Origin of the sequence: Pelagicoccus mobilis, from assembly GCF_016595505.1 — a bacterium.
Classification (GTDB): Bacteria; Verrucomicrobiota; Verrucomicrobiia; order Opitutales; family Opitutaceae; genus Pelagicoccus; species Pelagicoccus mobilis.
Genome location: NZ_JAENIL010000034.1, coordinates 1 through 57671 on the forward strand (window position 1 = coordinate 1; position 57671 = coordinate 57671).

Sequence of the window (57671 nt, forward strand, 5' to 3'; positions counted from 1 at the left end):
GATTGGAGAAGGAGAAGATAACCTGCGATCGCGTGACAAGCACGCTCCCACAATTGTTGGACAGTCTCTCAGTCAGATGGAGTGGAGCTGTAGACTGAAACGGCGCTCGACTTGAAGAAAAGCCAGATTCGGTTCTCGGGAGCGATCTTCAGTTCCGCGACAGCGTCCTGAGTGAGTTCGACAAGGAATTCGTTTCTCCCTGCTTTTGCGATTAGGACCTGTTTGCCATCTACTTGTGACAGCTTTTGCGTTTTTGCTTCGATCCAGTTTCTTGCGGAGACACCTTGTATCCGATTATTGGATAATAAAACATCCTGTGAGCGGATTCCCAATAGAACCTTTTCGCCTGGGGTGTGGTGGCTCGCTGAGACTGTGATCAGTTGTTCGGTTTCTGAACCCTCTAGGCGTATCTGAGTTTCGAAGTTCGAACTCTGAACGACTTCTCCTCTCACGATATTCTCGAATCCCTCGTCAGCGGCTGCCGCATATACTTCCGGCGTACTGAAAACATCGGTGGGCGTTCCTTGAGCAACCTTTTTGCCTCGGTTAAGCGCTACCACCTCGTCGCAGAGTGCTAAGAGTTCCGCTGGGTTGTGTGAGACGATTAGGAGTGGAATTTTAAAGGTGTCTCTGATCCGTACTAGATATGGAAGTATTCGATGCCTAAGTTTCCAGTCTAGGGAGGCGAGAGGTTCGTCTAGGATGAGAAGCTTCGGACCAGAGCAAAGGGCTCTGCCCAGAGACACGCGTTGGCGTTCGCCGCCGGAAAGCTCAGTGATGTTTCGGTCGAGTAGGGGTGCGAGTTCTAAAGTTTGTACAACTTCACTGAATACAGATTCAGTATCTTCGCCGGATTGCCTAGCCCTCTTGGACCCCGACTCAAGGTTTTGACGTACATTCCAGTGTGGGAAAAGCAAATGATCCTGAGGAACATAACCGATCGCTCGTTGCTCTGCTTTGAGGGCTACGTTCGCGCTCGAGTCGAGCCACGTTTCGCCGAGGCAAACAAGTTTTCCTTTTGCCTCACCGCGAAGCCCCGCCAAAGACTCTAGAAGGGTGGTTTTTCCGGAACCGGAAGGTCCAAAAATACCAATCGTCCGTTTTGAGGATGAGAAGATGAGGTCAAGGTTGAATTGGTCGAGCTCAACCTGTATGGATAAATCGAGTACAGGAGTGCTCATCGGCGTGTGACCTCTTGCTTGGGGGTTGATAGTTTCTCTGCTAGAAAAACTGCCAGGAAACCTACCGCGAGGGCGATAAGGAGTAATCCATTCGCTTGCTCTTCGTTCCCTGCTTGTTGAGCGCTGTAGATTGCTGATGAAAGCGTTTGAGTTCGGCCAGGAATATTACCGGCCAGGATAACGGTCGCTCCAAACTCGCCCATAGCTCGTGTAAAGCCTAGAACCGCCGAAGCCAGGAGACCGCGACTGGCGAGAGGTAGGGTTACGGTAAAAAAGGTTTGCCAGCTACTGTATCCTAGGGTGCGGGCCATTTGTTCGAGTCGTGGATTGACGGACTCGAAGCTTACTCTTGCGGTGCGAATGACGAGCGGGAAGGACATAACACCACAAGCGATAACTACTGCTTTCCAAGTTAGGAGTACATCGAGGCCGAGTTTTCCGAGCAGACCATCGTCAGCAAAGGTTTGCAGTAGCAGGAATCCTACGGCGGTCGGTGGGAGTACCAAAGGTAAACTCGTGAGAGTGGATACTATATTCTTCCCCCAGAAATTGTATCTGGCTAGCAGATACGCGATCAGTGTTCCGGGCATTAGTACAACCCCAGTGGAAAGGGAGGCCCACAGAATCGTGGAAGATACGATTTCGCCTATGCTGCTCATTTGCCGGGAGTCACAACGAATCCCGCAGATTCGAAGATTTGTCGAGCGTTGGGGCCCTGTAAATAGCTCAGGAACCTGCTGGCTTCCGAAGGTTGGGCAGTTGAGTTGAGGACGGCGGCTGGATAGAGAATCGGTTCTTCCGTTGGTTGCGGAAGCTCACTGAGGATTTTAACTTCCTCGGAACGAGCGAGAGCATCCGTCCGATAAACGATGCCAAGTACATCTTTGCTGCCCGCGACTTGAGCGAGAGCGGCCCGGACATCAGGGCAAGGCGAAAGCCTCCCTTCGGCTTGAATGGAATCCCAAAGCGAACCTCTCTCGGGACAACTGACTGATTCGAGTACTCTCTTCGCGTAGTTGCCAGCGGGCACATAAGAAGGGTCGCCGATTGCGAGGTATGAGAAACTCGCCTCGCAAAGGTTCTGAATTGAGGCTGCAGTCTCCTCTGCTTTTTGGTGGGCGATGAGTACGAGCTGATTTGAAAGGAGAGGGTAGATCGACGTCGAATCCACGCGCCCTGCTTGTGCCAGTTTTTCCATCCACACTGGATCGGCGCTGATGAAGAGGTCTGCCTTTGGGCTGGCTATCAGTTGCCGGGCGAGAGCTCCGGTGCCGGCGAAATTGTAAACCAGTTCGATGCCGTTATCGTTGGTATAGCTCCTTCCGATTTCCTGGATTACGTCGGTCAGGCTGGCAGCGACAAAAACGGTGAGCGTCTTATGCGAGTTTTGCGTTCTCTTTCCGCAGCCGAGCAACGCAGCGCAGCAGAGTGCGAGCATGAGTGCGTTGCGGATACGAAGAAACGAGAGCATGGAGACGATCCATGGCAAAGAAGGGGTATCGCTGACAAACGTTTTTGCTCCGAGCTGTGCAGAATGAGCTATCTAGGATTTACTAGCGAAACCGAGTAGATCAGCGACGGCGGCGGTTGCTGCGTGGATTTGCGTCAGCATCGTAGTGTGGATTTGCCTCGGGCAGCTGGGCGTTGACCTGAAGGAGCCAATCGTTGAGTTGTTTTGAGAGCTTGTCCCTTAAGTCCGGATTAGAGCGGGAGAGGTCTTTTGATTCCGAAATATCGCGGTCAAGATCGTAGAGTTCCAAAGAACCCGTTTCCCAGTCTTTCAGGAGTTTGTATCGGCCGGAAATGATGGCGGACTGTGGTTTTTGGCGTGGGCCGCGACCGTAGTGGGGATAGTGGAAGTAGAGAGCGTCGCCTTGACGATCCAGTGTCGTCGCTGAGTCTTGCAAGACCGATACTAGGCTGGTGCCAGCAATCTCATGGTTGAATGAGACTCCTGCGAGTTCAGCGATCGTTGGATACAAATCGTATCCGATCGTGGGTACCTGAGAGTTGCTTTTTCCCTCGATCCCGGGGCCAGAGACGATGAGGGGAACTCTAATGCCGCCTTCGAGGAGGCTGCCTTTCCCGCCATTTAGCGGAAGGTTCTGGCTCGCTCGACGATTGCCGGCTGCGCCGTTGTCCGAAGCGAATATGATGTAAGTCGTGGACGTTAGATCGAGTTCGCGAATCTTGGCAAGGAGAGCCCCGATGCTTTGATCCAAGTCCCAGGTCATTGCTGCAAATTCTGCATCTTTATGTCTCTTGCCTTTCGCTACCGAATTGAACCTTTGGATACTTTCTCTTCGAGCTTCAGTCGGAGAGTGCACTGCATAGTGGGATAGCTGCAGGTAAAATGGAGTGTTTGCTTCTGCTTGCTTTTCTATGAAGTCGATTGCCCGCGAGGTGACTCCGAAAATATCTTTTGGGTTGTTGCCGTTTGTGTTCTCCGAGTCGCTGTTTGAGGTACTGCCGTCGTGTACATCGAATCCGTGCTTGCCAGGGTTCGAGCGCCCGAGGTGCCATTTGCCGAAATGGGCGGTCTTGTATCCATTTTGGTTGAGTAACTCTGCGATTGTGATCTCCGAGGTTTTAAGCTCCGTCCGATTCTCGACTTCTACGAGCTTGTGGTAAGCTTGTGGATTACTACGACCGGGAGAGGTGATGTGGAGTTCTGCTGGCGACTTTCCGGTTAGGATCGATGCTCGACTAGGAGTGCAAAGTGGAGCAGGGGAGTAGGCGTGCGAAAAACGCATGCCCTGTTCAGCAAGTTGGGCTATGCTGGGTGTTTGATAGTAATCGCTCTGGGAGAAATCGAGTTGCTCGTGTAGGGCGACTGACGTACCCGTCCATCCCAAGTCATCGACGAGTATAAAGACGAAGTTTGGTTTTTCGCCGCTGGCGACGAGATGCAGTGTGCAATGAAGAGTGTGGAGTGTGAAGAATAGGAGAAGACGCATCATTCTGGGGCTGATCTACGACTCTGATAGTCCACCACGTACGCAGCGTACTAGGTTTTGGATACGAATGACATCTCCTTGAGGACCGCGACCGTGTGGGTATCTTGACGGGTCGCCCACTTTGGGGTCGCTTCTTTGAGTGCCTGCTCCATGTACGTCGAGCAGTTCATATTTTCCGGAGCGACGGTCTTGCATGAAGCCGAGTCCACGGCCGAAGGAGAAGTAAACCGCTGTAGATGCGTTGCGAGCGCTCAGGTGGGTGGTGCTGCTCCAGTACTGGCCGTAGTCTTTTTGCCCGCCTTCGTTTGTTATTGGGGTACATTCAAATATGGGGTCAATGGCAGCGGAGTTTGTGGTGTCCGGCGATCGAGTATAGTCGAGAATGCTTTGCAGTTCCTTGGCATCGGGAAGTCTCCAATCGGAATATCCAGCAAGTTCGAGGTTCTCTGCGTATTCAAGGGCGCTCGGCCAGTCCATGCCGTCTAGGCTGTCGGCCTTCATCCAAGTGAGACCGGTGGCCCGATCGGTGACGGTACCGTCTCCATTGTCGACGAAGTCGTTTTGCCCGTAGTCGGGATTTTCACGAACGTATAGGGTGTAGAATTTCTTTTCCCCTCGACGGTTTTTGATGGGGTAGCCCTTTATGCGACCGTCGGCGAAATTGACGCCAAACATTGTTTCGCTTCCCCACATGGTCGTGCTGACGTACTTGGTGGAAGTAGCGAATTGGGAATCGATAAGGCGTTCGCCTTTTCTGTCGTCCCCGTATTGGAAAGCGAATACAGAATTATCGATGAATGGCTTTAGGCTAGCTTGGCTGCTGTGTGGGCCGGGATCGACTCCGTCAAACTGGATCAAAGAATAGAGTTCTTTGATTGTGGGAAGTCTCCAATCGGAATGTCCTCCGACTCTGCACTTAGAGGCGTCTTGCTGCGCTTGTTTGAACGTTTTCTTTGTTCCAGCGTCTTTGGTCCACGTGAGTCCAGTCACGAGGTCGCTAATGGTTCCGTCTGCGTTGTCCCGGTATCTGGGCTGGTTCGTCTCATAAACCGCATCCTGTCCGTAGAACGAATTCCCGGGAGTCGGCTGTTTTATCGTTTTCCGCGTGTCGTATGATTTCGTCTGAGCGGTGTCGACGATGGGGTAGTCCCCGGCAGCGTTTAGAAGTTGCGTACCTATGGTACAGATTAAGAGAAGCGGTTTGATCCAGGCTATTTCCATTTTGGCAAAAGTGATTTTCCAGCGGAATGACCGCCGGAGGAATGTTTGCCTGATACTATAGCCCGCTTCTTATCTGAAGTCGGTTGATTACATTACAAAATTGTAATCTTGCGGAGCAATTGCCCTGCCCCGGGGGCTTGTCCCGGGGGTGAACACGCTTAGGTCTGGTCTAGGACCTAATGGCTGGGAACTTGATTTGCTGCGTGGCCTTTACGGTAACTTGCTTTCCGTCTTTTACCGGTGGTTCGAAGACCCAGTGTTCAATCGCTTGATACATGAGCTCCAAGGCTTCGTCTTGAATATTTCCTTCTCTTTTCAGTAGCGAAAGTAATCGGACATGACCGTTGGTGTCGATGTAGAATTCGAACGCTGCCTGGCCTCCGCTTTTTGATTTCAACAGTGACTTGGGAATGGAAGGTTTGACCGCGTGCACGACCTTGACGGGTTGGTCTAGCTCTTTGAGATCGTATACTCTGTACGGGAGTCTCTTGTAGGATTGAGCTGCGTGGTTTTGCGCGTAGAAGCTTGAGAGCGCTGTTTGGTAGATCGGGTCGTTGTTTCTCTCATCTGTTTCTTCGAGTTGGAAGTTTATCTCCAAGTCGATGATGACAGGCACGGGAACTCCTCTATCTGTCGGAGGGTAGAACGCCCATTGGCCGACGACTTTGTTGATTTCTTTGATGAAGGCGCGATCAGTTGCGTAGAGAGGAAGCCAGTCTTCAAGTTTACCTTCCTCGTTAATTGAGAGGCTTAGTAAAACGCTGCCATGCTCGACTTTCTTACGAAGGGAACGAGGAAATTTGGGATGTGGATCCGTTAGAATTCCGATTTCGTACCTATTGTCGCCCGCCTCATAGTAGGTGGGCTGGTTTTGTACGACTTTGTTTAGGGTGGATGATTCGTTTGTGAATGTGATGGTCGCAAATTCGGTCGGTTTATCATTTGAGGCCGATAGTGAGAGGCCTCCAATTGTACATGCGACAAAAAGCGCTGTAGCCTGTTTTTTCATAGCCCAAAGTTGGTTGTGGATTCTTGTATCTCTTCCTGAGAATAGGGCAGGCTCTTGAGTACAGTTCCGCTCAAATGCACTGGTGCGGAATTGTCCTTAAAGATCGTATACAAGACACGAGTCGAAGTGAGAGGCGGGCTCTTGCCTGTCTCCTTATACGATCACGGATGACATTTCGTCCGTGGCGACGTCCGCCTCGGACTGTTTGCGAAACGCAGATACGTTTCGCCTCCCCATACCGAATCGGTTATAAGTAGGCCCGATTGGAAGGCCGAAGAGGGAGTGATGGTTGGATTAGATGGGTCATGTTCCTGTTTTTCGTTAGGCTAATGGTGAAACAGAACAATCTCTTTTAGGGTGACCGCACGCTTTGTAATTTAAAATAGAATACGAAAAGTATTACGTGCTTCCTGTTGTTTTGACTAAGGAATATACTTTGGATTACGGCTAATCGCAACCATTGGAGAGACTAATTACGACTGCTGTTCTGTAAGTGATTGACGGTGAACCGAGATGAACTGACTAGGGTGTTTAATCCCAAAGATGTTTCCCTAGTTGGTTCGCCTTGGTTACTTTGAAGGGTTCCCTATGGATCGATAGATTCAGGGTTTATTAGCCCCTAATGGACGATGTAGTTGGATGCCCTTTGCTGAGTCTAATCGACGATTGAAGCGATCTGGTGACTAGCGGGGCCGCTACTCGGTAGCTCCAAGATCCTTATGTTGCGAAACCAGATGGGAGCTCCCTCGGATTCCAGGCAGAGGTAACCTTTGCGTATTTCCGCATCGCGAATTCCGTTTACGAACTTTCCGTTGATCGAGAGTTTAACGTTACCGTCCACGCAAACGACGACGTATTTATTCCACTCGCCACGTCCCTTGCAGCGAAACTCTGTGGACTTGCTTCGTTTGCCGCGCGGGTTTTCGGGAGTCACTTCGAGGCCGAAGGATCCGAACAGTTCCCCGCTAACGTAGGCCGGATCTTTGTCGTGAATCTTTGGCCATTCGAGCTCGAGCATTTGTACCTCGACTCCGCGGGGCAGGCGACGGTGGTCGAATGCTTTGCCTTCGCTCCAGACGAATACCCCCGAGTTCCCGCCAGGTTCGTGGTGCATCCATTCGACTTCGAGTATGAAGTTCTCGTATTGACGGTCTGACCGCATCACTCCGATTGGAAGACCCGTGCATTTGAGGATCCCATCTTCTACGAACCATGTGCCCGGGCTGGTGTTAACGTCGACCCAGCCAGTGAGGTCTTGCCCGTTGAATAGCGACTTCCACTCGCCGGTTTGGGCGAAAAGAATGGGTGAATAGAGAATGACCAATAGTGCTCCAACAGTTTTCACGATAGTAGGGTGAGCCCACTTGAGGTATAAAGCCACTATGATTTTACTTTATAGGTTGAGTTTGTTTTAAGTTCTTATTGTATACAAAACACAAATACGGCGTTGGTATGAGGTTGGGACGGGCGTGCTTTGGCTTGTTTGTTCTACTCCTTGTTGGGGCCGAATGATCGGGGGATGGAGTAGGAGGAGTATGCAAAAGGGAAATTTTTAAACCTTGTTGCGTGAATATTCCATTTTCGATTTAAGGCAGTACATCAAGTTTTGGATACGAAACTTGAGTGGAGAAAATGGGTAGCTAGGCTTCTCGTTGCTGAAATTGATGTAGCCATCATGCTACAGTGGTACGTGTACGAATTTGCGCTATCGAAATGTACCTCGATTGAAGTGCCCCAACATCCTTATCTCCTGAACGCTTTTGCCCTTAATAGATCGGAGAAGTTCTATGCCCTCTTTGCGGCGTCGACTCTCTGTACTCTGATTGTAGGCACAAACCGTTAGAGGATAGGAATGTAGTACATAAACAACCACAGCTTCGTCTTGATCTCTTCGCTCGAACCGACGTTTGGCCTCCGAGCCGAGTTTTTAGCTGTGGAATAGCGGCTCCGCTTGTCGGTTTCGCTCGACCCTAACCCTATACGAACACCTGAAAAATGATAAACTCTTCAGTCTTGAAGACCTCTAGGCGTTGCTTGTCAGCGTTGCTTGGAATCGCGACGGTCAGTATCGGCGTCCAAGCGGACGCTTCGTTTCGAAGCCGGATGACTCCGAAAGAAACGAAACCAACTGCCACGATTGACCTGAACACTCAAAAGTATCTGAGCGACGAGTCAGAGTTGGCTCGCGAGAAGTTCTTTAACATACACGGCAGCTACTCGACGTCCGATCTCACCGCGGCGGACCATGAGTTTTTAAGCGACGAGCTAAACGTCGGTTTTGGCCGTTCGTTTTGGAGTCCCTTTTCCGCTTACAACGGAATCGCTCCCTATCCCACAGAGGAAGAGGCGGCGACTGCAGGAGCTGCAGCTGTGGCCGCGCACATGGACTCGAAAGGCTATCAGTACAGAGACCATCGAATGGTGGTAACAGATCATCCTCGAAACGTGTACGAAGAGGGAGAGGATCCGGCTGTCGCAGCTCAATGGGCCGTCGACTATTTCAGACACTACTACGGCGACGATTACCGTCCCATCTTTTACGAACCAATGAACGAGCCGTTCGTTCATGCCCACGAATGGGTTGAAGGCCCTTGGGATGGGGAAGCGAACCAGGTGGTCAAGGAAGGTATGACTGCGTGGTTCCGCGAAATCGGTAAGGCGTTTCATGAGGCAGAGATGCCGGTCAATGTGATTGGCTACTCCTCCGCTTGGCCGTCGATGGAGCTTTGGGATTTCGGCCATTGGGAGAGCAACATGAAGATGTTCATGGACGACGCCGGTCCGTATATGGATGCGATTTCCGTGCACCTTTACGATGGGGTTAACGTAACTGGGCAAGACAACTTCCGCTCAGGCAGTAACGCCATGGCAATTCTCGACTTGGTGGAGACCTACTCAAATTTCAAGTGGGACTACACTAAGCCGCATGCTCTGACTGAATACGGTGGAATCTCCGCAGGTTGGCCCGCCGAGTACAGTCCAGAGAAGAGTGCTTCGGACATGAACTCCTTGAACCATCTTCTCTTTGGCTTCCTCGAACGTCAGGACCGTATCCTTACTTCCATACCCTTCGTAACTGACAAGTCAGCTTGGTACTACCGCAACAACGACTTCAATCCGTACAACCCAGCGCTCTGGCGACCGGATCCGGATTCCATTGTTGGAACCAAGGTCAATAACTTCCTCTTAACCGAGAAAGCGAAATTCTTCCAGCTCTGGTCTAAGGTCCGTGGTAACCGAGCCCAGGTCAGCTCTAACGATCCTGACCTTAAGGCACATGTATTCGTGTATGGACCTTATGCATACGTTTGCTTGAACAATCTTGAGACTGCGGAGAAGACTGTTGATCTCAACTTCGTATCTGGACTCGACGCTGTTATCGGTGTGGAAGCGAAACGTCTCAGTATCCCTCAGTTCGAAGGCGCGACTTTAAGCGAGGAAAGTTACGATGTACCACCAACCAGTATTACCCTTGCTGCTCAAGAAACAGTGATCTTGACCTATGACTTTGGCACTCCGATCGAATTCGGGAAGCAGGTTCACAAGCGCAACTACTATTCGGACAATCATGTTGCTCCAATCGTAGCTAAGGAAAAGATGCGCTATGAGTTCACAGATGTTGAGCTTACCCAGCGTCTTTCGCTCGCTGATGTTATCGCTGCATTTCGTAATAGCCGTGGCGCCGCCACATGGTTTGGCCGTTTCATTACTCCTGCGTTGGAGGTAATGAAGAGCCTTCGAGAAAACGCGGAAAAGCACAAAGGCCTTGTGGCTTCCCTGCGTGTAAGTATCGCCCGCGATCACGACCTCTCGAAAATGCCAATCGTTCGCATGAACGGTCACAAGCTCAAGGTTCCAAGTGACTGGGCGGGGTATGACCAAGCAAACCGTGACCAGTTCTTTGGTACAATCGAAGTTCCTGTCCCTGTCGGATACATAAAGGGACACAATCGTGTATCGGTACGCTTCCCAGACGACGGTGGGCGCGTTAGTTCTGTCGTGCTTGCAGTTGATGAAGCCAGGGACTATTCACCTGTGGCTGTAACAGGAATATCACTACCTGAAACCTTCGAGCTTAATAAGGACAAGCCAAAGAAGATTTATGCAACTGTGGCTCCGCACGACGCTACTGACAAGTATGTCACCTGGGAGTCCAGCGACGAAACCGTTGCCGTCGTTTCTGAGGATGGAACGATTGTCCCGCTGATGCCGGGTGAAGTGACAATTACTGCGACTACCAACGATGGTGGTTTCATCGCCAGTTCTGTGGTTACTGTTCAGGACCGTCTCTCTATTCCGGATCAGGTGACGATTCTTACCGACCTCAGTGATGTGATCGCTAGCGACAGTTACTTCATCGACGTCCAGTACTCTGCGAGCACCGATCGTGACGTAGCAGTCGAAATGCGTGTCGACGGTATTTGGAAGGGGATCAAGCAAGTTCCTGTTCCTGCAGGAACGGGTACCGTAACGGTGCATCTCACATTCCCAGAGCCGCTTCCACCAGGGGTTGGAACCTGGATTTCATCGATTCGTCCAACGGGAGGTGACTGGCGTACTTCGCTCGATGGTCATTCCTTCTACAATACCATCATCCGCGAAGACCCTACGCTGGTAGATGTCTTCGACATTGTAAGCAACCTGGATGCTCTTCCTTCGTCTGAGAGGTTGGCAGTGGATCTTGAATACAAGGTCGCTGAGCCGCGCAATGTGCGTATCGATCTCTGGTCTCCTTGGACGCCTGAAACGCCAGCTGGTTGGCTGGCGTGGGGCTCGGCCCGTCTTGAGCCAGGAGATGGGGTTGCCACTATTACAATGAGCAATACGACCCCACCGTCTGCCGGTTCACCTTACCAATTCAGAACGGTTATCAAGGCGGACGACGGTACGGAGATTTTGAATAAGACCTTCTACGCGACCATCACCGAGCCGCTGCCTGAGTTGCCTGCGGTTGATGAAATCAAGCTCAACACTGACATGAGCAACATTCCATCCACATCGAATATTGAACTCGAGTTCGTCTACAACTTCGAGGAAACGCGCAAAATCGTGGTGCACCTCTGGTCGCCATGGACTCCTGAGACTCCAGCAGGTTGGCTCGCTCACGGATCTGCTACTGTTGCTCCAGGTCAAGGACTACAAACGGTTCGCATTGGTAACGCGGATGCTCCACCTCCAGGTGCAGCCTATCAGTTCCGCGTGTCATTCCAAGACGCAGGGGGAACGGTAGTCGTGCCGCAGACAATCGTCTACGGAACCTTGGTGGAACCTGCTCCTTAAGAGTCGGATTTCAAACACCCTTGTTGATCAAAGCCCCGTGCGAAAGCTCGGGGCTTTTTTGCAGGAGCTCTACCTCTTAAAACCTACTATTCGTGGCGGAGGGCGTCGATAGGATCGAGCTGGGCGGCTTTATAGGCTGGGAAGAGTCCGAATATCAGTCCGATGGATACGGAGACTCCTAATGCGGCTGCGACCACCCACGACTCGATGATCATAGTCATGCCTTGACTGTTTTGCATGAAGTTGGCGACTCCCCAGGAAAGTAGGACACCGATCATGCCGCCGCTGAGGCTCAGCGCTACTGCTTCGATGAGAAATTGGATCATGATGTCAGAACCCCGAGCCCCGACCGAAACGCGAACCCCGATTTCACGCGTTCGTTCCGTAACGGAAACGAGCATGATATTCATCACACCAACCCCGCCCACTACGAGGGACACGAAGGCGATCCACATCAGAAGCTGGGTGAGAGCCTGAGTGGTGGAGGTGAACATTTCTGTAAGTTCCGTTTGGGTACGGATGTTGAAATCGTTGTCTTGTCCATCGACCAGCTTATGTTTGCGACGTAGGATTTCTGTGACTTGCTCTTCGGCTGCTTCAGCTGTATCGGTTGATATCGCACTTGCGTAGATGTCGTTAACCCATTTGCGCCCGCCAGAGAGTCGGAACATTGCTGTCGTTATAGGAATGAGGATCACGTCGTCTTGGTCTCGTCCGAAGTTGCTCTGACCTTTTTTGTCGAGTACTCCGATGATCTTAAAAGGAACGTTTCGGATTCGTATGCTTAGCCCAATAGGGCTTTGGTCGGGAAAGAGGTTTTCCGCAACGGTGCCGCCAAGTACCGCTACCTTGGATCGAGCCCTAAGTTCTGAGTCGCTAAACATGTTTCCTTCAAACAAATCCCAACTACGATTGAAGAGATAGTCATAGTGAACTCCAATGGTTTGGGTAAACCAGTTCTGCCCTGCTCCGATCACTTGACCGCTTACGGAAACAGTAGGGGAGACGGCTTCGACGAGATCAGCCTCGGCCCGAATGGCATCGGCGTCTTCCATTGTGAGTGAACGCATGGAACCAGCTCCTCGGCTAATGCCCCCACGCTGGTTCGTGCCGTTGCGGATCATGAGCAAGTTTGTACCCATGGCGGAGATACGCTCTTCGATGTTCTTTTGCGCTCCGGTACCCATGGCCATCATGACGATGACCGCGGCAACACCGATTATGATGCCGAACATGGTCAGGGCGCTGCGGGTCTTGTTCTTCAGCAGGCTCTGGCGGGCGACGTCGAGAAGTTTAAGAAGTTTCATCTGGGGGATCTTTGCCCACGAAGGGTACTAAGGTTCACGAAGAGATTTTCCAAAGAGGATGAAGACGTGAGATAAGTGAGTCAGAGGCTCGTGACGGAGGTGAAGTTTGCCAGGTCCTCACGAGCGTCGCGTCGGTTTTCGATCTGTTTGTCGGCTACGACGAGTCCGTCGCGCATTTCGATACAGCGCTTGGTGTAGTGAGAAATCTCCGGCTCATGGGTGACGATGAGAATGGTGACGCCTTCCGCGTTGAGTTCCTGGAAGAGGCCCATGATATCGAGCGAGGTTTTTGTATCCAAATTTCCAGTTGGTTCGTCGGCTAGAATAAGAGCTGGCTGATTGACGAGCGCGCGGGCGATGGCAACACGCTGTTGTTGTCCACCTGAAAGTTGAGAAGGGTGGTGGTCCATGCGATCCTTGAGGCCAACCCGTTCAAGGCATTCAGCTGCACGCTTCGCACTGTTCTTGAAACGTCGCGTGCGTTGGTAAACAAGGGGGAGTTCGACGTTGGCTAATGCCGAGGTGCGGGCGAGTAGGTTGAAGCCTTGGAAGACGAAGCCGATTTTTTGGTTACGGATATCGGCTCTCTGATTTCGGTCGAGTCCGCTGACTTCGGTGCCGTCTAGCTGGTAACTGCCTTCGGTGGGGCGATCGAGGCAGCCGATGATGTTCATCAGTGTAGACTTCCCCGATCCGGACGCTCCCATGATGGCGACGAATTCGCCTTGCTCAATAGTGATGTCGACTTTCCGCAGAGCGTGCACTGGTTCCGCGAGTTGGTAAGTCTTGCGGAGGCCTGCTGTTTGAATGACTGAGGGCATAAATTCGCTTGATGTAGTTTTTGTAGGTCGCCGCGTTGAGGCGACAGGGGGCAGGTCGGCAATCCGCTCTGCAGTTTAGAATCCTAGGCGACGCAGACCTCCTCCGCCGGGACCTCCACGCTGGCTTTGGGAACTGGATGAGCTGCTGGATGGATTGCTGAGTCGGGAGATGAATTCTAGATCTTCTGGAATCTCCATGTCGCGGACGGGAAGTACTTCGGTGAACGCTCCATCGCTGACTCCTGCTCTCACAGGGAGAACGGCGAGCGATTCGCTATCGTCGAGATACCAGAGCATTGAGACACCTCGACGGCGTCCTCCGCCACCCCCGCCTCCGGGGCCGCCAAAACCACCTCCAGGACCGCCTCCGTCTGGACGCATCCGTGGACCGTCGCCTCCGCCTTGACCGCGGCCGCCACCTTCTCCGCCGCCTGGTCTACGGCCACCGCCTTCGCCTCCACGCTCAGCCATCATACGCTCGCGTCGTTCTTGCATGAACGCTGTCATCTCTTCATTAGGACGCAGGTTGAGGGCAGCGGTGGGGACTGAGAGGACGTCGTCAACTTCCGCGACTACGAAGTCGAGACTGGCGGTCATGCCCGGCATGAGAGAGCCGCGGCGGTTCTGAGCTCCAATAACGACGGTATAGTTAACCACGTTTTGTACGACTCGCGGCAGTAGTCGGATTTCTTCGACGACTCCTTCGAACTGGCGGTCGATGTAGGCAGCAACAGTGAAGCGTACCGTTTGGCCGACTTTGATTTGGCCAATGTCGCTCTCGTCAACTTCGGCGAGGATTTCCATGTCGGAAAGGTCTGCTGCGACAGTGAATAGCTTTGGCGCATTGAAGCTAGCGGCAACGGTTTGACCCGGTTCGATTGTGCGGTCGATGACAATGCCGGAGATAGGGGAGCGAATTTCTGCGTATCCACGATTCCGTTCTGCTCGAGAGAGGTTCGCCTCAGAGCTGAGGACATCCGCTTCAGCGGTTTGCAGAGCGATCTGGTATGGCTGGAAATCGTTGTCGGAGAGGTGTCCCTTTTCGTGTACTGGCTTGAAGCGGTTGTAGTTGTTTTTTGCTTTCAAGAGCTGCGCTTCGGATTTGATCAGATTCGCTTTTGCAATTGCCACTTGGGAATCGAGGACAGCCGGATCGATGACGGCGATCAGGTCACCTTCTTCGATCTCGTCATTGAAGTCAGCTTTTACGTCGAGAAGCTTTCCCGAAACTTGTGTAGAAATTTCAACTACATCTCGGGCTGCGAGTGTCCCCGTGGCGGATACAAGGTTTTGCACGCTGCGTCGTTCGATTTTCGAGAACTGGTATTTGGGAACCGCTTCAGCCTCGGAGGCGTCCGAGTTTGGTTTTAGATAGAAGTAGGATCCGCCAGCTGCGGCGATGAGGATGACGATGGTAAGGAAACGTTTCATTTGGAAATTGGGAGTATGAGGGATGAAGTAGGAAAAAGGGGGAGACGGACGCGGGCTGAAGCACCGCGCTACGGAGTTGTGATTTCCAGGGTTTGTTGCAGAAAGGATTCGATTGTCCCGTCCTGATAGGAGACGGCGAGTCGACTGGTGAAGAGATCGAATCGGGATTCTTCAACGGCGACGGCTGCATCGAGGCGGCTGGATCGTAAGCTGTTTACGTCGAGTAGAGTAGCGGCTCCGGCTTCATAGCGGGAGACTTCGGCTTCGAGCGCTGCTTCGGTGGAAGCGAGCTGATCTACTGATGCGGCGAGCTGGAGCTTTGCGGTTTGGTAGTTTTGGTCAGCCTGAAAAAGGGCGGTCCGTGCGATGAGCTGCAGGTTCTCGAGAGCCAGCTCTTCTTGATCGAGGAAAATTTTGGAGCGGAGCGTATCCAATTTTTTACGACTACGGTCAAAGATCGGTATATTGACGGAAATCCCCGCCGCCGCTCTTGGATTGTCGATCAGGAACTGGTCTGAGAAGCTTGGATTGGCGTTGCTAGAGTAATTGGTGCTGAGTGAAGCGGAAGCGGAGATGGTTGGGCTTTTCCCGGCTTGCGCGATTGTCAGGTCGTGCTTGGCGGAGTCGACTCTAGCGTATTGGGCTGCGAGGTCGTATCGGCTTTCAAGCGTCGTCAGTGAGGTGTTTAGGTTGGTTTCAGGAATAGAGTCGATGCCCTTGAGGCCGGGAGCAGGATCCTCGCAGAGGATGTTCGCTGAAGGCGGGATGCGAAGGGTGCGTTTGAGTGTGTAGAGGCTGTTGGCGTAGTTGTTGCGGGCTTGGGCGAGGCTACGCTCGTTATTGGCGACGAGGGCTTTTTGGCGGAGTCCATCAGTCTCGATTCGGATGCCGTTGTCGATGCGGACCTGGATGCGCTCAAGCTCTTCGCGACGCGTTGCGAGCTCTTCCTCCTGGATCGCGATTTCGCGCGCTCGCAAAACGGTTTGGAAGAAAAGGGCGACCGTGTCGAAAAGCAGCGTCTGGCGATCGCGGTCGAAGTCGCGACTCGCAGCTTCCAGTTCTGAGCGGGCTCGAGCGAGAGCGGCATCACGAGCTCCCCCGTTGTAGAGTGTGAGCGATGAGGATAGGGATGCTGAGGTGGTATCATTCCAGTTGCCTTCGCCTTCGAAGATCCCTCCCTGGTTGTTGCCGCTGAGTCCGATGTTTTCCGATACGCGAGCGTTGAGGTCCGGATCGTAGTTGGCCTCAGCTTGCTCTACGGAGGTCTCGCGGGTTTCAACCGAGAGTGCGGAACGTTGCAGGCTGATATTGTCCTCCAACGCGATAGAGATGGCTTGAGAGAGTGTCAGTACACGCGGGCTGCTACTTTGATCCTGGCCGAGGCAGGACAGTGTAAACGTACCGAGTACGATGAGCGATGGAAGGGCTCGAGAGAGGGAAAATGGGGAACGCATGGTTGTAATTGTGCCGTCGGTACGGCTGCTTTTGCGTCCTTTGATCCCTGCTGGGATTCGCTCATTCCCGTTTTTTGCGAAAAATCTTATCTTTATCGAAATAGGGTGTTGGGCGAGGGTGCGTGTCAGCTCCTGCATTGCGGTGTGGCGCGAGCGCCAACCCTACGTTGCTACGTGGGAAGATTTATTGAGATTTTTGGAATGGGGGTGGCGTTTTGAGGGTCTAAGGGCAGATTGAATGATAAATATGCGACCTCTTTATGCCGAACTGTGACCCTCTTCTGCCAAGCGATGAGGCACTGTTGGATCGTTGCCAGAAGGGCGACGATCGGTCGTTTCGTGCCTTGGTGGATCGGCATCACGGGGCATTGTTCGCGACTGCTATGGGCATGCTGGGCTCGGAAGCGGATGCGGAGTCGGTGGTGCAGGATGGCTTTCTGCGGTTTTATCGGAACCTCGATCGCTTCGAGGGGCGTTCCAGTCTCAAGACCTACCTCACTCGTATCGTCATGAATCAGGCTTTGAAACAGTTGCAGCAACGGCGGCGTTGGTATCATCGCTTTTTGAGTAGCGATGACGAGGAAACGAATTTGCCGGAAGCGAGCGCGGAGCCGGAGGTGCGGCAGATCGAAACGGAGGAGCTGGCGGCTGGTGTGCGCGAGGCGGTACAGACCTTGAAGCCCGAATTTAGGAGTGTTGTGGTGCTGCGGTTCCTCAACGGCTGTTCCACGCAGGAATGTGCCGATATTTTAGGTGTCCCGCCTGGGACAGTGATGTCGCGGTTGTCGCGAGCTCTCGATAAGCTTGCTCCGCTGCTCAAAGAACTGAACTCTCAAAATGTGTGTTGATGAAAGAGAACGAAGAATGGCAATTGTTTGAGCGGCTTACTGATCCGGATCTGCCGGAGGAGGAGAAGCTGCGTTTGGAGCGTGAAATCGCATCCGACCCGGAGGTCCAGGCGCGTTACGAAGCGTTTTGCATTTTGCAGGACTGGCCAACCCTCGAGAACCAGGAGAGCAGCGCGGCTGCCCGGGAGCGTTTGCTGGCGAGAATCGCGGAAGAGCAAGAGGACGCGGTGACGGATCGCGAGCTTGGGCGTTTGTTTCCTATCTTCATCAGTGGCGCTTTGGCTGCAGCCTTGGCTCTCGCGATGGTAAATTTTTGGGAGTTTGGAGACACCTCCGAAGGCACCTTAGATGCCTTGTTTGGCATGCCGGAGGAATCGGAAGAATCTGTAATTGTTAGCCAGCTATGAAACCCAAGTCTCGTTCGGTTTTGATTTTGGCTTCCACCTTGTTGGTGGGGATGTTGCTTGGAGCTCTCGTGCACGCCCAGTTTTTTGAGAAGCGAGTGAAGCGAATGCATCGCATGTCGACTCCAGAAGGATTTGTTGAGAGTTATCTGCGGACGATCCAACCTGTGGATACAGAGCAGGAGGCGGCGATACGAGCTGTGCTTGAGCCGCAGGCGACTAGCGTGATCGATTCCTTCAAGGTTCATCGTGAGGCCTTGCATGCCAAATTGGATGGGATGCGTGCGAAGCTGGATCCGCTACTGACGGATGATCAGAAGGAACGCTTGGATGAGCGACGTAAGCGAGGCCCTGGGCGAAGGGTTGAGAAGGAGTAGGGGCGCTACCTTTTTAGGCGGGCTTCACTTCGCGGGAGCAGGTGTCGCTTTCCTCGAGTTCGCTCAAGTTGCCGAGAGTGACGCTGGCGATCTGGGTGAGGGCAGTGTCGGTGAAGAAGGCTTGGTGTCCTGTTACGATTACGTTGGGAAACGTGAGGAGGCGTGCGAAGGTGTCGTCTTGTAAAACCTTGGCGGATTGATCCTCGAAGAAGAGGGAATCTTCTTCCTCGTAAACATCAATGGCGAGGTTGCCGATTTGCCCAGACTTGAGGGCGCGAATAACGGCAGTTGTATCGATGAGTCCACCTCGACTTGTATTCACTATCGTGACACCGCGTTTCATTTTGGAAATGGCGTTCTCGTCAATGAGGTGGTGGGTCGCCTCGAGCAGCGGGCAATGGAGGCTAATGATATCGGATTCTGAGAAGAGTGTATCCAGATCGACGTATTCAGCTCCACGGCTGAGCAGTTCCTCGTTTTGCGAAACGTCGTAGCAGAGGATCTTGCAACCGAAGGCTTGGAAAAGTTGAGCGACGATCTGGCCGATCTTTCCGGTACCGATGATGCCGACTGTGAGTCCGTTGAGGTCAAAGCCTACGAGCCCATCGAGAGCGAAGTTACCCTCTCGTACTCGGTTATAGGAGCGGTGGATACGGCGGTTTAGGGTGAGCAGGAGTGCGATGGTGTGTTCGGCGACAGCGTGCGGCGAGTAGGCGGGAACGCGGACGACCTTGATGCCCAGTTCTTGGGCGGCGGCGAGGTCTACGTTGTTGAAGCCGGCGCAGCGGAGGGCGATGTAGCGGACTCCGAAGTTTGCTAGGCGTTGGAGTGTTTCGCGACCGCAGTTATCGTTGACGAAGATGCAGATGGCTTCGGCCCCTTCCGCGAGGGCTGCGGATTTGGGCGAGAGCTTGGTCTCGTGAAAGTCGAGTTCGTGGCGGCCTTGGTTGGCCGCGTTGAAGAATTGCTCGTCGTAGGACTTGGAGCTGAAGAAGACGACTTTCATTGGGGGAGGTGGCCGCTAGGGACAGTGGCCGCTACCTTGATCTTGCAATGCGGCGGCCTCGGCGATGCCGCCCTACCTTTTTAATCGTTTAGCGACTTAAGCTGTTCGCTCAGGTAGATTTTGCGTTTCCAACGAGCGTTTTTGGAAGACATGTCGATCTGGTAGAGGCTGTCCTCGGCGCTGTCGGGTCTCTCGATCTCAAGGATGCGGCAGAGATTCTTGGCCAGCCAGTTCTCGATTTTCAAGACGACCAGCTTTTTGCGGAGGCGTCCTTGAACGTCGCGGTTGAGAATGGTTGGGATCGTGTTGAGGGTGAGGATTTCGTCGATGGCGGTGTTGGCCATTTTGACGCGTCCTTCCTCGCTGGCGTAGAAGTGAGAGACCGCGAACACGGTGCGACCCGGATTGATCTGCTTTAGGAATTGGCAGGACTTAACGACGGTGGAACCGGTGCGGACCATGTCGTCGAAGAGGATGATGTCGTGCCCTTGGATATCCTCGAAAGTTGTTTCGGACTCGGCGTGGAGTTTGATCTCCACTTGGCGTTCGCCGGTGCGCTCCTTGTCGAGAAGGACGAACTTGGCTTTGGTCAGACCGAGGCGTTCGAACATTTTAAGGACGAACTCGCGGGCTCCTTTGTCGGGGGCGCAGAGTGCGAGCCCTTCACCTTGGTCGCCGTAATTGACGATGTCGGAGTTGAGGAAGTAATCGACGTAGATCTCGTAGGGGATGAGATCGTAGTAGCGTCCACCGAAGACCTCAGTGAACATCTTCTTAACGGACTTGGAGTGGTTGTGCACGGTGAGAACCGCGTCCACTCCTGACATCTTGAGCAGTTCGGCGTAAAGTTTGGCAGTGAAGGGTTGGCCGTCGAACTTCTTGAGGTCCTTCTTGTTGCGATCGAGGTCGGGGTCTCCCAGTTCAGGGCGAGGGCCGCGGTCTTGGGCACTGTAAAAAAGGTCTGGCTCGACGAGAATGACTTCGTTGGCTCCGTTTTCCTTGGCGGCACGGGCGATCATGAAGGTGCGCATGGCCAAGCTTTGGCGGCTCATTCCCAGGCTGCTGGCACTGACGATGATGACTGACTTGCCCTTCATCTTGTTGCCGATTTCGTGGAAATCCCCTTCGTCAGAAATGAAGCGCGGGCAGAACTCGGTGTTCGCGAACCGCTTCATGCTGATCTTATCGGCGACGTCTTCGAGCTGGCCCATTCCATAGGCGACGTCGATTGCGAATGGGTCGTCCGAAGAGTTTCCGACGACGATATACTTAGGATCCAGAAATTTCACTGCTGACTTTCGAAACAAATGCTGCGGAGGAGAAGAGGACGCGTTTGGCGCGAGACTGCTACGTTCAAGTGTCAGTCGCTCAAGATCGCGAGTCTTTTTCTCAAGTTAGCGCAAAGCTTCGGAAACCAGATTGCGGTGATTACGGGTCTTAGCCCAAGGAATAGTGGGAGTGGACTATTTCCGGAGTTTGTCTTCGAGTCGTTTTTGCCGGTCGAAGAACGAGATGTTTTCGTGCTGAGTCTCTATTCGAGGGACTGGGTTCAGCGGAAGGTGAGCGGCGAGGCGGGCTTTATGGCCGGCGTAGGCAGGATTATCAGCGAGGTTGGTCCACTCGTGTCGGTCGACGGAGTGGTCGTAGAGCTCTTCGCTCCCGTCTGAATAGCGGGTGTAGCGGAATCGCTCGTCCCGCAGCGAGTGGGCGGTTTGGGAGAGGCTCGTCAGGGTCGGGCGAGGCGCGTGGGTGTCAGGATTCGCGAGGAAAGGAGTGAGGGATTGGCCGTCGTTGAGTGTGTTGGCAGGAAGACAGGCGAGTTCAACAAGGGTGGGGTAGATGTCGATGAGGTTGACGGACGCGATCGCGTTTTGACCCGAAGGGACGCCGGGACCGGCGAAGAGCAGGGGACTGCGGGTGGCACGTTCCCAGAGGGTGAATTTTCGCCAATGACGTTTTTCGCCGAGCTGCCAGCCGTGGTCTGACCAGAGGACGATCACTGTATTGGATTTGTGGGGACCTGATTCGAGTGCGTCGAGAACGTGCCCAAGACACTCGTCGGCGAAGCGGATGGAGGCGAGATAGGCGCGAACGGCTTCGCGTTGCTTGTCGGCTTGGACGACGATGGTGTCGTCGTCCTTGACTCGTGCTTTGTTTATGGCGGTTACGGGAACGTCGGCGAGATCCTTGAACTTGATTGGCGGGAGGTCGACGGAATCGAGGTCGATACTGTCGATGTATCCTTTGGGCAGATACCAAGGAAGGTGGGGGCGGTAGATGCCGCAGGCGAGGAATAGGGGCTGGTCGGTGGGCTGACTGAGTTTTTGGGCGACCCAATCAACGACTTTCCAGTCAGCCATTTCCTCCTTGGTGACATCGAGTTCCCCCCAGTCGAAGTGTTCGAGACCTTTAATGCCGTGAAGGGGCATCGCGTTTTTTGGCGGCATGGCTTCGATGGGGCGTTGTACGTCGAGGGCGGGATAGAAGGTGTCCCAGGAGCGTGGATCAGGAAAGAGTGTGTGGTAGATCTTGCCGGCACCTTGTATCGAGTAGCCGTGATCCCGAAAGTACTCAGGGATGGTTTTGATGTCGGCGAGGACGGGGGATTCGCGCCAGATGTCGGTGTTGGCATAGACGCCGGAGTTTGTGGGATGGACTCCTGTCATCAGGGAAGTCCGAGAGGGATTGCACGAAGGAGCCGCGCAATGTGCGTTCGAGAAGGTCGTGCCCATAGCCGCGAGGCGGCGAAGGTTGGGGGTCAAGGTATCCGGGTGTCCGTTGAGCGGTTCGATCCAGTCGTTGAGGTCGTCGATCGCAATGAACAGGATGTTCGGTTTGCCTGTGTGATCTTGGCCTGAGCAGAGGGCGGCGGCGAAAGCGGTAACGATGAAGAGGAGTGAACGCATAATATCAAGGGGTGGGAGATCCCTAGACTTTGGAAAATGATTGGCAAAGGGCTAGCGTAGACTCGCTTCGTTTCGGCAGGCAGCGGCGTTAATCGTAACTGGAGAGTGCTGCGTCTCTGCGAGGGATGGCTTCAGCGAGACTCAGCTTGAGGGAGGATGCTTGGAGTCGCTGGGATTGTAAGCGTGAAGCAGGAGCCTCGGTCGAGTTCGCTTTTGACTGTGATGGTTGCGTTAATCTGGTCGGCGAGTTGCTTGCAGATGGAAAGGCCGAGTCCGACGCCTTCCCATTTGCGAGTGGAAGAATCGTCGATCTGAAAGAACGGGTCGAAAATTTTGTCGGTTGCGGCGGACTCGATGCCGATGCCTGTGTCGCTTACCGTGATTACGAGGCTACTGCTCTGCCGTTTGTCGACAGAGACGTGTACGGATACCTTTCCCTCGTCCGTGTATTTGACCGCATTGTTGACGAGATTGGAGAGAATTTGACTGATCGTATGGGGAGCCCCGAACCAGGTGGTGGTAGTTGGGGGAGCGAAGTCGAGCTCGAGCTCAAGTCCCTTTTCCTCTGCCTGGATCCTAGCAGGTTGGATGACCTCGTCGATTAGGTCTTGGAGTTGGAAGGTTTCAGGTTCCGCTTTGCTGAGATTGGTATCGTTGGAGGAGAACTGGAGAACTTCGTCGACGAACTTCAGAAGGCGCTGGCCTGAGTTCTTGATGAGTTTGACGAACTGGAGGCTCTCCTCCTGGAGTTTTTGGGTTTCGAGGATCTCGCAGGGGCCGATGACTCCGTTTAGCGGTGTTCTCATCTCGTGGCTCATGACCGCTAAAAAAGAGGACTTAGCATGGTCTGCAGCTTTTGCCTTTTGGTAGAGCTCCTTGAGCTCGTCGTTTGCGGAATTGAGTTGAGCATTGGCGGCCTCGACTTCCTCGGTCCGTTCCGCGACGAGGCGGTAGAGGATTTTGTTTCGCCGCTCTGCGAGTCGTCGCAGGATAGCTGCGGTCGAGACGTAAAGGGATATTCCCAGAATGATGTACAACGCGTAAGCGAACGGAGATCGATAGAAGGGTGGCAAAATCCTGAACTTTCGGCTGTCGATCGAACTGTAGGTCAATTCGTCAAAGCTTGAACGCGTCTCAAAAGTGTAGAGCCCTTCTGTGAGGTTGGAGAGCAGCACTTCGTCGGTGTTGTTTGGCATGTTTTTCCAGTCAGAGTGAACACCCTTGATTCTGTATTGGCGGATTGGATATCGCTTGGTGGATATAGCGTTGGCTGTTATTTGAAAGCTTAACGAGTTGTCGGTGAATGGAATTTCGATGGTTGGATTAGATGGATCTCTCGATGAATCGTGAAGTGTTGATCCTGTATTTGTTGACGTGATACGGGAAATGAATGTACGAGGCGGAGAATATTCTTCTGCTGGAAATGTGCCGGAGAAGAGGAACACGTTGTTGGATCCTGCCAGCCAGGTCCCACTTTTCCCGAAGTCAGCTCCTTCTATGATGAACTTGCTGCCGAAACTTCTAGATGCGTCTAAAATCTCTGTAAATCCGCCGTCTGAGTCTCTGTCGAAAACTCTTTGCTCGCCGGTAGAGGACAGCATCCAAATGTTGTCATTGTTGTCGCTAAAGGGGCGGGTGTAGTTTTTCGATATTTCCCCGAGTTCAGCCACGATCCCCTCGCTTTCGCGTAGCGTACCGGTCTCTTCGTCCCAGATGGCGATCGCATTGTTTTTCAAGCGTGCGAAGTAGATTTGATCATAGACCGTGAAGATGTTGATCCAGCTATCTTTGAGTCCGTCCTCTGGGGTGAATGTCTTTATCCTGACCTCATTGTCTTCTCGGTAGACGCGAGAGATTGTTCCCGGTCCGTGTTCGACCCAGATATCGCCTTGTTTTGTTGAATGAGTGAAATAGCTACGAGGAGGGGCATCTGCGATAACCGAATCGTACTCCCACTTCCCGCCGTTACGTTTAAAGAGGATGAAGGACGTATTAGTCGCGGCGATGAATAAGTCGTCGACCTCGTCGAATCCCAATAGGATGTCAACGCCTTCGGTATCAGAAATTTGCTCGTATTCGCGATTTGATTTGAGAGAGAATATTCCGGCTTTGCCCGCGCAAATGACCTCATCGGTTAAGGGCAGAGCAGTATCTATGTTTTCTGGGATGATCCTTCCGAAGGGCTTGAAGTCCCTTAAACCGCCTCCTTTGAAGAATACCGCTCGATCAAGTTTACCCTCGGATTCGACAAACACGTTTCCTTTCCACTTGAAGAGTTTTGGGAAGGTTAGGGCGGAGGGAATGAGGGGTGATACGTTGGCGATGGGATCGAATAAATGGATACGGACGACGCTGTTGCCGATGCTCGCCCAGAGCGTCTCCGGACTGATCGCGAGAAGGTTTCTCGCGTCGCCGAATCGGTGGTCTAGGCGAGTGTTCAGTCCTTGAACGATATGTCCTCTGTCATTGAGGATGAAGATACCCTCGGATTTGACCGAAGCGGCCATATGGTCGGCAGATAGCGCTTCGAGCTCCAGGACGCTTGTATTGTCTAGAGTCTCGATTTCGCTCTTCCAAATAACGTAGCTGTCGTTTTTTAACTGGGCTATAGCTTGGTCGTCAGGGGCGAGCATGATACCTTTTCTGCCCCAGTTCTCTGCCGCTCGGATCGAGCTACGATCCGCGTTGCCGTTTTCCTCTGCGATTTCGTACCAGTCGTTTTTCTTTTGGTCAAATTTGAGGATAGTGTCGTTGAAAACTGAATACAAAGAATTGTTGTCCGACTCCATGAAGTCGACATTGGTGTCACTGAACTTGCGAATGGTCGATTTGTTGGTCCTTAGGTTGTAGGTGGCTTGTATATTGAATGAGTAGAAGTGGACTTCGTCCTCGACGCTGAGGGATTTGAGGAGGTTTCCGGTGTCGTTGAACAACGGATCTTGAGGGTCGAGTAGAGGAATGAGCTGGATTCGGTTGTTGTGGATGAACTCGATCTCGTGAATACCACGGTCGGAGCTTGCGAAGAGTCGGCCTTGATTGAAGGCGAGGGCGAACAGCAATGGGCTCTCCTTTCCGTCTTCGGTGTCCACTCGATAGGTTTTCCAGGCGGCTCCGTCGAAGGTGATGAGTTTGTCGTGGCTGGTGAGAGCAAGTCTGCCGAGCCCATCGACAGTCATGGCATTGATCCCTTGATCGGTTCCGATCATCTCCGGTTGGAAGACAGTGTAGCTAGGGATTCCCAGATTCGCTCTAACAGTAACGGCCGATAAACAGCAAAGGAGGGCGAAGCCGAGAAGGGACATTCCTTTTGCGAGGATAGCGAATGAAGAGCCGGCTTGAAGCTGGATCAAACGGGTCTCCGTTTTCTGCCGGTTTGTATCTGGGGGATTAATGCTTCGCATGGCTCGGCGAGAGGCCGCAAAACTATCCTAGAAACGGCTCTTTGTCTAATACTAGAAGACTTCCGCTTCGGATGGGGCGCGTGAAGGGAATCGCGTCACTGGTCGCGAAGGGGAATCCAGTGGAGGATCTTTCCTGAGTGATAGAGGGTTTTACGCTATCGATTTCGTCCAATCCTCCATTCCAAAGCACTACTTGGGGTTCAGGTGGCTCAAAGCGTTATTTTTCGGTAAACTGAGCTCCATTGAACACGATGGGGAGGTCATTAGGAATGTCTGTTGCCGCAAGAAAATCTATTTCAACTTACTTTGAGGAACTAGGAGCCAAGGAAGTTTCTCGTTTGCTTAACTGGGAGTACGAACGCTTGTGTTCGGTGTCTCCCGAAGAGATGGCTGGATCTTTCCAAGGCTTTCTAGAAGCGTGCTTTGGAAAAGAATGCGCCTCGGTTGAGAAGGGGGAGTGGGAGCTTTTCCGCAAGTGGCATGCTTCGACAAGCGAAGACGAAAACCTGACTGCGATCTTCCGTAGTTTTGAGCGTCAGGTTGAGGAAAGTGTAGAGTTTTTCTTTATGGATCTCGCCTCGGCCTCAGAAACTTGTTCGGGCGACTTTTTCAATGACGACACGCACGACAGTTTTTACTTGGCGGCCCGTGAGGTGAACTCTCTTGGTTTACGGATCCAGCTGGAATTTCTGCGGGACAATGCACCTTCGATTTACAGCAAGTTCCTGGATATGGCGGGCTTGAAATTCATTTTGCCCAAAAACTGTTCGAACCGTGTTTCGATCGAGGTCGCTTCGAGTTGAGGAGAAAGCAATCGATCAGCACGCTTGCTATTTGTGTGGCTTAAAGTGCTCCGCGATTGGCTCGGTGCGCACGATGGCGTCTTCTACGCCAACTCGTTTTTGGTAGGCGGATGGCGTCTCTCCGAAATGCTTTTTGAAGAGGCGGTTGAAATTTGAGAGGTTGCTGAAACCGGCTTCGAACGCGACTTCGGTAATCGCTTTGTCACTGTCCAGCAACTTGCGCGTAGCATGGCTAAGGCGAAGTTCGATCAGGTAATTCTGGAAGGTTTTCCGCATCTCTCGTCGGAAGAAGCGGCTGAAGGATTGCGGGTGTAGGCAAGCGAGCTCGGCGACTTCATTCATCTCGATGGGGCTCGAGTAGTTGTCCTCGATATAGTCGAGAACGCGTTTAAGTCGTTCGGTTTTGGTCGCATTGAGGCTCGATTGGTAGCCGATACTGGCGAGAGGTTCAGCGTTCTTCGCGTTCGCAAGCGTATCCAGAAGTTCTACAAAAAGAAGCAGCCGCTTGGGGCCCTCCGTTTCGAGGATGGCTTCCATCTGCGACTGAATGGTGACCCCTCGTTTGGCTGAGAAGAGCAGTCCACGATCCGCCCGCTTGAGAAGCTCGCTTATGTTCCTGCATTCGGGGAGCTCGAAGAGCGGAAGCTTCTCCGGCGAGAACTGAATGTAGAGAGTGTGGCTGTGCTCGTTGCTTATTCTCCAACCTTGGTAGAGGTGGGGAAGGTTTGGCCCGAGCAAAACGAGATCGCCCGGTTCGAAGTTCCTCATGTGATCGCCGATCACGCGATGCCCGCGGCCGGAAACGACGAGTGTGATTTCGTACTCCGGGTGCCAGTGGTAAGGGCAATTCAGATGGTCTGCAGTGTTTGAAGCACAGATAAATGAGTGGTTCGAGCGGTAGCGGACGTCTTCGAAAAACACCTTCATTTGGCACTACGTAAGCCTGAATGGCGAATGGGTCGAGTTGAAAGGGTCATCAAAGTATCAGATAAAGCTCGCTGAGCGGTAGCGGGAATTGATGTGAGGTGCTAGGTTGTAGGGCAGAGTCCGAGCGATCGGGTCAATCCAACCGTGCCAACCAAAACCAATCCGATGAAGCCCCTTAGCATCTTAATTTTGATTGCTCTTATGCAGACGTTGTTTGGAAACGAAGAGACGAATTCACAGGGAGAGAGTTTCCTGTCCCAGGTCGATCAGGTGCAGACAAGTGTCGTGGATGACGGAGACATGCTCGGCTTCTTTGATCGGAAAAGAGAGCCGCTTCCGCATGCGATGCGGAATTTGCCAGCGGGGAGCAGCAAGCCGAAGGGCTGGTTGCGTGAGTTGATGGCTCAGGACCTACAAGATGGAATTGTAGGGGCGCTCGGAGAGTTGTATCCGGGGATCAAAGCGGACGACCTTTATCGGACGGCACGCAGAGGAGGGATGGAGGACATCCCCGAAATGGGAGATCTCGTCCTGACCGGTGAGCCGTGGGAAAAGTCGATCATGTGGTGGAATGCCGAGACCATTGGGAATTGGTGGGATGGATACATACGCCACGCTTTCATGGTCGAAGATGAGGCTGCAATGGCACGCAGCAGAGCGATCGTGAACAATCTTTTGGCTTCTCAAGGTGAGGATGGATACATCGGCATCTACAAGGAGAACCTCCGCTACCAGCACACCGGTTCGAATGGTGAGCTCTGGGCTCAGACCACAGCGTTTCGTACGCTTCTTGGGTTTTACGAGATCACTGGTGAGACCCGAGTGCTCGAAGCGGTTGAAAACGCAATGGCTGTCACGATGCGTCACTACAGCGAGGATGCACGTAACCCCTTCGAACTAGAAAATGAGTTTGGTGGCGTGACACACGGTCTCATGCTTACCGATGTGTGCGACACCTTGTTTCGGATTACTGGCAAGGAACAGTATCGCGAGTATTCGGTTTTTCTCTACAAGTCGTACTCACGGTTTTCGACCAACAGGGCGTTTAACGATCTCCGATATCCGTTTTTGCTGGAGCGCGATGAACCTTTTACCGCCCATGCCGTTCACACCTACGAGCACCTACGAAGTGTTCTTGATGCGTACTATGCGACTGGTTATCCAGAGCTGGAAAAGGCCTTCGATAATGCGATGCACAAACTCGAGTTGTGCATGTTGCCAAGTGGTGCTGGACATGGAAACGAGTGGATTGCCGGGCTAGATGCAGATCCCGACGTCACCTCGACAGAGTTTTGCGCCATGCTTGAACTCAGGAACTTCTTTACCTCTGCCGCCCAGAAAACGGGAGATATGAGTTATGCGGATCGAGCGGAGAAGCTGACCTACAATGCAATGCTGGGAACGCGCAATGAGGAAGGAACCGCGATCACCTACGGCAAGCCGGATAATTGCTGCGTTCTAGACGGGCATCATCACGGAGATCACGAACCGTCTCCGGATTCGCGATACAAATACTCGCCGACGCACTCTGACCCTGCAGTTTGCTGCGTCCCCAACTACACCCGCAACTTTAGTTACTTTCTTGATTCAATGTGGATGAAAAGGGGAGTGGGTCTCGCTGCGGTCATGTATGGGCCATCGACGCTCGCTACAAAAGTAACGGGAGCTGACGTGACGATTGAGCAGGAAACGAACTACCCGTTCTCCGATGAGATTGTCTTTACTCTGAAGCTCTCTGAGGCCCGTGCCTTCCCTCTTTATTTCCGAGTCCCGCAGTGGGCGCAAACGATGGATGTCGATGCCAAGGGCGCAAAACAGGTTCGTGAAGGGGAATTTCTCAAGGTTACCAAAACCTGGAAGAGCGGAGAGCGGATCCGTCTCAGGTTTGGACATGAGGTGGAGCGAATCCCCTTTCAAAATGGCGAATCCTATTTGCAGCGTGGCCCCCTCGTATTCGCCTATTCAATACCCCATCGCGAAGATGTGCAAAAGACCTACAAGCTGGACGGCTTCACCGACTATTATTGCTACCCCGAGGATCGCAGTTGCGAAATCTTGGGAATGGGTGACGGACAGGAGAAGACCTTCCGTTTTGTTCCGTCGAAGCTAGGGGATGATGAAGCAGGCTCAGTGCTGAGTTCCTTGCCCCGGTTGGATGGCCAGCTGACTGATGTGGAAAAAGAGGAGGCCATCGATGTGTCTCTCGTTCCAATGGCGGGCACCGTGTTGAGAAAAGTGACCTTTTGATTAGTATCTAACCCCACTTCTGAATCTATTATGAAACGAATCGTGCTGTTTCCTAGAGTTCTACTTTTGTTGCTCACCTTGGGTACGGTGAACGCTGCTGAACGTCTCCCTCATATCGTCTTGCTTATCGGCGACGATCACGGATTTCCCTACTTCGGGTTTATGGGAGACGAGCATGTGGTGACTCCTGCCATGGACACTCTTGCTGAGGGGGGGCTGCTCTTTACCGAAGCCCATGTGACGACGCCTTATTGTCGTCCGTCTTTGCGCTCCATGATCACCGGTCTTCATCCAGTGACCTATGTCCAGAGAAAGAACCAGATCGTAAAGGAGCGGCGAGAAATGGATCCCGACTGGGGATCTCTGAACAAGACTGAGAAGCAGATGTGGAAAGCGGTGGAGACTGCGAATGCTATGAAGTCTTTCGATACTCTCCCAAAGTTGCTTAGAGAAAAGGGGTACGTTAGCTGGCAAGGTGGAAAGTGGTGGGAAAACGGATACGACAGCGGTCACTTCGATGAAGGTATGACCGACGGTTGGGATATGAAGAAATTCGGAACCGACGACTTTTTCCATGAAATGATGGGATCGGACGGGACGGAGTTGGGACGTACAACCATGGCTCCGCTCTTCGACTTCATCGATCGCCAGCAGGATAAGCCGATGTTCATTTGGTACGGGCCGATGCTGCCTCACACTCCGTATGATGCTCCTGACAAGTTCAAAAAGTTCTACGAACACAAAGATATCTCGGAGTCGGCCAAGCAGTACTACAGCAACATCACTTGGTGGGATGACGGTGTAAGCCAGCTGATGGACTACATGGGAGAGCGAGACCTGCTGGAGAACACTCTTTTCATTTACCTGAGCGACAACGGTTGGGAGCAGGATGCCGACGTCGAGTATTGGTACGAAGGAGTGACTGTGTATAATGATTCCAAATACTCCACTGGAGGGTTTCAGGGGAAAGGCGGGAATTACGACAGCTCCTATCGAACTCCGTTGATTTTTTACTGGAAGGACAAAATCCACGGGACTGTGAATCAGTCGAGTCTGGTTTCGAGTTTGGATCTGGTCCCGACTATTTTGGATATCGTCGGTCTCGAGAATCCTGAAGAATTGCCCGGTCGTTCTCTCAAACCGCTTCTGCGGGGTGACTCCTACGACGAGCGTACGGAGCTTATTGGATACACAGATAACCAACGCTCGGAGACTTCGGTGATGGGCGAGATCGCGGAGAAGTATTATGTGCGGACGCACCGTTGGCACTTTATGTATTCGGCGACTTCGGGAGAGAAAGAACTCTACGATGTTACCGTAGACTATCAAGCGAAGCGGAATCTCGTGGAAGACTATGACCACCTGGTGCCCGGCTTTATGGAGAAGGTCGAAGCCTGGAGGGCGGAGATGGGAATGGACGGACGTGTAGCAATTGCCGAGTAGGAGTCCTAGAGTTATGAAGATTTTTCTAAAAGGCCTGTTGGCTGTTTTGATTGTGGATGCGGCTTCGGCCCAGACTGCGTTTGAAGATCCTCCAGCGTGGGCGAAGGAGGTGGTCTGGTATCAGATCTTTGCCGAGCGCTTTCGGAATGGAGATCCGACAAACGATCCTACCGCTGAAGACATCGAGGTTGGCTATCCCGGCTTTGTGCCGGAAGGCTGGGCGGTGACGCCTTGGGGGCAGGAGTGGTATAAGCCCGACTCCTGGTTCGCCAATGCGAAAGGGCGAGTCGATATGGCTGGGGATCGGATGGATTACTTTGGTCAGATCCAACGCTTGCGTCGCTACGGAGGTGATTTGCAAGGTGTGTTGGACAAGCTCGACTACCTGCAAGATCTCGGCGTCACAGCGATCTACTTCAATCCGCTCAATGACGCTCCTTCTTACCACAAATACGACGCCCGTTATTGGCGGCATATAGATCGAAACTTCGGACCTGACCCCAAAGGCGATGTGGAAATCATGAATCGTGAGCGTGGTGATGATCCGGATACTTGGGAGTTTACGAGCGCGGATCGCATGTTCCTTGAAGTGATCCGGCAGTGCCATGAGCGCGGGATGAAGGTCGTACTCGACTACTCTTGGAACCATACCGGTAATGATTTCTGGGCTTGGAACGACTTGGTGGAGAAGCAGCTCGATTCTGAGTTTGCAGACTGGTACTGGGTCAAAAAATGGGATGATCCGAAAACACCAGCTAACGAGTTCGAGTATGCAGGTTGGTTTGGAGTGAGAGATCTCCCTGAAGTCAGAGAAACTGAATACGTTGATCACTCACATGGATTCGAATTCTATGAGGGCGATCTTTACAGTCCAGCGGTCAAGGAACACATCTTTGAGGTTACACGTCGTTGGCTTGATCCGAATGGTGATGGCGATCCCTCGGACGGCGTTGATGGATTCCGCTTGGATGTTTGTGCGGAGCTGCCTCTTGGATTTTGGCGGGAGTACCGCAAGGTGGTTCGAGATGTGAACGCGGACGCTTTGTTGATCGGCGAAACCTGGTGGGAACTTTACCCGGATACGATGATGGATCCGGAGCCACAATTGCGGGGCGATGTATTCGACTCGGTGATGAACTATCGCTGGTACCGGAGCGTGCGGGATCTGATGAAGAATCACCCGGATGACAATTTTACGGTGTCCGAATTTGTAGCTCTACAGCAGGGCTTCATCGGTAACCTACGCGAAGGGAATGCCTATGCGATGATGAACTTAACGGCGAGCCATGATACGCCGCGATTCATGACTTCGATTTTCAACAAGAAGAATCGGAACAAGGTAGATGTGGGGCCGACAGAGACAAATGATTACAAGATCCACGCTCCGGACGCGGAAGCGTTTGAGACCGCTAAGCTCCTGCTCATGCAGCAGTTCACCTATATCGGTGCCCCGCATATCTACATGGGAGATGAGATGGGTATGTGGTCAGCGGACTATATCCGTCGACCAGTCGTGTGGGAGGATATTGAATACGAAACGGAACGGATTCATCCTTTCGGGCGAGAGCGCACGGTAGACCCGGTTGCAGTTAATGCAGAGTGGCGTGAGCTTTATCGCCAATTGGCCCAATTCAGAAATGAGAATTCCGTTTTGGCTACCGGTGGAATCGAATACGTGCTCGTCGACGACGAGCGGGAATTGCTAGCCTACAAGCGATTCGATGAAACGGATGAGATCTGGGTTGCGTTCAATCTCAGCGAACGAAGTCAGGAAATCGTGCTCTCTGTGAAGGCGGATTCCATGTACTTTGATCCTTTGAATGATCGATCGTATGAAAGCGATTCTCGAGGGAGCTTGCGTTTAGAGCTAACTCCTCGGACCGCTATCGTTCTCGCTCCGAAAGGGTGATGAGTCTGTAGACTCCGCTGCCACCCCCTCAATTGTGGCGGTTGGGACAACGGCCGCTACCTTTGGGAGCCTGTTCAATAGTAGAGCCTATTTGCGGATGAAGTAACGAGTCCTTGGTTTCTATGTGTGGCTTTAGCCACACATAAGGGTTGACATGTCCTGAGAAAGAGAATCTCTCTTTCTCAATAAAGTGTGGTATAAGCCACAGTTAATCGAAAATGACATCGTTAACGAAGAAAGAACTCGAGATCATGAAGGTCCTCTGGGAGGGGTCGGAGTTGAAGCCGGCGGAGATACAGGAACTGGTCCCGGGTGGCGTTGGAAACGCGGCTTTGCGTTCGTTGCTCTTGGTGCTTCTGGAAAAAGGGCATGTGCAACGTGAGAAACGTGGAAAGGCCTTCTATTATCGGGCGACTACATCGCGTGCCGGTGTATTTCATTCGATGATACGCCAAATTGCCAATGTGTTTTCTGGGGGGTCGCCCCGGCGCCTGATGGCTCAGTTGGTGGAAAACGAGGATCTTTCCGCGGAGGATGTCAAAGAGCTCAAGCGTCTGCTAAGCGATAAGGAAGTGGAGAAGTAGGTCGTGAGTTCATTGCTGCGTTTCATCGAATCTGGATCAGTATCCAGCTGGCTCCTTCTCCTAACGTTAACGATGGCTGTTTTACGCGTAGGGTGGCAAATCGTGAGGGCTCAAGGATCCAATTATCGGCTGCTCTATTGCAAAGCCGCTTTGCTTACAGTGACTCTATTTCTGCCGGTATTTGTCATCGGAGTTTTAAAGGCTCCAGCTCCGGTATCATCGGAAAGGTTTGTAGAGCGTTTCTCTTCTCTGGAAACGAGCGAGAAGGTGCCGCCGAGCATTGCTTGGTTTCCACGTTGGTTGGAAGACGAGGAATGGGGAAAAGTGTCTCCGGTGAATCTGTTGGCGCAGGTTGTATTGGGGAGCTGCGTGTTGGGGGCGGTTGTATTCACATTTCAATGGGCCCGCGATCAGATGGCTTTAAACGGGCTATTGAGAGAGGCGCGACCTGCGGATGCACGAGTCAAGCGAATCGTGGTTGAGCTTGGGCAAGGGCTTGCCTTGCGGGATCCGGTGGAATTGTTGGTGATTTCTAGGCAAGTCTCTCCTTTCGCATGTGGGTGGTTTAGAAAGAAGATCGTGATAGATGAGACTGCGGCGCGTTCGTGGGAGGAGAACGAACTGCGAATGGCTCTTGCTCACGAGTTGGCGCATGTTCATTCGAACGATGTAATCTGGCAGCAGTTGGCTGGACTTTTGAGTTCGATTTTGTGGTTCCACCCGCTGGCTTGGGGGGTGCGGAATCAGTACATGAGGCTGACTGAGCGTGTGAGCGACGAGGTGGCGATGTTCGTTTCCGAGGAGGAATCTGCCTATGCTCGTCTGCTAGCCAAAGCGGCTTTGGGATATAGCTGCCATCAAAAGTTGAATACGGTAAGCTCGTTTCGAGGGACTTGCAGTGTTCGCCAACGTATCGCCGCGCTTAGCGTGCCAGCTAAAAACCCGCTGGCCGTGAGCAAGGGGATTCGCCTTGGGCTGTTCTTTAGTTCGGTGGCGCTTGTAGCAGGTCTTGCGTCTAGTCCGGCGTTGCTTGAAGCGACTGGCGAGGGAGGTGAGCGGTTTGTTTTTGAGGAGGTGCTGCGGGATTTGAGCAGCGATCAATGGAGAACGCGTGAGCACGCGGCCTTGAGTTTGGCTAAGCTCGAACATTTCGAATCGGAAGCCTTGGCGCCTTTGATGGCTTGTCTGGCAGATGATGAGTGGGCGATCAGAAAGGCTGCCGCGATGGCGATTGCTAAGATCGGTCCAGAAGGTCGAATAGCTGCTGGGGAATTGACTCGGCTCTTAGGGGACAGCGAGTGGCAGGTTCGCCAGGCTTCCGCCTTTGCTCTCGCCTCAGTTGGGGCGTCGCTTGAAGAAGTGCCAGCCTTGGTTGGCGCTCTTGAGGATGATGAATGGCATGTTCGAAAACCGGCTGCTATCGCCCTCGGCAGGATTGGGGCGGAAGCGGTTTCAGCTTTGCCAAATTTGGTGGCAGCGACAGAGGACCCGGAATGGTTTGTTCGCAAAGCAGCAATTGAAGCGGTTTGCTTGGTGGGCTCCGAGTCTTCGGAAGTTCGTTCTGTTCTTTTAAGTTCTTTATACGACGTGGAGGGACCTGTTCGTTTAGTCGCTGCGAAATATCTTCTGCGGATGGAGGGTGAACCGCTTCATTCGCAGAGCGAGGCGATTGAGCGGATAACCTCGGAGGATCCGGTCGAAATAGCGATCGGTCGTGATGCGATTCTCGAAAACGCATCCAGATAGTAACTACAATTTAAATTGACCTATGAGAAGGAGCTTGTGGATAACTGCGTCCTTAGGGACGCTTGTACTTGGACTTATTTCGTGTCTGCCGGTGGCGAGTGCTGCGGTATCGCAACGGATCGAGGTGAGCGATGTCGCTGACGAGCGCAGGGCCTTGGTTGCGACGGCTGATGAAACGCGGACATTTACCTGGTGGCTGCCGACGGATGCGGATTCGTACGTGCTGCCAATCGCCGCGGGGATAGAGGTAGATTCGGACGATACCGAGATGATGGGCTTGTTGGAGCGGCGCTCGCCTTGGCATTTGAAGGAGCTTCCGGTGCTGGGAGCTCGTTATGGCGATCGCATGCTGGTCGCGATTGCTCCTTGGCCTCACTACGCAGATCTCGTTTTTGAAGGAGGGAACGTTGGAGTGGAGTTTCGTTTTCCGAAGGATCGAAACAACGTTACGCCTTGCGAACTTGTTGTGCAATGGGTGGAGCCGGATCCTATCGCCCCGGCGAGAGCGTTCCGGGCTTGGAGAGACGAGGCTGAGGACATCGGGGGCTTGGGTCGGTTGAGGAGTTTGACGCAGAAGATAGACGAGTTCCAGAAGGTTGACCGCTTGTTGGGTGCTCCTCACTTCTACCTTTGGGGACCAGCGATGTTCAGCAAGCATGACGTGCCGCGTTCCAAGTGGGTGCCGCTGGCAAAAGCGCTCAACGGAGCGTCAGAAAGCAGTTTTCGAGGAAAGCTTAGAGCTCAGTTTAGCGATGAACAGAGGAGCGCGTTGGCTGAGTTGGCCGGGTCCGATTGGCCAGCCAATTATCTGCTGCCGCTTGTTGCAGGAGGCATGGAGGCGGCTTTGAGAAGCCGTGACTTGGCGAATTTGCCCGCTACTGCGACAGATGCGGAAGTTGTATCCAAAAATCGAGATGCAATAGCTAAAGACTTGGAATCATTTGTCAGAAACAAGAATAGGTGGGGGGATGGACTGTCTACTGTTCTGCTTGACGAACTCAAGGGTGCTGGGATCGAGCATGCGGTGCTGACTTTGAGCGACCTTTATGGGGCTGCTGTTCGACCCGACGTAAGTGCTCATGCGGAAGAGCTTGAGTATTTGATTGGTCCCTACGATTCGTACCACTCGGTTCATTCCCCCGATGCGGGGCCCGATGATACTTGGGAAACGGCCCAGTTCGACGAGCATGCCTTTGTAGCCGGTCGGGTGGTAAAGGAAGCCGGGCGTCGGCAAGGTGGATTTAAGGGGAGGGGATATCATTTCTCGCCGGAGGCGGCTTGGCCTTATGTCCAGGATCGTGTTGGGCGCGTGCTTTCGAACAATGGCTATTCCTCGTGGTTCATTGATTGCGATGCGACAGCCGAGTGTTTCGACGATTACAACCCGCTTCATCCGGCGACCCGTGTAGATGATATGAACGTTCGCCGCGATCGGTTGCGGTGGTTGGAGAAGGAGAAGCAATTGGTTGTGGGGAGCGAAGGGGGCTCTTCGCTCTACACGGACGTGATCCATTTCGGTCATGGAGTGCACACGCCTTACATCGGGCACTTGTTCAAAGGATTTAGAGACCGAGAAGGCGAGTTCTACTTGGGTCGCCATTGGCCTCCGGATATGCCGGAGCAATCGTTCAAGGCGATCAATGCCCCGCAGGAGTTGCTGTCGCCTTATTTCGATCCGAGCGTTCGTGTGCCTCTTTATCAGGCGGCGGTTGGGGACGAGCTTGTTACGACTCATCATTGGAGTTTCGATTCCTTGAAGTTCTCCAATATTAAAGGGACGCGAGCTTTGTTGGAAATTCTCTACCGGGTGCCTCCCATGTATCACTTGAACCGCGAATCGTGGGAGACGCGGAAGGGGGCCATCTTGCACCATGTGGCGTTTTGGTCGCCGTTGCATGCTGCTGTGGCTGAAGCTCCTTTGGTTAGGTTTGAGCGATTGAGCGAAGATGGTCTTGTCCAAAGGGCGACCTATGCTACTCGGGAGGGTGACGTGGTTGTGACTGTGAACTTTGGAGAAAAACGTTGGAAAGCCTACCCGGAACAATCCGCCACAGTGGTGGGAGTTGATGCGCTTGAAGGCGAAGTGTATCGAGTCTTTGGGGACTGACTTAAAGGGGGGGCGGGAAATAGGTGTTGCGTAGTATTCTGCGACCTAAGTTCCAAAAGGTATGCCTAATCGTTGATATTAGAGCGTTCGAAACCTCGAGTGACAGAATTCAACGTGTTCGAATGGGCGGAGATACACCTGATGCAGTGAAAGGCGCTGAGGTGGTTTTCTGCTTCCTGAGCACAGGATTTCACTTATGAGAAAACAATTTCCGAACGACTTTCTTTGGGGTACGGCTACCTCTTCATTTCAAATTGAGGGGGCGGCTTCTCCTGAGGAGAGGGGCGAAAGCATCTGGGATCGCCTTTGCGCAACGCCTGGCAAGGTCGCCAATGGAGCGACGGGTGAGGTCGCATGCGATCACGTGAACCGCTATAAAGAGGATGTGGCTTTGATGAAATCCCTCGGCGTTAAGTCGTACCGCTTTTCGCTTTCATGGCCGCGTCTGTTCCCGGAATGCGATAAGTCCGCCAATACGAAAGGGTTGGACTTCTACAATCGTTTGATCGACGAGCTCCTGGTGGCTGGTATTGAGCCTGCGATTACGCTTTTCCATTGGGACCTTCCGCAACGTCTCGAGGACGAGTTTGGTGGTTGGACGAGTCGAGAGGTCGCCAAACGCCTTGGAGACTTTGGAGCATGGGCCGGGAAGCAATTTGGCGATCGTGCGAAGCGTTTTTTCACTACCAACGAGTTCTATTGTTTTACCGAGCGCGGTTACGGGATTGGCGAATTTGCGCCGGGCCGAGTCGAATCGGACAAGGTTCGAAATCAGGCTCGGCACAATGGTTTGCTGGGGCACGGTTACGCCTTGCAGGGGCTGCGAGCTTGCGGTCACAAGATTGAGGCTGGCGTGGTCGATAACGTGATTACTCATGTTCCGGTCATCGAGACGGAGGAAAACATCGCGGCTGCTCGTGAAGCGTTTCGCCACGAGAACGCCCCATACATGACAGCTGTCATGGAAGGCCGCTACATCGAGAGCTATGTGGAGAGTCAGGGCGATGCTATGCCTGAGGTTCAAGATGGAGACTTTGACATCATCTCGGCTCCGATGGACTTCATTGGCTATAACCTTTACACAGGGGAGTATGTGCAAGCCTGTGACAACAAGCTAGGCTATGAAGTCCTGGAAATGCCGGAAGGCTATCCAACGATGAAAGCCCCTTGGATAAAGATCCTCCCTTCGGTTATGTATTGGTCTGCTCGTTACACGAAAGAGTGCTGGAGCGATCGGCCGATCTATATCGCCGAAAATGGTTGTGGACAGCACGATGTCATGAACGGCCATGCCAAGGTTATGGATGTGGATCGTGTATTCTACCTTCGCGAGTACCTCTCGCACATGCATCGAGCGATTGATGAAGGCTACAATATTGGTGGTTATTATCTGTGGAGCTTGATGGACAATTTCGAATGGTGCGATGGCTATGACACCCGATTCGGGATGGTCTACACTGATTTCGAAAATCAGACACGCACGCCGAAGCTGAGTGCGGAATTCTACAGCGAAGTGATTCGCGGTAATGCTTTGGTTTAGGGGGGCTTTTGTGTTGGCTAGCTCCCTCTAGGGGCAGGGTTCAATCTCTTCTTAAACGTTCCTTTGGTAATTGGGCCTCTTGAAATCTATTTTGTAAGGTTGCAAAATAGATTTCAAAGCTTCGAGCTCTTCTGGAATGGACTGGTTGAGGGCAGGCTTGTTTTCGTCGCCTTGCTCATCGAGTGTTGTCTTACTCGGTACGCGATTTGTTGGTTCGCTTCGCAGTCGGATACGGGCTAGGCAATGGGGGCAAAGTCTAGCGAATTTGGCTACGGGCGTTTCGTTGGGTTGAAAGCAGGTTTCTGGGTGCAGTGCTCTCGTTAGGGAGACAAGGATGGTATTCGAAGCCAATTGACTGCCTTGAAGTGAGACTCATTATATGAAAGACACGTCCTCGTGTCGTGTGGATGTTTAGTACTTGTTAGTGGCAAACGGCCTTGTGTCGCGTGTACTTTGTTTGGAATCGCGGCACAAGGCCGCTTCCCACAGAAACTACAATGTGAGAGATAATGTAGGATGTTTGTCTCACGCCGTACTAGGTCTAGATCGATGCCTTCGCTCTCTGAGCTATGACGGTTGCGGTAACGGTCGTGGGCTTTGCTTTTTGGTCTTGTTGGGCTGAGATTTGGAGGTCCGGAGCAAGCGCTCGGGCTCTACCTTGGGAGAATGCTATTTTGCGTAAGCTCCTACGTCTTGGTGGGGGAATGTATCCAATGTATGGAGGCGTTTGAGCTTTTTGCTTTGGAAAACTCCTTTTCGGTAATTGCGGAGTTCGGTGTTTCCTTGGGCGAAGTCGGGATGTTTCTTGGCGAGCTCTTCAAGGCTGTAGAAATCGAGCCAGTTGGCGGTCTCGTCGCCTGGACTCCAGAGGATCATTGATTCTTCGTCGAGCGGTGGGTTGCGGACGAAGATGTTGTTGTCGAGCTCTGCGAGCTGGGGAGTCGTGAGCTTATCTCGAAGAACTGGGCTTTGATGGAGTAGGAGAAGGCGACGCGTGTAGTCTTCATCGGAATACAGTAGGTTGTTTCGAACGATTTGGCCTTCGCGTTTGTCGTAGTCGGGGCCGGATGTGACGTGCCAACCGAAGTGATCGGCTTCCATTCCACGGTCGTCGCGTTCTATGCTTAGAGTCGCGTTGGCGAAGGTGTTTTGCTCGATGGTGACGTCAGAACTGTTTTGAACAGCAGCTCCAACCTTGCAGTTTAGGAATACGTTTCTGCGTAGTGTGGCGGTCTTAGATATTTCAAAAAAGAATCCTTTGCGCACGTTTTCGAACCAGTTGTTTTCTATAAGTCCTTCGATGTTCCCGACATCGTACCATATGCCCGCGGAATCAGGGTGGTCGATGATGAGGTTGTCTCGGCAGATGGCCCGGTAACATTGGTTGAAGATTTTTACTGCAGCCGGGTAGTAGCCGGTTATTCCCTCGATGTTGTTTCGGCGAACTATATTCTTTTCGAGTAGCACGTCGGCAGAAGAAATGACGTAGAGACCTTCGGTGCTGGTGTCGCTGACTAGGCAGTTGCGGATAATGAGATTGTCTCCGTAGAAATAGCCAGCGACTCGTGAACAATAGGTGATCTCGCAATGTTCGATGGTAGTACCAGTTACATTCTTTCCGTATTCACTTTCCGGTAGATGAGCCTCGGCGAAAACGCCTTCCACTTCTAGTGCTCTGTAAGCGTATTGAGTGAACACGATTCCAGAGATTGTTGGACCGATGCCGTCGGATGGCAAATCGCCAATGGGGCCATCAACTCTCACGAGAGCGCTGTCGTGAGCGGTAATCTCCATCAGTGTACTATTAGGGTCGAATCCGACGTAGACATAGTTCTGAGCGTAGTCGATGTAGTATGACGTTTCATCCTTGATCGCTCCCGCCCAACCAACGGGTTTGAGAAGGGCTCCGTCACGGAACACCATGTCGTTGTTGAAGAGGTATTTGGGTGTGAATGCTGCCTCGTTTTCGCGTTGCCACCAATCGGCTGGTTCGGCGGGGAAGAGTGATTCCCATTTCGTGCGCCAAAGCTCGCCTGCGACTTTTTCCCAGTTTTTCGCGATCTGCGTACCTTTGATTATTGGGCGTTCATCGGCGTAGGGTTGGATGGTGATCCCTTGGTTGAAGCTGAGGCTGCCGGTGCGGTATTCTCCTCCTCGCAGAATGATAGAGTCTCCCGTGCGGGCGAGTGAGAGGGCGTTTTTGAGAGTGGTGGGTGACTCTTGATTAAAGCCTTTAGAAGTAGCGCTACCATTTGGGGAGACGTGGAATACACTTCCAGATTCGGGTATCGCATAGCTTTGCTGGATAGGGCCGTAGGGACCGCCGCTTGGTTGCGAACTTAAGGGGCTCTGAGAAGCGAATGCCGCGAGCGTTGTTAGAAGGAGAGTGAAGAGCTTTTTGCTAACTTGCATGGGAAAATTCTTGCCGAGGATTTTGTGCTTATGGGCTGACGGTGATCGAACTGTAGGGATGGTAACGCAGCAGGACGTTGTTGCCAAGTTTCAGGGCGTCATTGATGGATTCCACAGAGGACCAGTTTTCACCGTCGAGAGAGGCTTCGATGTGGATCTGGATGTCGGATAGTTGCTCCTCGGTTCTGTTTCCACCGCTAGGATCAAGTTGGAGGCTCGCTCTTTGAGGACGCAGAGTGGGTGGGCTGTTGAGTGGCTCTTGAGTGGAAGGGCTGCGCGCGTAAAGGTATTCGAAGATATTGGACATGTTGTCTTCATCCGGATCCCGGAAGTCGTTAGCTGGCGGAATGTTATTATTCTTTTTCCATTGCTCGTAGGGGCCGAGGAGAGACTGAGCTTCAGAGGTCAGTTTGAAGTCGTCGAACCAGAATTCCCCAACGTTGAATGACACGTTTAGCTCTAGGCGGGTATTGCTGTCCGAGGCCTCTTGATGTTGGTAGTTGAGAGTGTAATTCTCCCATTGTTCAGTGAGCTCGATTGTTTGAGTCTCGTAAGGAGTAAAACTGCCCCAGTCGCGTGCGATTTTTACGTCTACGCGGGCGGTTGTGTTGGCTCTCGCCTTAAAGCTGATTTGGTAGACGTCTCCGGTGGTGATACTTATTCCGCCTTGTCCAAACTGAAATGGCCAACCTTCGGGCGATGAGGAAGTGACTGTGGCCTTCACCTCGCCATTGGCGAATGAGAGACTGCCTGCAGATTGGCTGTCGTCGATCCAGTGATACCAAGAATCGGCAGCCTTGGAGATGTCTCCGTTTTCGAGAATATCACCTGGATTTGTGAAGCGGGCATCAAAGGCAAGGGGGCGATTGACTGTAATCGGTATCCGGTAATTGGGGGCAGCTTGCTCTCCGGAAAAATCAGCTAAGCGCATGCCGACCTCGGGCTCTATGTGAAGTGTGATTTCGTCGCCTTCATCGTAGCTGTCCTTTTCAGGATCGATTCGCAGTCTACCTGGACCCTCGCTTGAGAGATCGATCGAGTAAGGTCCAGCCGGTTTGCGTTGATAGATGCGAACGTAGTCGACCAGCATCTGAACAGGGAATATCGAGTCGTCGATACCCTCTTGCCCACCCCAGTCGCCGCCGATCGCTATATTCAGAAGCAAGTAATGGGGGAGGTCGAAGGGCCATTCCGCGGTTGTCGCATTGGCGTCTTTTGTGAAAGTGAAATAGACACTCTCATCGACGCTGAGGGTTATCTTGTCTGGTTCCCATTCGAGGGTGTAGTTGTGCATTGCCTCCGTAATGTCTGGCACCGTGATCTTCCCTCCTTTGGCAGTATCGTCAGCGTGGTTGTAGGTGTCGGTGTGAACGGTGCCCCATGCGGTGGTCGTGTCGAAACCGACGTACTCCAAAATGTCGATTTCGCCACAGAGGGGCCAACCTACTTCATCAATGTTTGAACCGAGCATCCAAAGGGCTGGCCAGAGGCCGCGTCCCGCTGGCATTTGAGCCCGAATCTCTACTCGACCGTATGTCCAATCAGCGAGGCCTTTGGTGGTGAGGCTAGCGGAAGTGTAATCAGCGTTCACCCAATCTTCTTTGCGAGCTTCGATTATGAGGTGCCCGTTTTCCACTCGGGCGTTTTCTGTGCGAGCGACTGTGTAGAACTGAGCCTCATTGTTGCGTATGAGTCCGTTTTCGTACGTCCACCAACGGCTATCGGGCGCTCCGTCTCTCTCAAACTCGTCATGCCAGACGAGTTGCCACTCGCCCACCTCTACGGAGGTATCTGGATTTAGGATACTGGAGGCTGATGAATGCTGAAAACAGGATGCGACTGCGATAATGGGGAGGGCGATTGATTTGATCGATTTCATGGCATAAAGCGGAGTAGTGACCTTCAAGGATTGTGGAATTTGAGGATGGTCGAAGCAATCGGTGCGAGTGGGACGAATTTGCCAATCGATGAACAGCCGTTACCTTTTTTGAGACTTCGGCTTTCGTTTTGGAGGAAAGCTGTTTTGCTTAAGGCGAGCTAATAAGAGATGACACGCGTAACAGTAAGAATGGTAGCCGAGAAGGCGGGGGTCAGTGTATCCACCGCATCGCTCGCGCTGCGTAATGACCCGCGTGTTTCCGAAGATACGAGGCTACGCGTTGACGAGGTAGCTCACATGCTCGGCTACTATCCTCACCCGCTTCTTGGTTCTATGATGCAAGATGTCAGAAGCGGAAAGAAGGAGCGTCAGAAGCTATCGATTGTTTATTTGGACAATCTGAAGGAGGAGGGGCGCTGGAAGGAAGTGGCTTCATATGCCGCTACGTTTGAGGGAGCCCGCAGACGTGCGGAGCAGCTCGGTTATGATTTCGATTTGATTTGGGCCCGTGCTCCGAAACTGAGTTCAAAGCGGCTGTCAGATATCCTTTGGAATCGCGGTGTCGATGGGATTATCCTTGGCCCTAGCGAAGAGCCGCATCTATCGATCGATTTGGATTGGGACCGTTTTTCTACTGTGGCGATTTCGTACGATGTGGTAGGGGGGCCATTTCACCGTGTGACCAATAACCATTATTTGAGTATTCGTCTCGCCGTCGAGGTAGCGAAGCAGTTGGGCTATCGCCGGATTGGTATCTTCCTCGAGCAGCATCAGAATGAGCGGGTAAACAACGTTTATTCAAACTACATGGCTGCCTACAACAGTAAGGTAGACGAAGCGAACAGGGTTGAACCGTGTTTTCTAGATGGATACACGAAGAAGGATCTTTTCCAATGGTTGGAGAGCGAAAAGCCGGATTTAGTCCTAGGTTTAAGCCGCTTTATTTACGAATGGATGGTTGAAGGCGGAGTTCGCGTGCCAAAGGATGTCGGATTCGCCTTGCTCGATCGGCAGCCGATAGACGAGGTGTGCTGCGGAGTGGATCAAAGAACTGAATACATTGGCCAGTCGGCGGTGGATTTGGTTACCACTCTTCTGCGAACTTATCAGAAGGGGGTTGCTGAAGTGCCCTTGCATCTATTGTCAGAAGGTCGCTGGCATCAGGGGGGGACGATGGTTTACCCGCCCGATTTTCAGGCCCCGCTTTCAGTTCGTACCTAGCGAGTACTTGCCGTTAGTTAGAACTGAAAAGACGACGATAGCTAGTCGGGGGGATGCCCTCGGCTTTTTTGAAGGTTCGGATGAAGTAGGAGGGGCTGCTGAATCCGCATTTCCATGAGATAACGGATACATCTTCCATGGTGCTAGTGAGGAAGCTGCGAGCTCTTTGAAGACGCAGCTCGCGGATGTAAGCGATGATAGGCTTTCCTGTTTGTATGCTGAATAGCCGAGAAAGGTACGAAGGCGAGCGATGGAGTTCCTTGGCTAGATGCTTGACTGAAAGGGCTGGGTCTAGGATCTGTTCGCTGATTCTTCGTTTGCAGAGGGCGATTAGTTGGGAATCGGTCTGTTTACGTTTCAGGGATAGCTGGCGCCAGGTTTGCCAGACGTGCGCGACCAAAGCACGGAGAAAGGCTTGAGAGGTCAGTGCTGCGGATGGGTCGCCTGTAGGGATCGAGCTGATTTGCTCGAGCAAGTCGAGAGCTAGCGATGTCTGAGGGTTGTGTAGATTGAGAGCCCAGTCGCGTTGTTGGTCTGCGACTACTCTGAGGTCGTAGTCAGTTCGAGAGACTCGAATGAGAAGAGCTCGGCTGTTGGAGGTGTTGGATATTTGGATGTCCTCCCAAGAGCTGAGGGGGAGGGCTGCATTCACACTGGGGGAGATTTGTATCGTCGTATCCGATGATATGAGACGGGTTTCACCGTCCAAAGCGATGGCGAGTAGGGATGAGTTCTCAGGCTTTATTTCTCCGATAGCGACCTCTGTCAGCTTGTTGAACAGGATGGGACCAGCGTGTAAGGCTTGTTCGAATAGCTCGTTTAGCGAGCTTTGTTCGGAGGCCTCGAGTAGTTGGATGTTTCTAGGTGATGTAGAAGGGGCGAGCATTGGAGAGTGGGGAAGGCAAGACGGTCGCAACTGTCTCAGCCTGTGGCCATGCCGCTGAGATCGAACACGTTGAATTGAATCTTCGATTTGTTTGAATATCGCGCGTTTGTGCTAGGAAAGAGCGCTTTCGTGCTAAATTAAATGATCGTCCGAAAGGGGCGCTTTGACTATGCGTCGGGGTTTAGTTAACTCCTTAGACTTTGCCCTGTTCTTGTTTCGCTATGAGGAAATTCCTATCTCTTACGATGATTCTAACTGCTCTGACTTCGTTAAGCCACGCTGGTGATTCGCTTTCGATTAGTGAGGATGGCAGGTACTTTGAGGATGAAAAAGGGGATACGTTCTTTTGGTTGGGCGACACCGCCTGGGAGCTTTTCCATCGTTTGTCTTATGAGGAATCCGAACTCTACTTGAAGACGCGAAAGGAGCAGGGATTCAATGTCGTGCAAGCGGTTGTTTTGGCAGAGCTCAAGGGCTTGGACGTACCGAATGCGAATGGAGATTTGCCCTTGATCGACAAGGATCCAGCTCGCCCCAACGAAGCCTATTTTCAGCATGTGGACCGTGTGGTCGATTTGGCGAATTCCTTGGGGATTCGCATGGCTTTGCTGCCGATGTGGGGAGATAAGTGGAACTTGAAGTGGGGTGTTGGGCCGGAAGTATTCACACCCGAAAACGCGGAGACTTATGGTCTTTTCTTGGGGGCTCGCTATGCGGATCGAAACGTAATCTGGGTGCTGGGTGGCGACCGTAATCCTGAAGAGCCGGAGGATAGCGCGATTACGCGGGCTCTAGCGAAAGGGATAGAGTCAGGGGACGGAGGTCGTCATCTCATGACCTATCATCCACAGGGTGGATACAGTTCCTCGGACTTTTTCCAGGAGGATACGTGGCTCGATTTTCACATGTTTCAGAGTGGCCATGCTCCTAGTATCTTTCCGAATTTTAAGAAAACGGAGTCGGACCGCGCCCTTTTGCCCGTGCGTCCTGTTTTGGATGCCGAGCCGATGTACGAGGATCATCCGATCGATTGGAAACCTGAGAAGGGATGGTATGACGAGTTTGAATGCCGCCGGGCGGCTTATTGGTCTGTTCTGAAGGGAGCAGCGGGACACACCTACGGAAACCACAATATCTGGCAAATGTGGCAGCCGGGGCGTGACCCAATCTCGGCAGCCAGAACCCCTTGGCGGGAGGCATTGCGTTGGCCGGGAGCGTTTCAAGCGGGCTACATGAAGAACTTCTTCGAGTCGTTCGAGTGGTGGTCGTTGTCTCCTGTTGCTAGCGAATTAGTCGTTGGTCCCGCTGAGGAAGAGAAGACAGTAGTGGCGGCAGCTACTGAAGGGCTTGAGCTCGTTGTCGCATATACTCCCTTCGGAAACGACTTTTCGTTGAATTTAGACTGGCGAGAAGGTTCCTTGTATTCGTTGAGTTGGTACAACCCTCAGGATGGTCAGCGTGTCTTTGCTGATCCCGTAAAAATTAAGGGTGGTTCCCTTGCTCTTGTCGTCCCAGGAAATGAGATTCGGGGCAATGACTGGGTCGCTGTGTTGGAGCGGCAGTAGGTAGGTTCTTTTTGTTAAGGGACTTAGGTCTGGGGGTAGTCCTTCGACCGTGATGTTTGGGAGCGGATGCTGTTCCCTTGATGGGTAAAAAATGTGTTTTCCCCATCGGTATCGAACGCTTTTCAACGTGTTCGATAGTGGTCGAGTCGAATCTTTCGCTTATTGATGCAGAACTGATCTGCATACACCGGACGTGGTTTGAAACTGTCCGCGACCGAGATCATCGACCCCCACATTACCCCTGATACGCATGAGTTCAGTTACACGCAGAGCACTATTGTTGTTTGTGTCGCCCTCGGCGAATTGGCGATTGCGGGAGTCCGGCAGAGCCTCGCTGGAATTCTTAGGCGAGTTTTTGTCTCCAAACCGTAACTACGCAGTACTTGCTACTAAGTAATCTATATCAACTACAACAATAACTATAGACTGTATGAATAAGCCGAGTCGAAATGGTTTGCCAAATGCCCTAGGCAAGCCGTCAAAACTGTTTCTTGGCGCCGCAGCCTTCGGACTAGCAGCGACAAGCCCCGTCTTTTCTCAATCTGAGGTAGACGACGAAGATGAAGTTTTCACCCTGAGCCCGTTTACGGTATCAGCTGGAGAGGATTCTGGATACGATGCGAAGCACACTCTTGCTGGCACGCGTGTCCGTACTGAACTTAAGGACGTTGGTTCCGCCATCTCCGTCATGACGGAGCAGTTCCTGGAGGATACGGGATCCACGAATGCCGAGGAAGCCCTCGTTTATGCCAATAACACCGAAGTCGTGGGGCAGGGAGGTAACTTCTTGGGGGGGCAGCGCACTCCAAACATTGGTTTGCCCGAAGCCTCTACTGTAGCAGGAACCCGTGTTCGCGGGCTTGAGAGCGCAGACAACTTGCGAGATTTCTTCCTCTCTAGCATTCCTTGGGACTCGTACAATGTTGATCGCGTCGACCTGCAGCGTGGAGCGAATTCTGTCCTTTTTGGTATTGGTAGTGCGGCTGGTATTATCAATACATCGGTTATCGATCCTTTCTATCAGAACGAGACCGAGGTGGAGCTGAAGTTCGATAATTTTGGTTCGATGCGCATGAGCGCTGACATCAACCGTGTCCTATTCGAGGATGAACTTGCGGTGCGAGTTGCGATCTTGAGAGATGACAAGAAGTATCAGCAAGATTCGGCTTTTCGGGAAGATGAACGCTTGTTCGTTGCGGCCAAGTGGGAGCCTAAGTTTCTTCGAAATGATAGTGATGTGTTCTCTCTCTCAGCCAACTTTGAGACCGGAGACATTGATCGTAATGACGTTGTCCTTACACCACCGGTCGACCTGATTACGCCCTGGTTCAATGACATGGGGCAGCTCACGGTGGATTACCTCGATTCATCAGGCTTGGATGGAACCAGCCCGTTTATCGGAAAAAATCCTTACTCGCACAATGGCGCTGCTATTGCTCTGTATCCGTTTGGTGAATCAACCCAATGGGGTTACAAGCAATCGAATGGTTTGAGAGGCGTTGGCGCTACCGACCAGAATCCGGGATTGCCGGTCGAAGGTAATGGACATCATTACGGTGTAGCGGACTGGGTTGGAATTGCGTTGGGTATGGAGCTTCCGGGCTCTAGCTCTGGCAAGACGGTTAACAAGTCGCTTACTGATCGCAGGGTCTTCGACTTCTATAATGATCACCTCTATGGTCCTAACAAGGGGCAGACCCAAGAGTTCAATACATATAACTTGGGTCTCACGAAAACCTTTTTCAATGGCGATTTGGCGTTCAACGTTATCTACGACAACCAGTCCAGTCGTCACGACAGTTATCGAATGACTGGGATCAATGCGATCGCGGTTGATTTCTACGAAACGCTACCAGACGGTTCTGCTAATCCGTTCTTGGGTATGCCTTACCTTCCTGGAAGTAAGGACGCTCCGTGGACCGTTCATAATAACGACCGTGAAACCCTCAGAGCTACCATGACTGGAGAGTTGGATTTCGCTAAGATTTTGGACAGCGATTCAATGCTCAGTAACATTCTCGGAAGGCATGTATTCACTGGAGCATACAGCGACTACGAGGAAACATCCTGGGGCTACGGAGCCGGCGAATCCTACTACACTGATCTAAGCTATGCGGTGACTGGAGTGGATATTGATCTCGCCCGTGATGACAGACGTATCATGGGACAGCACTATTTGAGCAATGTATCGATGTTGGGGCTAAGCAGCGCTTCCCAAGCGACTATTCATAGCTTGAATGTCATGCAGAGCCCGACGCCCGGCCAGATTGTGCAATGGGATGCGATCAATGGTAACAAGGCGCTTTATGATGTGCCAGCGGTAAACAACTACACTTCTGCAAATAGAAGACCTTCGTGGGCCTACGACAATCGCAACGAGATCGAAAGTCAGACTGCTGTTTGGCAAGGTTACCTATTGGGTGGGAACCTCGTGCCAATGGTTGGGTGGAGAGAGGATACTTTCGATCCCTACCAGATTAGTCCACTCGTGGGTGAATTGCCTGAGACTGGTGGATTCTTCGACTTGTCTCAACGTGATCCTAACGCCTTTACTTTCCTAGGCGATCAGGCTGCTGAAGGCCAAACTCACACATTCAGCGTGGTAGGCCACGTCCCACAAAATTGGGTTGAAAAGATCCCAGGTGTATCCGGATTGAGAGCACACTATAACGAGTCAGAGAACTTCCGTCCTGGAGGGATCAGACGTGGTGTACTCGGAGAATACATGCCGCTGCAGACGGGTGAAACCACTGAGGTCGGAATCTCGGCCGAGTTCATGGAAGGCAAGTATCGACTCAAGATCAACAAGTACGAATCCAACATCGCTAACGCGAACTCCCCAACACCGTTCTCTCAAGCTTGGGCGCTCAACTATGAGTTCTGGAATCTTGGAGCGGCTTATGGGATGAAGAAACTGATTGAAACCGGCGAGACTTGGCACATGCCAGTCTGGGGCAATGCGGCTCTCTTAGGTCCACTAGATTCGCCAAATGGCTGGGGTACTACTTCGGAAGGTTCCAAGTACGGAGCTGGCAACACCCTCTGGTGGGGACCTCCAAGTGATTTGGCTACTACATTTGTGGATACACCAGCAGGTGTTACAGAGGCTGAATGGCCGCAGGCAGTGGTGGATGAATGGTACGACTTGATGGTCGATTCCATAGATGCCTGGATCGAGATGGCTCCTCCTGAAGGCTTCCAGGACGCGTGGAACATGAATGATCGTCAAGATCCCGACGCGTTTAGCCCATGGTCTATGAGTGGTCAGGGCGAGATTCGCCCGATTGCGAATACGAGCTCCGAAGGTTACGAGATTGAATTCATAGCAAATCCGATCGAAGGCCTGAACATCTCCATGACCTTGGCCCAGACGGAAGCGATTGCTACTGATTCATGGTCGAACATGGGCTGGTTAGCCGAGCGCTATGAGCAATTGGTGACGACTCCTTTGGGCGCAATGATGATGTGGGATACTCGTGACTGGATTGGTAGAGAACTCTACAACGACACTGCTCTCAATCGTTGGGTCGAGTTCATCATGAACGATTACTGGTTGGCTACTGAGCTAGACGGTGCGGTCGTTCCAGAGCTACGTGAGTGGTCTGGCAATATCACTGCCAACTACTTCTTCAAGGATGGCGCTCTTAAGGGCACTAATTGGGGTGGTAGCGTTCGTTATCTCGACAAGTCCAACACTGGCTTCGCGTTCAATGAAGTATTCAATGAAGACCTCGGAGTGACTGAAGAGCGTTACGATATCACCAGACCGTATTACGCTCCTTCAGAAACGAAGTTCGACTTCTGGGTTGGCTACGAGAGAACACTCAGCGACAACATCGATTGGAAGGTTCAACTCAACGTACGGAACGTGTTTGCTGACAAGGATCTGATTCCAGTCACAGTACAGTCCTTCGATGGTAGTGCCGGACAGTTCCGCATTCCGGAACCACGCACTGTATCGATCTCCAACTCATTCTCGTTCTAGTAGGTTTCTAAGTTATCTCAACGGAGCCCGATGGCCAATCGGCTGTCGGGCTCTTTAATTTCTCACCCATTAAGTAAAAGAGTCGGAAGCGCACATAGTATCCGGAGCGGATAGCTGAGACAGTAGACGGGTGATCTCGAAAACAATGCCAAGAGAAAGATTGAGTTTCAATTCGGGGTGGAAGTTCAGAAGAGTTTCCTCCGGTTCAGGATCTGCCATTGTGCGCGACGGAAGTTGTGACGACTGGCTCGAACCTATGGGAAAATTCCTGCTACCTGAACCTGGTAGCGTGACCGAGCGTCCTGATAGCAGCTTGGGAGGGACCGTAGAGTATGTCCAAGCGGATTACGACGATTCGGAGTGGCGTGAACTTAACCTCCCTCACGACTGGGGAATTGAAGGACCGTTTGACCTGAACGCTCCTGGTGAGACTGCTAAGTTGCCTTGGCAAGGGATAGGGTGGTACCGCAAGCAGTTCGAGATCGATGAGGCTGATCTGGGCGGTATGGTATTTTTGGATATCGATGGAGCGATGGCGAACCCACTGATTTGGTGCAATGGCGCTTTTGTGGGTGGCTGGCGATTTGGATATGCATCATTCCGTGTAGATTTGACGCCCCACCTTCGAGCAGGGGGGGACAATTTGATCTCGATTCGCTTGGAGAATTTGGATGAAAGCAGTCGCTGGTATCCAGGATCTGGACTCTACCGAAATGTTTGGCTGGTTAAGAGCAGTCGCGTCCATGTCGAGCAATGGGGTGTACACGTTACCACGCCTAAAATCGAAGAAGATTCTGCTCTCGTTTGCATCGAAACGGTATTGAATGACGAGACAGGGGGCGAATCTGCAGGGAAGAGCGAGAATGCGATCTACGCTCCCAACACGCTCCTCCGACCCCTGGAGTTGCAGCATCGCGTTTTTGAAGCGAATAAAGAGGGATTGATCGTTGGTGAGGCCCTTGTAGAGTCCGCACGTGAGACAGTGGAGATCCAGGATGGATTTGCAGCGCACTCATCAATTTGCGTGACTATTGATTCGCCGAAACTCTGGAGTCCGCACAGCCCTAGCCGCTATGTTGTAGAGACACAGGTTTGGGAAGATGGTCAGTTGCAGGATAGAGTCGAAACTCTGTTTGGCGTTCGTAGTATGGCGTTTGATGCGGATAACGGTTTCTTGCTCAATGGAGAACGCGTTATGCTGCAAGGTGTTTGTTTGCACCATGATCATGGGGCTTTGGGTGCGGCCTTTAATGTATCTGCAATGCGAAGACAGCTTCTCAAGTTGCAGGAGATGGGGTGTAATGCGATTCGTACCTCGCACAACCCAGGGGCTCCGGAGATGTTGGATCTCTGTGATGAGCTCGGAATTTTCGTGATCGGGGAAGCCTTCGATTGCTGGGCCCTGCCGAAGAAGGAAAATGACTACTGCACCTGCTTCCAGCGTTGGCATGAGAGGGATTTGCGCGCGATGGTCCGGCGCGACCGTAACCATCCGAGCGTGATTATTTGGAGTATCGGCAACGAAATAGCCGAGCTTTGGCATCCCGAGGGATGGAAGCTTGGGCGGCGCTTGTCGGCAATCTGCAAAGAGGAAGACTCGAGTCGATTGACTACTGCTGGCTACAATTTTGGCGGGGCCGGATTTGACGGCATGCAGGCCGCGGTAGATGTAACGGGTTTCAACTACAAGCCGGATTTGTACGCCGAGTTCCATGAGCGGAATCCCACACGGCCGGTTTACGGTTCCGAAACTTCGTCCTGTATCTCGACGCGTGGAGCCTATTTTTTCCCGTTCAGCGACGAGCGCCTGGAGGGGCGTAAGGATTTTCAAGTCAGTTCGACGGATTTGCACACCGCAGATTGGGCATTCACTCCCGATGCGGAGTTCAAGGGCTTGGACGAGAATCCCTGTGCTGCGGGGGAGTTTGTCTGGACCGGCTTTGACTATTTAGGAGAGCCGACTCCGTTTAATGCGGATATGACGAACCTGCTGAACTTCTCGGACCTAGAAGAGCGCGAACGCATCGCTCGCGAGCTCGAGGAGCAGCGTAAAAACAGCCCGCCATCACGTAGCAGTTATTTCGGTATCATCGACTTGGCTGGTTTCGAGAAGGACCGTTTCTTTTTGTATCAAGCCCGCTGGCGGCCGCAGTTGCCGATGGCCCACATTTTGCCGCACTGGGATTGGCCGGAGAGAGAAGGGGAGCATACCCCTGTTCAGGTGTATTCTTCGGGTGACGAAGCGGAGCTCTTTATCAATGGGCGTTCCCTTGGTAGACAGAAGCGTGGTCCCCTCCAGTATCGATTCCGTTGGGACGAGGTTTACTACGAGCCAGGAGAGATCCGCGTGGAAACGTATAAGGACGGGGAACCTTGGGCGACCGCTTCGCGCAAAACCCCTGGGCCGGCCTCAAATATCGTTCTCGAGCAGAACTACCCTCGAGAAGGCGAAGCCGACTTGACCTATGTGGCAGTGTCTCTGGCTGACGAGAAGGGAGTCACGCTGCCTCGCGCGACCGATGAGTTGTCGGTTCAAGTCGAGGGAGGTGGCGAGCTCATCGCAACGGATAATGGAGATCCTACCCGACTCGAACCTTTCCAAAGCTCCACTTTGCCGCTTTTCTATGGTAAGGCGATAGTGATTATCAGGCGGAAGCCGGACACCGATGCTGGAATCAAGGTTAAGGTAGTTGCCGCAGGACTGCCCGAAGCTGAGCTTTCAGTATAAACGTTTTTAAAAAATTGTTCCCCAAAACGCATTTCAGAAAAGAACATGAGTAAACTCAAAGACGGAAAACTCTCGGTTGGAGAAAAAGTAGCCTACGGTCTCGGAGACACGGCTTCGAACTTCTACTTCCAGTTCTTCAACATGTTTCTGTTTTACTACTATACCGATGTCTTCGGCTTAGCTGCCGGAGCGGTCGGAATAATGATGACGGCGACACGCGTGTTCGATGCGGTGACCGACCCTTTGATGGGCGTCGTCGCTGATCGGACGGAGTCACGCTGGGGTAAGTTTCGTCCGTATATTCTTTGGGGGGCGATTCCGTACGGAATTCTCGGATACGCGATGTTTGCGAATCCAGACCTTAGCGATTCCGGAAAACTGATATACGCCTACATCACCTACAGCCTGACTTGGCTGATTTTTACTATTATCAATATCCCGTATTCGGCGATGATGGGGGTTATGACTCCGAACCCTGCGGAACGGACAGTGCTATCGTCCTACCGTTTCGTTTTCGCCTTTGGAGGTGGGTTCCTGATCAGTCTATTTGTTTTGCCGCTAAAGGAAGCGCTTGGAGGCGATGACCCTGCTGATGGCTTCCGCCGAACCATGATGCTCTTTGCTACTTGCTCGGTTTTGATGTTCTTTGTGACCTTCTGGTTCTGTAAGGAGCGAGTGAATCCGCCGAAGAGTCAAAACTCGTCTCTGAAGGAAGACCTGGGCATGTTGATTCTAAACAAGCCCTGGTTGGTTATGGTTTTCGTTTCGCTGCTCAACCTGACTGGTTCTGGTATGCGCGGCGCTTCAGGTATGTACTACTTCACTTACATTGTTGGGGACGAAGCGAAGGCGACCTTCTTCATGTCTAGCGGGATGGCGATGTTTATCGTAGGTTCCATGTCTGCTGCGTTCATCATCAAGGTCATTCCGCGTCGAACGTTGATGATCGCGCTCCCGATACTGAGCGGGATTGCCACCTTGGCTTTCTGGGTCGCGGATCCAAGCCAGTACTGGCTCATTCTTGGATTGAATATGTTGGCATCCCTACTGATGGGTCCGACTCCAGCGATCGTCTGGTCCTTCTACGCTGATGCTGCGGACTGGGGCGAATGGAAGCACGGACGTAGAGCGACGGCACTCGTGTTTTCGGCTTCAACCTTTGCCATTAAGATCTCACTTGCGATTGGCAGTGGTTTGCTTGGTCTGATTCTCACCCAGTACGGGTTCGTGGCGAATCAGGACCAGACGGAGACTGCGAAACTAGGTATCATGCTGAGCTTTGCAGTGTATCCAGGTATTCTAACAATTTTGAGTGGCCTGGTTATCTTCTTCTATCCGTTGAAGGAAAGAGACAACAAGCAGATCGAGGAAGAGCTCAACGAACGTCGTGTTGCGGCCGGGGATGCTGAGCCGGAACCAAGTGCGAGCTAGGCGAGCGTACTGAAGAAAATGGAGGGTGAGTCATGCTCGCCCTCGAAATCATATTGTCCATCAACTTACATCTTATCCTGCATTGAAAGGATGAGATGATCTCGTTAGGATTCGTTTCCCCATGAGTGCGATAAGACGTTACCTTGTACTAATTGTGATAGCGAACTGTGGTCTTTTGAATGCGGTGGATCGAATCGATCTGTCGGGAAACTGGAGCGTTGCGCTGGATCGAAAGGATGTCGGCGTTGCCGAAGAATGGTTTGCTGGGGCACTCCCAGGAGGCGCTTCCTTGATGCTTCCCGGCTCATTGCAGTCCCAAGGCTATGGCGATAAGCCAAGCATGGCGACTGAGTGGGTAGGTGGGATCCGTTACGATGAATGGGAGAAGTCGAAGTACGATCCGTACAAGAGCGACGAGAATTTTAAGATCCCATTTTGGCTGCAACCAGATCGAACCTACATGGGCGCGGCTTGGTACCAAAAGACAGTGGTGATCCCTGAGTCGTGGGCGGGGAAGCGAGTGGTGCTTTCTCTCGAGCGAGCGCATTGGGGAACTCAGCTCTGGCTTAATGACGCGTACGTGGGAGAGAGGGAGAGTTTGTCAGTGGCTCATGAATACGATTTGAGTCGGTTAGTCGTACCTGGCCAGCATACGCTGACTTTGCGGGTCGACAATCGGATACTCTACGAGGTGGGGATCAATGCGCATAGCGTGAGTGATCATACTCAGACTAACTGGAATGGAGTAATCGGGGGTATCGAGGTCTGGGCGGAATCTCCGATTTGGATAGAAGACCTGCAGGCCTATCCGGACCTTTCCGAGAACGAACTTGAAGTCGTTGTGGATCTGAAGTCGATAGGCTTCGAAGATGAAAAAGGAGAGTTGTATGTGGAGCTCGTCGGGAGTGGCAGTGTACTTGCCAGTGAAGTACGAGAAACGAAGGGGCACGTCGATCGACTTGCTGTAAGCCTTGCGCTTCCCGAAGAGGTGGCACTCTGGGATGAGTTCAATCCAGAGCTGTACACTGTGAGAACCGTCTACCGCACCTCGCAGGGGAAAAGCGAGCGATCCGCGCGTATTGGACTGAGAGAGATTCGGGTAGAGGGAAATCGGATACTTGTTAACGGTAATCAGGTGTCGCTTCGTGGGACTCTCGAGTGCGCGATCTTTCCGAAAACGGGGTATCCTTCGACTGATGTAGAGGAATGGAAACGAATCATTCGCATCTGCAAGGAGCATGGTTTGAACCACATGCGTTTCCATTCTTGGTGCCCTCCCAAAGCGGCGTTTGAAGCAGCTGACGAACTTGGCTTTTATCTGCAAGTGGAGTGCGGAGCATGGGCGAACCAAGGCGCTACAATTGGCGATGGAAATCCTGTGGATCGCTGGCTCTATGATGAGGCGGAACGCATTTTGGAAGCCTATGGTAATCACCCGTCGTTTATCATGCTGGGGTATGGAAATGAACCTTCCGGTCCGGGACGTGGAGGCGATTTTCTGAAATCGTGGATTAGTCATTTTCGGGCGATGGATACGCGACGATTGTTCACTGGAGGTGCAGGCTGGCCTAAAAACCTGGAAAGCCACTACCATGTAACGGGGGATGATGTGCGTGATCACAATTGGGGGTCGGGCTTAGGGAGTCGGATCAATTCGAAGAAGCCCGATACACTTTGGGATTTCAGCGATGGAGTGGAAGCCGAGACTGATCACCCGCTCGTTGCTCATGAGACAGGGCAATGGTGTGTGTATCCAAATTTTGATGAGATAGAAAAGTACGATGGTCTCTTGAAGGCGAAGAACTTTGAAGTTTTTCAGGATTTGTTGAGGAACAAAGGACTGCTCAATCAAGCGGAAGCGTTTCTGCAAGCTTCGGGGAAGTTGCAGGTCCTTTGTTACAAGGAGGATATCGAAGCGTCTCTGAGAACTCCTAATCTGGGAGGATTTCAGCTACTCGATTTGCATGACTTTCCGGGGCAGGGGACGGCTCCTGTTGGCGTGCTCGATCCGTTTTGGGATCCCAAGGGCTATGTAACGGCAGAGGAGTACAGCCGGTTTTGTGGACCGACTGTGCCACTAGCTCGCTTGCCTTCTCGAACCTACACCGATTCTGAGACATTGCGAGGAAGGGTTGATCTCTATCACTTCGGGGAAAGTGACTTGCTTGGAGAGATAGTGACTTGGACTCTGCAAGATCAGTCTGGGCGTGTTTTTAGAGAAGGTAGTTTTGAAGCCAGTGACTATCGAAGAGGTGGCGTACATCAGGTCGGTGGTTTCGAGATGGAGCTGAACGACTTGCCTGCACCAATGAAGTATATCCTAGACGTTCAGCTGAGAGATGCTCGGGTCGGTAATGATTGGGACCTGTGGGTCTATCCAAGCAATGTGGATACAGAGCCTAAGGATATTCTTGTATCGAATAGCCTGAATCCTGAGGTGCAGTCCTTCTTGAAAAGTGGGGGGAGTGTTCTTTTGAGCCTCGATCCAAGGGATGTTGCTACGGAAGTTGATCTTGGGTTTTCGCCGATCTACTGGAACACCGCATGGACAGAGCGACAAGCTCCCCACACTCTGGGAATCCTCTGTGATCCGGACCACCCAGCGCTCGCGGAGTTTCCGACTGAGTTTCACAGCAATTGGCAGTGGTCAGATAT

General features: G+C 52.4%; 37 protein-coding genes (1 of these 37 running past the window's edge). 18 read left to right on the forward strand and 19 right to left on the reverse strand.

Annotated elements, in window-relative coordinates:
• Positions 1-68: 68 nt before the first annotated feature.
• The 7 genes from modC to JIN87_RS17580 all read right to left on the reverse strand — a co-directional run bounded on the left by modC (position 69) and on the right by JIN87_RS17580 (position 7713).
• A complete protein-coding gene (modC, locus tag JIN87_RS17550) occupies positions 69-1181 on the reverse strand; it encodes a molybdenum ABC transporter ATP-binding protein (protein WP_200356902.1) in 1113 nt (370 codons plus the stop codon).
• The gene (modB, locus tag JIN87_RS17555) at positions 1178-1840 is read right to left on the reverse strand and encodes a molybdate ABC transporter permease subunit (RefSeq protein WP_200356903.1); all 663 of its coding nucleotides are present in this window, start codon (positions 1838-1840) and stop codon (positions 1178-1180) included. The genes modC and modB overlap by 4 nt, the downstream gene beginning before the upstream one ends.
• Entirely contained in the window at positions 1837-2652 is an 816-nt protein-coding gene (gene modA, locus JIN87_RS17560) for a molybdate ABC transporter substrate-binding protein (RefSeq protein ID WP_200356904.1), read from the reverse strand. The genes modB and modA overlap by 4 nt, the downstream gene beginning before the upstream one ends.
• Positions 2653-2752: 100 nt before the next feature.
• On the reverse strand, positions 2753-4141 hold the full coding sequence (locus tag JIN87_RS17565; RefSeq protein WP_200356905.1) for a sulfatase: 1389 nt from the start codon (positions 4139-4141) through the stop codon (positions 2753-2755).
• Positions 4142-4153: 12 nt separating this feature from the next.
• Complete coding sequence (locus tag JIN87_RS17570; RefSeq protein WP_200356906.1) at positions 4154-5359, reverse strand: Lcl C-terminal domain-containing protein; 1206 nt, start codon at positions 5357-5359, stop codon at positions 4154-4156.
• 169 nt (positions 5360-5528) lie between these two features.
• A complete protein-coding gene (locus JIN87_RS17575; protein WP_200356907.1) occupies positions 5529-6368 on the reverse strand; it encodes an energy transducer TonB in 840 nt (279 codons plus the stop codon).
• Positions 6369-7023: 655 nt separating this feature from the next.
• Positions 7024-7713 (reverse strand): 3-keto-disaccharide hydrolase, encoded by a 690-nt coding sequence (locus JIN87_RS17580; protein WP_200356908.1) that lies wholly within the window; start codon positions 7711-7713, stop codon positions 7024-7026.
• Between the two features lie 650 nt (positions 7714-8363).
• On the opposite strand from JIN87_RS17580, the gene JIN87_RS17585 reads away from it, so the two are divergent.
• Positions 8364-11648 carry an Ig-like domain-containing protein gene (locus JIN87_RS17585; protein ID WP_200356909.1) on the forward strand — a complete coding sequence of 1095 codons (3285 nt, stop codon included), beginning with the start codon at positions 8364-8366 and terminating at the stop codon, positions 11646-11648.
• 86 nt (positions 11649-11734) lie between these two features.
• Here the strand turns inward: JIN87_RS17585 and JIN87_RS17590 are convergent, their stop codons facing one another.
• The 4 genes from JIN87_RS17590 to JIN87_RS17605 form a co-directional block, all read right to left on the reverse strand.
• A complete protein-coding gene (locus tag JIN87_RS17590) occupies positions 11735-12955 on the reverse strand; it encodes an ABC transporter permease (RefSeq protein WP_200356910.1) in 1221 nt (406 codons plus the stop codon).
• An 80-nt stretch (positions 12956-13035) separates the two neighbouring features.
• Positions 13036-13776: an ABC transporter ATP-binding protein gene (locus JIN87_RS17595; protein ID WP_200356911.1), complete on the reverse strand. Its 741-nt coding sequence runs from the start codon at positions 13774-13776 to the stop codon at positions 13036-13038.
• A gap of 75 nt (positions 13777-13851) precedes the next feature.
• On the reverse strand, positions 13852-15207 hold the full coding sequence (locus JIN87_RS17600; RefSeq protein ID WP_200356912.1) for an efflux RND transporter periplasmic adaptor subunit: 1356 nt from the start codon (positions 15205-15207) through the stop codon (positions 13852-13854).
• A 68-nt stretch (positions 15208-15275) separates the two neighbouring features.
• Entirely contained in the window at positions 15276-16661 is a 1386-nt protein-coding gene (locus tag JIN87_RS17605; protein ID WP_200356913.1) for a TolC family protein, read from the reverse strand.
• Positions 16662-16921: 260 nt separating this feature from the next.
• On the opposite strand from JIN87_RS17605, the gene JIN87_RS17610 reads away from it, so the two are divergent.
• From JIN87_RS17610 to JIN87_RS17620, 3 genes are read left to right on the forward strand one after another with little or no spacing between them, the layout of a single operon-like run.
• Positions 16922-17509 (forward strand): RNA polymerase sigma factor, encoded by a 588-nt coding sequence (locus tag JIN87_RS17610; protein ID WP_200356914.1) that lies wholly within the window; start codon positions 16922-16924, stop codon positions 17507-17509.
• Positions 17509-17916: a hypothetical protein gene (locus tag JIN87_RS17615; RefSeq protein ID WP_200356915.1), complete on the forward strand. Its 408-nt coding sequence runs from the start codon at positions 17509-17511 to the stop codon at positions 17914-17916. The genes JIN87_RS17610 and JIN87_RS17615 overlap by 1 nt, the downstream gene beginning before the upstream one ends.
• Positions 17913-18290: a hypothetical protein gene (locus tag JIN87_RS17620; RefSeq protein WP_200356916.1), complete on the forward strand. Its 378-nt coding sequence runs from the start codon at positions 17913-17915 to the stop codon at positions 18288-18290. The genes JIN87_RS17615 and JIN87_RS17620 overlap by 4 nt, the downstream gene beginning before the upstream one ends.
• Positions 18291-18303: 13 nt before the next feature.
• Here JIN87_RS17620 and JIN87_RS17625 read toward each other — a convergent pair whose 3' ends face one another.
• From JIN87_RS17625 to JIN87_RS17640, 4 genes are all read right to left on the reverse strand, one after another.
• A complete protein-coding gene (locus JIN87_RS17625) occupies positions 18304-19296 on the reverse strand; it encodes a 2-hydroxyacid dehydrogenase (RefSeq protein ID WP_200356917.1) in 993 nt (330 codons plus the stop codon).
• Between the two features lie 80 nt (positions 19297-19376).
• Positions 19377-20585, reverse strand: coding sequence for a phosphoribosyltransferase family protein (locus JIN87_RS17630; protein ID WP_200356918.1), 1209 nt, complete (start codon positions 20583-20585; stop codon positions 19377-19379).
• Positions 20586-20759: 174 nt separating this feature from the next.
• Positions 20760-22202, reverse strand: coding sequence for a sulfatase (locus JIN87_RS17635; RefSeq protein WP_200356919.1), 1443 nt, complete (start codon positions 22200-22202; stop codon positions 20760-20762).
• A gap of 131 nt (positions 22203-22333) precedes the next feature.
• The gene (locus JIN87_RS17640; RefSeq protein WP_200356920.1) at positions 22334-25603 is read right to left on the reverse strand and encodes a sensor histidine kinase; all 3270 of its coding nucleotides are present in this window, start codon (positions 25601-25603) and stop codon (positions 22334-22336) included.
• A gap of 269 nt (positions 25604-25872) precedes the next feature.
• Here JIN87_RS17640 and JIN87_RS17645 point away from each other — a divergent pair, with 269 nt between their 5' ends.
• A complete protein-coding gene (locus JIN87_RS17645) occupies positions 25873-26406 on the forward strand; it encodes a hypothetical protein (protein WP_200356921.1) in 534 nt (177 codons plus the stop codon).
• 27 nt (positions 26407-26433) lie between these two features.
• Here JIN87_RS17645 and JIN87_RS17650 read toward each other — a convergent pair whose 3' ends face one another.
• Complete coding sequence (locus tag JIN87_RS17650) at positions 26434-27333, reverse strand: helix-turn-helix domain-containing protein (RefSeq protein ID WP_200356922.1); 900 nt, start codon at positions 27331-27333, stop codon at positions 26434-26436.
• Positions 27334-27498: 165 nt separating this feature from the next.
• Here JIN87_RS17650 and JIN87_RS17655 point away from each other — a divergent pair, with 165 nt between their 5' ends.
• From JIN87_RS17655 to JIN87_RS17685, 7 genes are all read left to right on the forward strand, one after another.
• A complete protein-coding gene (locus tag JIN87_RS17655) occupies positions 27499-29580 on the forward strand; it encodes a beta-L-arabinofuranosidase domain-containing protein (RefSeq protein WP_200356923.1) in 2082 nt (693 codons plus the stop codon).
• 30 nt (positions 29581-29610) lie between these two features.
• On the forward strand, positions 29611-31023 hold the full coding sequence (locus JIN87_RS17660) for a sulfatase family protein (RefSeq protein WP_200356924.1): 1413 nt from the start codon (positions 29611-29613) through the stop codon (positions 31021-31023).
• Between the two features lie 13 nt (positions 31024-31036).
• Entirely contained in the window at positions 31037-32932 is a 1896-nt protein-coding gene (locus tag JIN87_RS17665) for an alpha-amylase family glycosyl hydrolase (protein ID WP_200356925.1), read from the forward strand.
• A gap of 218 nt (positions 32933-33150) precedes the next feature.
• A complete protein-coding gene (locus tag JIN87_RS17670) occupies positions 33151-33516 on the forward strand; it encodes a BlaI/MecI/CopY family transcriptional regulator (protein WP_200356926.1) in 366 nt (121 codons plus the stop codon).
• 72 nt (positions 33517-33588) lie between these two features.
• Complete coding sequence (locus JIN87_RS17675; protein WP_200356927.1) at positions 33589-35262, forward strand: HEAT repeat domain-containing protein; 1674 nt, start codon at positions 33589-33591, stop codon at positions 35260-35262.
• A gap of 22 nt (positions 35263-35284) precedes the next feature.
• Complete coding sequence (locus tag JIN87_RS17680; protein ID WP_200356928.1) at positions 35285-37369, forward strand: glycoside hydrolase; 2085 nt, start codon at positions 35285-35287, stop codon at positions 37367-37369.
• A 196-nt stretch (positions 37370-37565) separates the two neighbouring features.
• Positions 37566-38909 (forward strand): GH1 family beta-glucosidase, encoded by a 1344-nt coding sequence (locus tag JIN87_RS17685; protein ID WP_200356929.1) that lies wholly within the window; start codon positions 37566-37568, stop codon positions 38907-38909.
• Between the two features lie 669 nt (positions 38910-39578).
• Here the strand turns inward: JIN87_RS17685 and JIN87_RS17690 are convergent.
• The gene (locus tag JIN87_RS17690) at positions 39579-41321 is read right to left on the reverse strand and encodes a right-handed parallel beta-helix repeat-containing protein (RefSeq protein WP_200356930.1); all 1743 of its coding nucleotides are present in this window, start codon (positions 41319-41321) and stop codon (positions 39579-39581) included.
• Between the two features lie 28 nt (positions 41322-41349).
• On the reverse strand, positions 41350-43200 hold the full coding sequence (locus JIN87_RS17695; RefSeq protein ID WP_200356931.1) for a family 16 glycosylhydrolase: 1851 nt from the start codon (positions 43198-43200) through the stop codon (positions 41350-41352).
• Between the two features lie 168 nt (positions 43201-43368).
• Between JIN87_RS17695 and JIN87_RS17700 the strand changes: the two genes are divergently transcribed.
• Complete coding sequence (locus tag JIN87_RS17700) at positions 43369-44421, forward strand: LacI family DNA-binding transcriptional regulator (RefSeq protein WP_200356932.1); 1053 nt, start codon at positions 43369-43371, stop codon at positions 44419-44421.
• Positions 44422-44434: 13 nt separating this feature from the next.
• Here JIN87_RS17700 and JIN87_RS17705 read toward each other — a convergent pair whose 3' ends face one another.
• Positions 44435-45307 (reverse strand): helix-turn-helix domain-containing protein, encoded by an 873-nt coding sequence (locus tag JIN87_RS17705; protein ID WP_200356933.1) that lies wholly within the window; start codon positions 45305-45307, stop codon positions 44435-44437.
• A gap of 221 nt (positions 45308-45528) precedes the next feature.
• On the opposite strand from JIN87_RS17705, the gene JIN87_RS17710 reads away from it, so the two are divergent.
• The 5 genes from JIN87_RS17710 to JIN87_RS17730 form a co-directional block, all read left to right on the forward strand.
• Positions 45529-46872, forward strand: a complete 1344-nt coding sequence (locus JIN87_RS17710; protein ID WP_200356934.1) for a glycoside hydrolase family 140 protein — start codon at positions 45529-45531, stop codon at positions 46870-46872.
• Positions 46873-47302: 430 nt separating this feature from the next.
• Entirely contained in the window at positions 47303-50857 is a 3555-nt protein-coding gene (locus tag JIN87_RS17715; protein ID WP_200356935.1) for a TonB-dependent receptor plug domain-containing protein, read from the forward strand.
• Between the two features lie 145 nt (positions 50858-51002).
• Positions 51003-53585 carry a beta-galactosidase GalB gene (gene galB, locus JIN87_RS17720; protein ID WP_325176395.1) on the forward strand — a complete coding sequence of 861 codons (2583 nt, stop codon included), beginning with the start codon at positions 51003-51005 and terminating at the stop codon, positions 53583-53585.
• A 45-nt stretch (positions 53586-53630) separates the two neighbouring features.
• Positions 53631-55016, forward strand: a complete 1386-nt coding sequence (locus tag JIN87_RS17725) for an MFS transporter (protein WP_200356937.1) — start codon at positions 53631-53633, stop codon at positions 55014-55016.
• Between the two features lie 121 nt (positions 55017-55137).
• Positions 55138-57671, forward strand: partial view of a sugar-binding domain-containing protein gene (locus JIN87_RS17730; RefSeq protein ID WP_200356938.1) — the 5' portion only. Its footprint extends 292 nt past the window's final position; 2534 of the gene's 2826 nt are visible here — the first part of the coding sequence; its start codon is at positions 55138-55140; its stop codon lies off the right edge, out of view.

Coding starts and splice junctions, on each gene's coding strand:
- JIN87_RS17660 (WP_200356924.1), top strand. CDS start 29,611: ATGAAACGAATCGTGCTGTTTCCTAGAGTTCTACTTTTGTTGCTCACC.
- JIN87_RS17605 (WP_200356913.1), bottom strand. CDS start 16,661: ATGCGTTCCCCATTTTCCCTCTCTCGAGCCCTTCCATCGCTCATCGTA.
- JIN87_RS17640 (WP_200356920.1), bottom strand. CDS start 25,603: ATGCGAAGCATTAATCCCCCAGATACAAACCGGCAGAAAACGGAGACC.
- JIN87_RS17615 (WP_200356915.1), top strand. CDS start 17,509: ATGAAAGAGAACGAAGAATGGCAATTGTTTGAGCGGCTTACTGATCCG.
- JIN87_RS17590 (WP_200356910.1), bottom strand. CDS start 12,955: ATGAAACTTCTTAAACTTCTCGACGTCGCCCGCCAGAGCCTGCTGAAG.
- JIN87_RS17585 (WP_200356909.1), top strand. CDS start 8,364: ATGATAAACTCTTCAGTCTTGAAGACCTCTAGGCGTTGCTTGTCAGCG.
- JIN87_RS17635 (WP_200356919.1), bottom strand. CDS start 22,202: ATGCGTTCACTCCTCTTCATCGTTACCGCTTTCGCCGCCGCCCTCTGC.
- JIN87_RS17600 (WP_200356912.1), bottom strand. CDS start 15,207: ATGAAACGTTTCCTTACCATCGTCATCCTCATCGCCGCAGCTGGCGGA.
- JIN87_RS17685 (WP_200356929.1), top strand. CDS start 37,566: ATGAGAAAACAATTTCCGAACGACTTTCTTTGGGGTACGGCTACCTCT.
- JIN87_RS17665 (WP_200356925.1), top strand. CDS start 31,037: ATGAAGATTTTTCTAAAAGGCCTGTTGGCTGTTTTGATTGTGGATGCG.
- modB (WP_200356903.1), bottom strand. CDS start 1,840: ATGAGCAGCATAGGCGAAATCGTATCTTCCACGATTCTGTGGGCCTCC.
- JIN87_RS17695 (WP_200356931.1), bottom strand. CDS start 43,200: ATGAAATCGATCAAATCAATCGCCCTCCCCATTATCGCAGTCGCATCC.
- JIN87_RS17565 (WP_200356905.1), bottom strand. CDS start 4,141: ATGATGCGTCTTCTCCTATTCTTCACACTCCACACTCTTCATTGCACA.
- JIN87_RS17680 (WP_200356928.1), top strand. CDS start 35,285: ATGAGAAGGAGCTTGTGGATAACTGCGTCCTTAGGGACGCTTGTACTT.
- JIN87_RS17595 (WP_200356911.1), bottom strand. CDS start 13,776: ATGCCCTCAGTCATTCAAACAGCAGGCCTCCGCAAGACTTACCAACTC.
- JIN87_RS17655 (WP_200356923.1), top strand. CDS start 27,499: ATGAAGCCCCTTAGCATCTTAATTTTGATTGCTCTTATGCAGACGTTG.
- modA (WP_200356904.1), bottom strand. CDS start 2,652: ATGCTCTCGTTTCTTCGTATCCGCAACGCACTCATGCTCGCACTCTGC.
- JIN87_RS17675 (WP_200356927.1), top strand. CDS start 33,589: ATGGCTGTTTTACGCGTAGGGTGGCAAATCGTGAGGGCTCAAGGATCC.
- JIN87_RS17570 (WP_200356906.1), bottom strand. CDS start 5,359: ATGGAAATAGCCTGGATCAAACCGCTTCTCTTAATCTGTACCATAGGT.
- JIN87_RS17710 (WP_200356934.1), top strand. CDS start 45,529: ATGAGGAAATTCCTATCTCTTACGATGATTCTAACTGCTCTGACTTCG.
- JIN87_RS17625 (WP_200356917.1), bottom strand. CDS start 19,296: ATGAAAGTCGTCTTCTTCAGCTCCAAGTCCTACGACGAGCAATTCTTC.
- JIN87_RS17700 (WP_200356932.1), top strand. CDS start 43,369: ATGACACGCGTAACAGTAAGAATGGTAGCCGAGAAGGCGGGGGTCAGT.
- modC (WP_200356902.1), bottom strand. CDS start 1,181: ATGAGCACTCCTGTACTCGATTTATCCATACAGGTTGAGCTCGACCAA.
- galB (WP_325176395.1), top strand. CDS start 51,003: ATGCCAAGAGAAAGATTGAGTTTCAATTCGGGGTGGAAGTTCAGAAGA.
- JIN87_RS17670 (WP_200356926.1), top strand. CDS start 33,151: ATGACATCGTTAACGAAGAAAGAACTCGAGATCATGAAGGTCCTCTGG.
- JIN87_RS17690 (WP_200356930.1), bottom strand. CDS start 41,321: ATGCAAGTTAGCAAAAAGCTCTTCACTCTCCTTCTAACAACGCTCGCG.
- JIN87_RS17725 (WP_200356937.1), top strand. CDS start 53,631: ATGAGTAAACTCAAAGACGGAAAACTCTCGGTTGGAGAAAAAGTAGCC.
- JIN87_RS17650 (WP_200356922.1), bottom strand. CDS start 27,333: ATGAAGGTGTTTTTCGAAGACGTCCGCTACCGCTCGAACCACTCATTT.
- JIN87_RS17620 (WP_200356916.1), top strand. CDS start 17,913: ATGAAACCCAAGTCTCGTTCGGTTTTGATTTTGGCTTCCACCTTGTTG.
- JIN87_RS17645 (WP_200356921.1), top strand. CDS start 25,873: ATGTCTGTTGCCGCAAGAAAATCTATTTCAACTTACTTTGAGGAACTA.
- JIN87_RS17575 (WP_200356907.1), bottom strand. CDS start 6,368: ATGAAAAAACAGGCTACAGCGCTTTTTGTCGCATGTACAATTGGAGGC.
- JIN87_RS17715 (WP_200356935.1), top strand. CDS start 47,303: ATGAATAAGCCGAGTCGAAATGGTTTGCCAAATGCCCTAGGCAAGCCG.
- JIN87_RS17705 (WP_200356933.1), bottom strand. CDS start 45,307: ATGCTCGCCCCTTCTACATCACCTAGAAACATCCAACTACTCGAGGCC.
- JIN87_RS17610 (WP_200356914.1), top strand. CDS start 16,922: ATGCCGAACTGTGACCCTCTTCTGCCAAGCGATGAGGCACTGTTGGAT.